The sequence below is a fragment of the Archangium sp. genome, assembly GCF_036277355.1.
GTDB lineage: Bacteria > Myxococcota > Myxococcia > Myxococcales > Myxococcaceae > Archangium.
In genome coordinates this window covers 57672-114433 of sequence record NZ_DASUNC010000148.1, presented here as the reverse complement: position 1 = coordinate 114433, position 56762 = coordinate 57672, and the positions used below count along the sequence as shown (strand labels likewise).

Genomic DNA, 56762 nt, shown 5'->3' with positions numbered 1-56762 from the left:
AGCGGCTCATCGTCGGCCGCTACAAGCTGCTGCGGTCCATCACCCCCGTGGGGCGGGACGAGACGTACGAGGCGCTCGACGTGGAGCGCCAGCAGCACGTGACGGTGCGGCTGGTCCGCACGGACAAGGGAGACCCGGAGTCGCTGGAGCGCCTCGAGCACGAGCTGCACCGGGCCCGGGACGTGGTGAGTCCCCACGTGCAGCGCATCCTGGAGGTCGGCCGCCACCATGACGAGGCGTCCGGCGTGGAGCTGCCCTTCCTCGCCACGGAGCTGCTCGAGGGCGAGAGCCTGGAGGAGCGGCTGCGCCAGCACGGCCCGCTGAGCCCCCAGGAGGCCCTGCCCCTGGCGCGCCAGCTCTGCGAGGGGCTGGCCACACTGCACGACGCGGGCCTCGTCCATGGAGATCTCCGCAGCGCGCGGGTGATGCTCATCTCCGCGCCGGAGGGGACGCGCGCCGTGCTCGCCGCGCCCGCGTGGGGCTGGGAGACCGTCAACCCACCGGCCACCGCGCCCCACCTCTCGCCCGAGCGGCAGAAGGGCTCCGCTCCCACGAGCGCCTCGGACCTCTACTCGCTGGGACTCGTGCTGCTCGAGCTGCTCGCGGGAGCGCTGTCCTCGCCGGACTCCGAGACACGGGTCCTGCTCGAGCTGCTGCGCCGGGGCGCGTCGTCCTCGGAGCGGCTGGGCCTGCCCCACCGCTGGGAGGTGGTCATCCGCCGCTGCATGGACCCGCTGCCACGCAAGCGCTTCTCCAGCGCCCGCGAGGTGGTGCGCACGCTCGTGCAACCCAGCGGGGTGCCCCGTCCGCTCGACGAGCCGAGCGTCGCCATCCGCACCGTGCTGCTGTTGGACCTCACCGACAGCACCCGGCTCGTCGAGTCCCTGGGCGATGCCCAGGCCGCCGAGCTCTTCGCCCGGCATGATCAACTGGCCCGCGAACTGCTGCACGTGCACGGCGGGCAGGAGATCGACAAGACCGACGGCTTCCTGCTGCTCTTCGAGCGGCCCGTGGACGCCACCCGCTACGCGCTCGCCTACCATGAGCGGCTCGCCCTGCTGTCACGGGAGCAGGGCGTGAAGCTCCAGGCGCGCGCGGGCATCCACCTGGGCGAGGTGGTGCTGCGCGAGAACCCGCCCCACCTGGTGGCCCAGGGCGCCAAGCCCGTGGACGTGGAGGGGCTCACCAAGCTGATCGCCGCGCGCATCATGCCGCTGGCCCATGGCGGGCAGACGTTGATGACACGCGCCGCCTTCGACATCGCCCGCCGCGCCGTCGTGGGCACCAGCGGGACGGGACCCGGGCTGGCCTGGCGCGCCCATGGCTTCTACCTGCTGGCCGGCGTGGAGGAGCCGGTGGAGGTGTGCGAGGTGGGCGTGGTGGGAAGGGCGCCGCTGGTGGCGCCCCAGGACACGGCCAAGGCCCGGCGCATCACCCTCTCGAGCCCCTCGCTGCCCGCCATCCCCACGATTCCCGGGCGGCCCGAGCGCAGCCGCCGGGTGTCCGCGGTGCTGCTCGTGCTGGGCGCGCTCGTGCTCGCCGCGCTGGGCGGCTACGCGGCGCGGACGTGGCGCCTGCCGCCTTCCGTTGCCGACGGGGAGACCCGGCAGGCGAAGCCACGCCGCTCGGTGGCGGTGCTCGGCTTCAAGAACCTCTCCGGACGCGCCGAGGTCTCCTGGCTGTCCACGGCCTTCTCCGAGATGCTCACCGCCGAGCTCGCCGTCCGGGAGGACCTCCGCCTGGTGTCGGGCGAGACCGTCGTGCGCATGAAGCGCGAGCTGTCCCTCGCCGACAACGAGAGCCTCGCGAAGGACACGCTCGGCCGCATCCGCACGCACCTCGGCGTGGACCTGGTGGTGCTCGGCTCCTACCTGGCGATGACGGAGGACATGGGAGGCCGGCTCAGCCTCGTCCTCCGGCTGCAGGACGCCTCCACCGGCGAGGAGGTGGCCATGCTCCGGGAGAACGGGACACATGGGGAGATCATCGAGCTCGTCGCACGCATGGGTGACCAGCTCCGGGCGAGACTCGGCCCGATGGCGGACGCCGGGCGCACCACGGGCGCGCTGCCCGCCAACGCCACCGCGCTGCGCCTCTACTCCGAGGGCCTCGCCCGGCTGCGCGCCTCCGAGCCCCTGAAGGCCAAGGACTTCTTCACCCAGGCCATCGCCTCGGACCCCCGCTTCGCCCTGGCCCACTCCGCCCTCGCGGAGACCTGGGCGGTGCTCGGCTACGACACGCGCGCGCTCGAGGCCGCCAGCCGCGCGCTCGCGCTCGCCAAGGGCCTGTCCCGCGAGGAGCAGCTGCTGGTGGAGGGCCGCCTCCACGAGATGGAGAAGGACTGGGCCCGGGCGGTGGACAGCTACCGCACCCTCTCCACCCTCTTCCCCGATGACCTGGACCACGGCCTGCGGCTCGCCAGCGCCCAGGCCTCGGGCGGCCAGGGGCGTGACGCGCTCGCCACCCTCGCGGCGCTGCGCCAGATGGCCGCGCCCGCCTCCGAGGACGAGCGCATCGACCTCGCCGAGGCCCAGGTGCGCCACAGCCTCTCCGACTACAAGGGCGTGCTGCCCCTGGCCGCGCGGGCGGTGCGCAAGGGCACGGAGCGGGGCTCGCGCCTGCTCGTGGGCCGCGCCCGGCTGGCGCAGTGCAACGCGCTGCTGCGGCTGGGCAACCACACGGACGCCACCGCCGCCTGCCAGCAGGCCCTGCGCATCTTCGTCGACGCCGGAGACCCGCGCTCCGAGGGCGACACGCTCAACCGCCTGGCCAACGTCGCCTACGAGGAGGGCAACTACGAGGAGGCCAAGCGCGTCTTCTCCGAGGCGCTGCGCATCTGGAAGGACATCAACCACCGGAGCGGCGTGGCCCTGGCGCTGCAGAACATCGCCGACACCCTGCTCATGCAGGGCGAGCTGGCCCAGGCCGAGCCCCTCTTCGAGCAGGCGCTCGCCATCGAGCGGGAGATCAACGACCGGCGCAACCAGGGGCTGACGCTCAGCAACCTGGCGCAGCTGCGGTTGATGCGCGGCAACGTGGCCCGGGCGCGCGAGCCCGCGGAGGAGGGCGTGCGCCTGAGCCGCGAGACGGGCTACCGCTATGCCCTGCAGGTGGGGCTGTGGACGCTGGGCAACCTCGCGCTGGAGGAGGGCCACTTGGACGAGGCCCGGCGGCACTACGCGGAGGGGCTCTCCCTGTCGAGGCAGACGCACGACGACCGCTATACCGCCTACCTCCTCCAGGGCTCCGGGCTGGTGGCGCTGCTGGAGGGAGACCTGGTGCACGCGCGCGCCCGGTACGAGGAGGCGCTGGGCCTACGCCTCGAATTGGAGGGCCGCAGCGAGGTGGCCGAGACGCAGGTGGCGCTCGGGCTGCTGGCGGTGGAGGAAGGCAGGCCAGAGGCCGCGCTGGAGCCCCTGGAGGCGGCGGTGGAGACGCTGCGCGGCCTGGGGCTGCCGGATGGAGAGGCCCAGGCCCACACCGCGCTGGCCCTGGTGCACCTGGCGCGCAACCAGCCCGCCCTGGCGCGTGAGGCGAGCACCCGGGCGCAGACCCTCGCGGCCCGGAGCCAGCATGTGCAGACGCGGCTCTTCTCGGCGCTGGTGGCGGCGCGGGTGCTCACCGCGGAAGGCAGACCCGGCGAGGCGGTGAAGCGGCTGGAGGCGGTGCTCGCCGAGACGCGGCGCGCCGGGCTCGTCCCCCTGGAGTACGAGACCCGGCTGGCGCTCGCCGAGGCGGAGCGGGCGTGGGGCCGGCTCCCCCTGGCCTGGCAGCGGCTGAAGGTGCTGGAGGAAGAGGCCCGGACGCGCGGGCTCACCGGCTTCGCCCGCGGGGCCGAGGCCCTCGGGACAGCCCTCAGGGGCGGGGGCCCCCGCGAGGCAGCTCCACGGTGAAGGTCGCGCCCTCGCCCGGGCGGCTGTCCACGCTCACCCGTCCGCCGAGCGCCTCGATGATCTGCCGGCTGATGTAGAGCCCCAGGCCCAGGCCCCCGTAGTGCCGGACACTCACCGCGCGCTCGAAGCGCCCGAAGAGCCGCGGCAGGGCCTCGGCGGCGATGCCGATGCCCTCGTCCCTCACGGTGAGCCGGGCCTGCTCCCGGTCCGCCTCCACGGTGACGGTGATGGGCTGGCCCTGCCCGTACTTGGCCGCGTTGGTGAGCAGGTTGACGATGACCTGATCCAACCGGAGCGCGTCCCACCGGCCCACCACCGGCCCCCGGGCCTGGAGCGTCACGGTGCAGCCGGCCTGGGCGAACACCTCGCGCAACCGCTCCAGGGCCTCGCGCACGGCGAGGGTGAGGTCCACCTCGGACAGCTCCAGGCTGATGCGCCCGGTGGCGATGCGGCTCACGTCCAGCAGCGTGGTGACGAGACTGGAGAGCCGATCCACCTGGCGGTGCGCCCCATCCACCTTGCCACCGAGCCGCGCCCGCGACTCCGGGCTCATGAGCCGCGCGATGAGGGAGAGCTGCAGCCGCAGCGAGGTGAGGGGCGTCTTCAGCTCGTGGCTGGCGATGGAGAGGAACTCGTCGCGCAGGCGGATGGCCTCCTGGGCCTCGCGGTACAGGCGTGCGTTGTCCACGTTGAGCGCGGCCCGGTGCGCGAGCTCCTCGGCCAGCAGCAGGTCCGCCTCGGTGTAGTGCCGGTGGCTCCCGGCCTGCAGCAGCGAAAGACAGCCGAGCACCCGGCCCCGCGCCACCAGCGGCACGCAGATGTACGAGCGGATGCCGAGATCCCGCATCATCGCCAGCACCGGAGAAGCCTGGGCGAGGGGGGCGAGCCGCTCGTCGGAGAAATCCGGAACCCAATCCGCCTGACCCGTGCGCAGCACCCTGCCCGCCCCATGCTCGGCGGCCAGACTGATGGGATGGCTACGGACGACCTCCCGTGCCAGCTCCAGCCGTCCGGGGTCCGCATGCGCCAGCGCCAGGTGCTCCACGCGGCCCTCGGTGGTGAGCATGTCCACCGCGCACAGGTCCGCGAGCTCGGGCACCACCAGCCGCGCCAGGCTCTCCATGGTGGTGGAGTAGTCGAGCGAGCCGGCCAGCAGCGTGCTGGCCTCGGAGAGGAAGCGCTGCCGCCACGCCACCGCCTCCAGCTCCCGCCGCGCGCGCACCTGCTCCTTCACGTGGGACTCGGCCTCGGCGCGCGCGGCCTGCTCCCGGTCGAAGAGCCGGGCCCGATCGAACGCGAGCGCGCCCTGGTGCGCCAGCGCCACCATGAAGCCGCGATCCGCCTCGTCGAAGGTCCGGGACTCGGCGAAGGCGAGCGTGATGGCGCCCAGGGACATGTCCTTGGCGCGCATGGGCACATAGGCGCCGGCATGGTTGGGGGAGGCCCGCACGAACTCCACCAGGTGCGGATAGCGGGCCTCGAAGTCCGCGAGCGAGCCCAACCACTCGGCCTCGCCGGAGCGGAAGGCCTGGGTGAGGGGCAGCTGCGCGTCGAGCGGGAGGCGCGCGTACTGGCGCATCAGCTCCTCGGGGACGCCTTCGCAGGCCACCATCCGCAACGCCTTGGCCTCGGGCTCCACCAGGCCCACCCAGCCCAGCGCGGCCCCCGTCGCCTCCTTGGCACCGCGCACGAGGACGGCGCCCACCTCCTCGGTGGAGACCGCCGCGGACAGCTTCGCCGTCATCTCCTGCAACAGCGAGAGCCGTTGGGCGCTCTTCTCCCGGGCCACCTGCGCTTGATGGCGCGTCGTCACGTCCCGGAGCAGCACCACCAGGAGGGAGCCGTGCGGCACCATGCTCGCCTCGAGCCAGACGCCCTGGGGGGCATAGAAGGCCTCGACGGTGATGGGGACACGCTCGGTCAGGGAGCGCTGGGCGGCCGCGCCCAGGGGCGTCTCGCGGAAGTCGGGAAACACCTCGCCCACGGGCCGTCCGAGCAACTGCTCGCGCGAGGCCCCGAGCACCCGCTCCGCCACGGTGTTGAGGTAGGTGAAGCGCCCGTCCGCGTCGAAGACCGTCACGCCCTCGGTGATGACATCCAGGAGGGACTCGGGGAGCGAGGCGTCCATCGTGGCCCTCATGCCGCGTCCGAGCCGGACGGAGGCGCCGCGGTGACGGGCTTGCCGGCGATGAAGTCCTGGAGGTCCCCGGGCAGGGGCGAGTCGAAGGTGACGGCCGCGCCGGTGCCCGGGTGGGGGAAGGAGATGCGCGCGGCGTGCAGGGCGTGGCGAGGCAGGCGCAGGCGGGCCCAGGCCTCGGGCTCCAGACAGCGCTTGCTGAAGCGGTCGAAGTAGCCGGGGTCCGGGCCGTACATCTTGTCGCCCACGAGGGGGAAGCCGGCCTCGCGCAGGTGGATGCGAATCTGGTGCTGGCGCCCCGTCTCCGGGTAGCAGCGCAGCAGGGAGAAGGGCGCGCCGTCGCGGGTGAAGCGCTGGAGCACCTGGAAGCGGGTGCGGCTCTCCTTGCCCTCCACGGCGTCGATGCGCACGGCGATGCGGATGAGCTCGGTGCCCTCGGCGATGGGCGCGTCCACGTGGAAGGAGTCCTCGGGCGGGTGGCCCTCGCACACGGCGAGGTACTCCTTGTGCACGTCGCGGGAGACGAAGAGGCGGCCGAGGACGCGGCAGGACTCGGTGGTGCGCCCGCAAACGACGAGGCCGCTCGTCTCCCGGTCGAGCCGGTGGGCGGGCTCGGCGAAGGCCTCGCCGAAGCGCTCGCGCAGCAGGGAGACGAGGGTGCCCTTGTGGTAGCGCGCGGTGGGGTGGATGGGGAGGCCGGCGGGCTTGTCGAGCACGAGCAGCCAGTCGTCCTGGAAGACGGTGGGCAGCTCGGTGGGCGTGTCCGGCTCGGCGCTGGCGGGCCGGCGGATGCGGAAGGAGAGGCCGGGGTAGACGGGGGTGGAGGGCTTGAGGCGGCGGCCCTCGCGGAGGACGCCGCGTTGGATGATGCCGTGGAGGCGCTCGCGCGTCAGGCGGCGGAGCTTTTCGGAGAGGTAGCGGTCGAGCCGCCAGCCGGCGTAGTTCGGCTCGACGACGAACGGGATGTCGACGTAGCCCTCGGGGGCCGCGTCGGACGGGGTGGGGATGGGCTCGCTCTGCGCTCTCATGCGGCAGTGCCGGCTTAACACAGTGCGCCGCGCGCTTCCTCCCCGGGTCCGGGCCTGTTCACTGGGAGCACTTCCCTGCCCCCTCGGAGGGGCCCCCTTGCCGAGCAAGGGGTGGACGTGGAATCACGCGGCGCCCACCCGCCGTGACCGGAGCCGCGAAGCACATGAAGGACCCGACCGCCCTGCCCCACTCGCCGCCGCACGGCTCCGAGGAGGAGTTGCGCGGGCTGCTGGCCGCGCTCCCGGAGAGTGCCGCGGTGCGCGGGATGCTCTTCAACGCCGTGCTGGAGGTGGTGCGGCAGCGGGGAGGCGAAGCCGCGGTGCACCAGTGCCTGGGGAGGCTGGGGGAGAAGCAGTTCCTGGACTTCTTCAGCTATCCGTCGAGCAAGTACCTCGAGGTGCTCTACGCCGCGGCGCGGCTGGGCGGAGGGGAGCCGGAGGACTTCGAGACGGCGCTGCGGCAGTTGGGGCAGCAGGCGGCGGAGAACTTCCTGGTGTCGGCGGCGGGCAGGACGCTGCTGGTGCTGGTGCAGGGAGATCCGCACCGGCTGATCAACAGGTTGCCGTGGGCCATCCTGGTGGGGGTGAGTGGCGTGGAGGTGAACGTGAAGGTGACGGGGCCGTGGAGCGGCGTGCTGACGGTGAAGGGGGACTTCAGTCCCCGGCCGTTCGTCGAGGGCGGCTTCCTGGCGACGTTCGAGGCCGCGAAGGTGAAGGGCGCGAAGGTGCGCTCGTGGCGGGCGGGGCCCGGCATCAACGAGTACGAGCTCTCCTGGGCGTAGGCGCCACATGTCCACCGCTCAGGCGCAGGACTCGGCCACGACGGCCAGCAGCTCCTCCAGCTCGAAGGGCTTGCGCAGGAGCCCCTGCGCTCCGGGAGGCACGTCCCGTCCGCTCGCGGTGCAGAGGATGACCTTCACGGTGTCGTAGAGCGGGTTCTCGCGCAGCAGGTGGAGGAACTGGGCGCCGTCCATCACGGGCATCATCCAGTCCAGCAGGACGAGGCACGGCCGGCCCATGGTCGCCAGCATCTCCAGCGCCATCTGGCCGTGGAAGGCGAGGACGACGCTGTAGCCCGCGTCGTCGAGGATGTCGCGGAGGGCCTCACGGATGTCCGGGTCGTCGTCGACCACCAGGATGGGAGTGGAGGTGGAAGGGAGGGGCTCGGTCATGGGAGCAACCAGGAGAGCGGGTCAGGAGCCGGAAGACGACGGCCGCGGGAGCAGGTGCACGGTGAAGGGGATTCCCTCCGCGAAGGGGGGAGCGTACGCCGACACCGCCCTCCTGTCCGAGGAGGATCGACCGGAGGAGGAAGAGACCTGGCGTCGGGCAGGGCTCGGGCGCTCACCTGGCCGCCAACGCATCGTGAGGCACACGGGGTGCACCGCGGCCGGGCACGAGCGCGCGGTGGGTCACATCCCTGGGGAGCGGCCTCCCTCTCATGATCCGCTCCTCCAGGAGCGGACGTGCGAAAGGAGAACGCGATGGACACGAAAACCCTCATCCGGGCGTGGAAGGACCCGGGATTCAGGGCGAGTCTCCCCCCGGAGCAACGGGACGCGCTGCCCGAGAGCCCCTGCGGGAAGTCGATGGCGGAGCTCTCGGAAGAGGACCTCCAGGGGATCACGGGAGGAGCGTTGCTCCTCGCTCCCCCGGTGCTGCGGCTCGACGGCGCCATTCTCGCGAAGACGCAGTGCGCCTGCACGCATCACTGCGGGCTGCTGAATCTCACGGAGGTGGTGAACCCGAGCCCCGGCGGACTGCCGCCCGGCGTCTGAGGGGCATCGGGTCCTCTCCGTGAGGGACCCGGCTCAAACGGGGTGGTGTTCCGCGGCTGGAGGGGTGGGGACGACGAGGCGGTTGCCGCTCCCACGCCGCGGCGCCTTCCCCACCCCGAGGAACTCCTCGTACAGGCGGGCGATGCGCTCGCCGGTGCGTCCGTCCCAGAGGTCCGGGACGCGGCCCCGCTTCTCGTGACCATCGAGGATGCGGTCCGCGGCCTGGCGGATGCGGACGGGGTCGGTGCCCACCACGAGGTTGGTGCCGATGTCCACGGTGATGGGGCGCTCGGTGTTCTCGCGCACGGTGAGGCAGGGAATGCCGAGCACGGTGGTCTCCTCCTGGAGGCCGCCGGAGTCGGTGAAGACGAGCCGGGCCTGGGAGGTGAGCGCGAGGAACTCCAGGTAGCCCATGGGCTCCACCAGACGCAGGCCCGGGGTGCGCGCCAGCGAGGTGTCCAGGCCCATCTCCGTGATGCGCTTGCGGGTGCGCGGGTGGACGGGGAACACCACGGGCATGCGGGCGGCCACGTGGCCCAGCGCGGAGAGCAGCCCGGTGAGCACCTGGGGATCATCCACGTTGGAGGCGCGGTGCAAAGTGCACACGGCGTAGCCGCGCGGGACGAGCCCCATGTCCTTGAGCGTGGACAGCCGCAGGGCCTTCTCGCGGGCCGCCAGCAGCGAGTCGATCATCACGTTGCCCACGAGCCGGATGCGCTCGGGTTCCAGGCCCTCGCGGATGAGGTTGGCGTCCGCGTCGGCCGAGGGCGTCAGCAGCAGGTCGGAGATGCGGTCGGTGAGGACGCGGTTGATCTCCTCGGGCATGGCGGGGTCGAAGCTGCGCAGACCCGCCTCCACGTGGGCGACGGGGATGTGCATCTTCACCGCCACGAGCGCGGCGGCCAGGGTGCTGTTGACGTCACCCACCACGGAGACGAGGCCGGGCTTCTCGCTGGCGAACACCTTCTCCAGCTCGATCATGACCTTGGCCGTCTGCTCCGCGTGGCTGCCGGAGCCGACGCCGAGGTGGATGTCCGGGGCGGGCATGCCCAGGTCGGTGAAGAAGACGTCACTCATCTTCACGTCGTAGTGCTGCCCGGTGTGCACCAGCTTCTGTTCGAGTGCGCCGTGCTCGGAGATGGCCCGATGGATGGGAGCCACCTTCATGAAGTTGGGACGAGCACCGACGATATGGAGGACCTTCTTCATGGTGGCGGGAAGGTAGGCACGAGGCCCTGGGTGCCTAGTGCCCCCCCCCCTCCGGTGCCGCGCAGCGTCGTGGATCTGATAGAGAGCGCCGCACCATGTCCTCGCCCCGTACCTTCGCCGTCATCCCCGCCCGCTATGCCAGCACGCGCTTTCCCGGCAAGCCGCTGGCCCTCATCGCCGGCCGGCCGATGATCGAACACGTCTGGCGGCGCTGCCAGGAGGCCCGGGCCTTCGACGAGGTGGTGGTGGCCACCGACGATGTGCGCATCCAGGAGACGGTGAGGGGCTTCGGGGGCACGGTGGTGATGACGTCGCCGGACTGCGCCACGGGGACGGACCGGGTGGCCGAGGTGGCGCGGGCGCACCTGGACGTGGACGTCTGGGTGAACGTGCAGGGCGACGAGCCGCTGGTGGACCCGGTTTCACTTCGGGTGTTGGCCGGCCTCTTCGTGCACCCGGAGGTGGAGATGGGCACGCTGGTGCGCCCGCTGGAGGCGGCCGAGGCGGACAGCCCGCACGTGGTGAAGGCGGTGCTGGCGCTGAATGGGGACGCGCTCTACTTCAGCCGCGCCACGGTGCCCTTCATCCGCGAGCCGGGCGAGGCGGGGGCGGTGCGGCGCTGGGCGCACCTGGGGCTGTACGGCTACCGGCGCGAGACGCTGCTGCGGCTGTCGGAGCTGAGCGCCACCCCGCTGGAGCAGGCGGAGAAGTTGGAGCAACTACGAGCCCTGGAGCACGGCATCCGCATCCGTTGCGGGAAGGTGACGGGGCGCTCGGTGGCGGTGGACGTCCCCGGGGACGTGGCCCGGGTGGAGGCGGCGATGCGGGGGGCCTGAGCCCGCTCCCCCGTCCACCAAGGAGACATGCGGAGCGGGGAATCCCGCGTTAGTCTGCGCCCGTGTCCGACGCCTCCCAGAAAACCGAAGCCCCCAAGAAGCCGAAGTTCTCCCGAGTGACGGTGCGCCGCATCGTGGCCCTCGCCCGCCCCCAGGCGCGCAGGATCATGGGCGGCATCGTCTTCCTGCTCATCGCCAGCGGCCTGATGCTGGTGTACCCGAAGGCCATCGGGGACATCATCGACCAGGCCATCAAGGCGGGAGACCGCGCGCAGATCGATCAAATCGCCCTGACGATGGGCGTGGTCTTCATCCTGCAGGGCATCGCGATGGCGCTGCGCTTCTACCTCTTCACCACGGCGGGCGAGCGCGTGGTGACGCAGCTGAGGCAGGACCTGTTCGCCAGCCTCATGTCCCAGGAGGTGGGCTTCTTCGACGAGCGCAAGACGGGAGAGCTCACCAACCGGCTGGCCTCGGACACGACGGTGCTGCAGAACGCGGTGAGCGTGAACATCTCCATGGGCCTGCGCAACGCGGCGCAGGCGGTGGGTGGCATCGCGCTGCTGCTGTACACCTCGCCGGTGCTCACGGGGCTGATGCTGCTCATCGTCCCGGCGGTGGCGGTGGGTGCCGTGACGTACGGCCGCAGGGTGCGCGGGCTCTCCAAGCAGACGCAGGACGCGCTCGCCACCGCCAACGAGGTGGCCGAGGAGGGCCTGTCCGGCATCCGCACCGTGCGCTCCTTCGCCGCCGAGCGGCACGAGGTGGAGCGCTACCGCACGGCCACCGAGCGCGCCTATGACGTCGCGCGCCGCCGGGTGAGCCAGTCCGCCATCTTCATGGCCGCGGCCTCCTCCGCTTCCTACCTCGCCTCGGCGGTGGTGCTCTGGTACGGCGGCCGGCTGGTGCTGGACGGGAAGATGACGGTGGGCAACCTCACCTCCTTCCTCATCTACTCGATGATGGTGGCCTTCGCGCTGGGCGCCCTGACGGACCTGTGGGCGGACTTCATGCGCGCCACGGGCGCCGCCGAGCGCGTCTTCGAGCTCATCGACCGCAAGCCCGCCATCCCCGCCTCGGGCGGCGAGCGCCTGCCGTCGGTGCAGGGCCGCGTCGAGTTCCAGCAGGTGCGCTTCGCCTATCCCACGCGCCCGGACGTGCCGGTGCTGCAGGGCATCGACTTGAAGCTGGACCCGGGCGAGGTGGTGGCCATCGTGGGCCCCTCGGGCGCGGGCAAGTCCACCATCGCCGGGCTGCTGGCGCGCATGTATGACCCGCAGGGCGGGCGCCTGATGCTGGACGGCCGCCCCCTGAGCGCGTTGGATCCCGAGTGGCTGCGGCAGCAGATTGGCACGGTGGCCCAGGAGCCCATGCTCTTCGCCTCCTCCATCGAGGACAACATCCGCTACGGCCGCATGGACGCCACGCAGGCGGAGATCGAGGCCGCCGCGCGTGCCGCCAACGCGCACGAGTTCATCTCCCGCTTCCCCGAGGGCTACCGCACGCTGGTGGGTGAGCGCGGCGTGCAGCTGTCCGGCGGGCAGAAGCAGCGCATCGCCATCGCGCGCGCCATGCTGAAGAACCCGCGCCTGCTGGTGCTGGACGAGGCCACCAGCGCGCTCGACGCCGAGAGCGAGCACCTGGTGCAGGAGGCGTTGGACCGGCTGATGAAGGGCCGCACCACCCTCATCATCGCCCACCGCCTGTCCACGGTGATTGGCGCGGACCGCGTGCTGGTGCTCGAGGGCGGCCAGGTGGTGCAGAGCGGCAACCACGCCGCGCTCATGGGCCAGGAGGGCCTCTACCGCCGGCTGGTGGAGCGTCAGTTCGTGGCGGCCTGACGGGGGCTCGCCCTCCCGCCTGCCCTCCACCCAGGCACGAAACACCTCCCAGGCGGAGTGGCGCGGTGGAAGACGCGCCATTACATAAGCCGCCGCAGAAAGGAGGTGATGCCTTGACCGATAGCAACAGTCAGGCGTCCACCTCCGCTCGCATGGCGCGCTGATAAAGCCACCCTGCGGCGGAAGTGTCGACGCCAGCAGTTCGGGCCCGCCCGTTTCGCGCACCCCTCCACGCTTGGGGCCGCGGGACGGGCGGTCCTTTTTTCTACCGGGCCCTCGGGAATGCGCGCGCGACAACCCTGTTGCACGCGCGAGGGGGGAAAGGCCCGTTCATCCGCCGGAGGACCTGTCCTTGTCCATCACACCGTGCCCGAGTCCTCTGCCTTCCGCCCTGCGTGACGAGACGGCGGTGGAGGCCCAGCGCAACCTGTTCTGCTTCAACTACGACGCCTGTCTTCATCTCGCGGTGAAACGGGGCTGGGACGGCTGGTCCTGCCGCCACTGCCCCCTGCGCGAGCAGCGGGACTTGGAACCCAGGGCCCGCGACTACGCCGAATCCCGCCCGAGGACCCAGAGCCAGGAGTGAAATGCGCCGCTTGCCGGACTTCCTGGACCAGGCGAGCGTCCGGGGGCGTTGACAGAATCATTGACGCCCCCGGGGTCTCTTGGCAGGAAGGGTCATGCGCTCCAAGAAGACCAAGTTCATCTTCGTGACCGGCGGGGTCGTGAGTTCGCTGGGCAAGGGGCTCGCCTCTGCTTCCATTGGCGCCCTGCTCGAGAACCGCGGGCTCGACATCACGCTGCTCAAGCTCGATCCGTACATCAACATCGATCCGGGCACGATGAGCCCGTTCCAACATGGCGAGGTCTTCGTCACCGACGACGGTGGCGAGACCGACATGGATCTGGGCCACTACGAGCGCTTCACCAACGCGCGGATGTCCCGGCTCAACAACTTCACCTCCGGGCGCATCTACCACGCCGTCATCCAGAAGGAGCGGCGGGGCGAGTACCTGGGCAAGACGGTCCAGGTGATTCCGCACATCACCGATGAGATCAAGTCCTGCATCCGCCAGGCGGCGCAAGGCATGGACGCGGTCATCGTCGAGGTGGGCGGCACCGTGGGTGACATCGAGTCGCTGCCCTTCCTCGAGGCCATCCGCCAGATGCGCTACGACGTGGGCAGCGGCAACACCGTCTACATGCACCTCACGCTGCTGCCCTACATCGGCGCGGCCGGCGAGGTGAAGACCAAGCCCACCCAGCACTCGGTGATGAAGCTGCGGGAGATCGGCATCCAGCCCGACTTCCTCATCTGCCGCACCGACCGGGAAATCAGCCGCGAGATGAAGGACAAGATCGCCATGTTCTGCAACGTGGACCCGGGCAACGTGTTCACCTCGCCGGACGTGAAGAGCATCTACGAGCTGCCCCTGGAGCTGCACCGTCAGGGCATCGACGAGCGGCTGGCCGAGACGCTCAACATCTGGACGCGCGCCGCCCGGCTGGACCGCTGGGAGGACATCATCCGCAAGGTGTACTCGCCGGGCCGCGGCGAGGTGAAGGTGGGCATCGTCGGCAAGTACGTGGACCTCAAGGAGAGCTACAAGAGCCTCAACGAGGCGCTGCTCCACGGCGGCATCGCCAACGACGTGAAGGTGGACCTGCAGTTCGTGGACTCGCAGGACGTGGAGGAGAAGGGCGCCGAGGCGCTGCTCTCCGGCGTGGACGCCATCCTGGTGCCCGGTGGTTTCGGCGTGCGCGGCACCGAGGGGAAGATCGCGGCGGTGCGCTATGCCCGGGAGAAGCGGGTGCCCTTCTTCGGCATCTGCCTGGGCCTGCAGATGGCGGTGGTGGAGTTCAGCCGCAACGTCCTGGGCCTGGTGGACTCCAACTCCTTGGAGTTCAACGAGCACACCTCGCACCCGGTGGTGACGCTCATGGAGAGCCAGGTGAAGGTGCAGGACAAGGGTGGTACGATGCGTCTGGGCAGCTACGCCTGCGCGCTGAAGCCCGGCTCGCTGGCGCACAAGCTGTACGGGGAGGACGTCATCCAGGAGCGCCACCGCCACCGCTACGAGGTGAACAACGCCTACCGCGGCCGGCTGCAGGAGGCGGGCCTCGTCGTGTCCGGCCACAACCCCGAGCTCAACCTCGTGGAGATGATTGAGCTGCCGGACCACCCCTACTTCGTGGGCTGCCAGTTCCATCCGGAGTTCAAGAGCAAGCCCTTCGCGCCGCACCCGCTCTTCTCCGGATTCATCCGCGCGGCCCTCGCGCAGCGTGACGCCGGGAGGACGCAGGCATGAGCGGCCCCTCCATCACCCTGTGCGGCCACAAGGTCGGCCCGGGCCAGAAGCTCTTCGTCATCGCCGGCCCGGACAGCATCGAGTCCGAGGACATGGCGCTGCGCCACGCGAAGCTCCTCAAGGAGCTGACGGGCCGGCTGGGCGTGCCCTACGCCTTCAAGTGCTCCTACGACAAGGCCAACCGCACCAGCGGCAAGTCCTTCCGGGGGCCCGGCCTGAAGGAGGGCCTGCGCATCCTCGAGCGCGTCAAGCGCGAGGTGGGCGTGCCCATCCTCACGGACGTCCACGAGACGAGCCACGTGGGCCCCGCCGCCGAGGTGGTGGACATCATCCAGATTCCCGCCTTCCTCTGCCGCCAGACGGACCTGGTGGAGGCGGTGGCGCGCACGGGCAAGGGCGTCAACCTGAAGAAGGGCCAGTTCGTGGCCCCCAAGGACATCGTCCACTCGGCGCGCAAGGCCGTGGAGACGGGCAACCCCAACGTGCTCGTCACCGAGCGCGGCGCCACCTTCGGGTACAACAACCTGGTGGTGGACATGCGCGGCTTCGCCCAGATGCGCGAGGCCGGGCTCGTCGTCTGCTTCGACGCCACCCACTCCGTGCAGCTCCCCTCCTCCGGCGATGGCCAGACGGGCGGGGAGCGCAAGTTCGTGTCCCTGCTGGCCCGCTCCGCCGCGGCCGCCGGAATAGACGCGCTTTTCACGGAAGTACATGAAGACCCGGACCGTGCCCTGTGTGACGGTCCGTGCTCGCTCAATCCCCAGATGTTCGAGGACGTGCTACGTCAGGTACTCGCCATCCGGCGCGCGTTGGGTCACGAACCTGCGTAGGGGAAGAATTCGCGGTAAGTAGTGTGTGAACGAAGTCGTGGGGAGGGAGTCAGAGGGACGCGACATGACGGAGCTGCCGCCCAAACCGAGCAGGGACGAGCTGACGGAGCGCGCGGCACGCGTGCGTCTGCTCGCCTTCGACGTGGACGGCGTCCTGACGGATGGTGGCCTGTTCTACGGCGATGGCGGCGAGGTGATGAAGCGCTTCGACGTCAAGGACGGCCACGGTCTGGTGATGGCGAGGCTGGCGGGGTTGCGCACCGCCCTCCTCACCGCACGCTCCTCCTCCATCGTGGAAGTGCGCGGCCGGGAGCTGGGCCTGGCCGCCGTGCTCCAGGGCCGCAAGAACAAGGCGGCGGGTTTCCGGGAGCTGCTGTCCCAGCTGGAGGTCCCCCCCGAGGAGTGCGCGTACATGGGGGATGACCTCAACGACCTGGGCCCTCTGGGCATGGCGGGCTTGTCGGCCTGCCCGGCGGATGCCGCCGCCGAGGTCCGGCAGTCGGTGCATTACGTGGCGCGGTGCCGGGGAGGTCACGGGGCCGCGCGCGAGCTGGTGGAGTTGTGTCTGAGGGCATCGGGACGGTGGGAGGCCACCGTTCAACACATGAGGGACCCTGATGCCCTACAAGCTGTCAAGTTGTGAAATCGAAGAATTTTCGCTTCCCGCTTAGGTGTCTTATCCTATGAAGGCCGGAAGCCAGCAGTGCAGAGTGAGGGGAGTTCGATGACGGATCAGCTCTACACGACCCACGACATCAGCCGGTTGCTCCAGGTGGACCCGTCCACGGTGAGCAAGTGGATCGACCGCGGCATCCTCATGGCGTTCCGGACGCCGGGCGGTCACCGGCGCGTGCGCTCGGCGGACCTTCGCACCTTCCTCATCACCCACCAGATGCCGGTGCCCGAGGAGTTGGGCAGCAGCACCGTGCGCCTGCTGGTGGTGGATGACGAGCGGCAGGTGCTCGACGCCATCAAGCGTGCCTTCAAGCCCTACGCGAACCAGGTGGAGCTGCAGACGACCACCAGCGGCGTCGAGGCCCTCCTGCTCGTGAGCGAGCAGAAGCCGCACGGCATGCTCATCGACCTGAACATGCCGGACATCGACGGTATCGAGGTGTGCCGCCGCATCCGCGCCCGCAAGCAGATGGAAGGCGTGCGGCTCATCACCATGACGTCGGCGCACTCGCCCGAGGTGGTGGAGAGCTCCAAGCAGGCCGGCGCCGTGGCGTGCCTGCCCAAGCCGCTGGACGTGCAGCAGGTGCTCGACCTTTTCCGCGTGCCGCTGGCGCTCGGCGGCACCACCACCGCCGTCAAGCGCTAGTCCGCGCCCACGCCCCGAGCGGCGAAGCGTCCCCGGGGGCCCGTCACACGGTCCCCGTTGAGTGCGCATCGCCGCCCGTGTGTCCTGCGTCCGCGAAAAACGGACGGGACGAGCCTGCCCAGGAGGCCCGTCCCGCCAGTACCGCCGTCCCTTCCCCTTCAGCTCAGCCGTTGACCTTCACCTCGACCACGCGGGGGCGGGACTCCTCGCGCCGCGGCAGCGTCAGGGTGAGCACGCCGTTCTCGTAGCGGGCCTCCACGCGGGAGGCGTCCACGGTGCGCGGCAGCGTGAAGGAGCGGGCGTACACGCCGAAGCTGCGCTCCAGGCGCCGCGCGCTGTCCTTCTCCGGGCGCTCGGCCACCTTGCGCTCGGACTTGAGGGTGAGGGTGTCGTTCTCCACCTTCACCTCGATGGCCTTGGCGTCATGCCCCGGCAGGTCCACCTGCAGGGTGATGCCCTCGGCCGTCTCGTAGATGTCCGCGGGCGGGACGAGCTCGCGGGCATTGCCCTGGCGCACGCTCAGCTCCCGGAAGAGCTGGTCGAACTCCTTGGCCATGATGGGGCCCAGCGCGACGGCACCATTGCTCATCTCGAACGGGTTCCAGCGGTTCAGCATGGACGTCTCCTGTTCGCGCCACACTCCAGACGGAGCGGCAGCGCGCGTGTTGAGTTGAAACCGGGTGTTTGTTCGTTGGCGCCGGACCCGCTGTCTTCAGGGCCCGGCGCCGCTCACAGCTTCAAGAGAACCATGCTTCGGGACGTGTCAAGGCGACGCGCCGCGGGCCCCTTTGGGCCGGCTCAATCGTCCTCGCGCCCGAGGAAGACGGACACGTCCTCCTCCTCGCGGGAGACGTGCACCACCCACGGCCGGCAGCACACCGGGCAGTCCTCCACGTACGTCTCCGACGAGGGGCCACCCGGGTCCACCGTCACCTCCACCTCCTCACCGCAGTAGGGGCAGAGCAGCAGGGCATCGTCCGCGAAGGGTTGCATCAGGGTTCTCCTGCCTGGAGGTAGAGCAGCCGGGCGAGCAGGGGCCGGTCGCAGGGGCCGCCCTCACGCCAGCCGGCCACCTGGGGACGCAGGCCGCCCACGTCCACGCCTTCACACGCCGGGGGAAGGGACTCGAGCCGCTCCAGGGCGCGGGAGAAGAGCGTCCAGGCGCCCCGGGCATTGCCCGCGTCGCGCTTGAGCCAACCGGCCGCCACGAGGATGAGGCCCTGGAGCAACAGACGTCGGGGGCCGTGCTCGTGCTGCCAGGCTTCTTCCCAGACCTCGTGGGCCTCGAAGAAGCGCCCCGAGTCGAAGAGCGCCACCCCCTCCGCCAGGCAGGTATCGAATCCACGTGGCATCGAACGCGACTCCGGCCTCCTTCCTCCGTAGACTGGCGGCCATGGCCGCACCTCGCAACCGTATCGGAGAGATTCTCGTCAAGGCCCGCGTCATCGACGAGATGCAGCTTCGCAGCGCGCTCGCCCAGCACGACCAGTGGGGCGGGCGCCTGTCGCGCATCATCACCGACATGGGCATCGCCAAGGAGGACACCCTCACCGAGGCCATCGCCCAGGGCCTGGGCATGCAGCGCGTCCAGCTGGGGACCGCCAAGGACGTAGGCGCCCTCGCCAAGCTGGACGTCGGCCTCGCCGAGCAGAAGGGCATCTTCCCCGTGTCCCTGCGTGACAACGGCAAGACGCTCGTGCTCGCCATGGCGGACCCCACCGACCTGCAGACCATCGACCAGGTGGCCGCCCGCAGCCGGACGCGTGTCATCCCCGTGGTGGCCGGCGACCGTGAAATCCAGAACGCCATCCTGCGCCACTACCGCAACCAGGATCCGGCCGTCACCCACTCGTCCCACTCGGCCTCGAGCAAGAGCAGCGTCTCGTCTGGCGACGAGGACGAGTTCAAGGTCGTCGACATGAGCGGCAAGACGGTGGTGAAGGCCATCGCCGACATCGCGCCGAACATGGCCCGGGAGAACGCCCGGCCCGCCACGACTCCCGCTCCCGTGCGTTCCGCGGGTGGGGGCAGCGCTTCGGACCTGCTCGACGAGATTCTCAGCGGCTCGCCCGCTCCGGCCGAGGTGTTCTCCCCCGAGGAGATGCAGCGGCTGCAGGCGGTGCAGGCCAACCAGGAGAAGAGCTCCAAGATTCTGCGCGCCCTGCTCGAGCTGCTGCTGGAGAAGGGCATGGTGCAGCAGCGGGAGCTGGCGGCGCGCATGCGCCCCTCCTGAGGCGCCCTACCCCAGCACTGCCTAGCGCAGCACTTCCTACCCCAGCACTTCCTGGAGCTCGCGGCCGGTGAGTCCCAGGAGGTAGAGGATGGTGTCCAGGCCGCCGGCGGAGATGGAGGTATCGGCCGCCTGGCGCAGCTTGGGCTTGGCGCGGAAGGCGATGCCCAGCCCCGCGCGCTCCAGCATCAACAGGTCATTGGCGCCATCGCCCACGGCGATGACCTGGTCGAGCAGGATGCCCTCCGCCTGGGCGATGCTCTCCAGCAATTCGGCCTTGCGGCGCGCGTTGACGATGGGCCCCAGCGTGCGGCCGGTGAGCTTGCCGTCCACCTCCTCCAGCACGTTGGAGTGGGCCTGGTCGATGCCCAGCCGGGCCTTGAGCGCCTCGGCCGCCACGGAGAAGCCACCGCTGAGGATGGCGGTGCGGTAGCCCAGGCGCTTGAGCACGCGGATGAGCGTCTCCGCGCCCTCGGTGAGCGGGAGGTTGGCGGCGATATCGTACAGCACCTTCGCGTCCAGCCCCTTCAGCAGCGACACGCGCTGGCGCAGGGACTCGTCGTAGTCCATCTCCCCGTGCATGGCGCGCTCGGTGATGCGCGCCACCTGCTCGCCCACGCCGTAGGCCCGCGCCAGCTCGTCGATGACCTCGATGCGGATGAGCGTGGAGTCCATGTCCATCACCACCATCCGCTTGCCGCGCCGGTAGAGGCTCTCGCGCTGCAACGCCACGTCGAAGGCGTTGGTGGACATGGACAGCTCCAGCAGCGAGCGCTTGAGCTCCTCGGGCTCGCGCTCCGGCGGCAGGGCGATGTGGATTTCGACGGAGCCGAGCTCCGCCTCGGACAGGCGGTTGACGCGCTCGATGTTGGCCGCGTGCCGGGCGAGCCGCTCGGTCACGGCGTGCAGCTCACGCGCGCCCAGGGAGCGGCCCACCACGGTGACGACATGACGGCTGGGAACAGCGGCGGCCGGAGCCTTCGGCGCGGACACCGGCTGGAAGTCCAGCGACACGCCCAGCTCGCGAGCCACGAAGAGCAGCTCCTTGAGCACATCGCGCGTCTCGGGCAGACGCACCAGCAGACACAGGGTGAGCTGCCCCTGCACCACCACCTGCTCGATGTCGAGCAGCGCCGCGCCCACCCCGGCGAGGATGCCGGTGAGGCGGGCGGTGATGCCGGGATGGTCCTTCCCGGTGACGGTGATGAGCACGGAGTCCTGGGGGTTCGGGCTGTCGCTCATGGTGGAGCGAGTCTGACAGCCCGGCCCGTCCGCCGCGAGCACTCGTCACACGGGAGGCGTCAGCGCGGCTCCGAGGACAGGATGAGATCGCCCTTGGCGAGGAACTGCGCCTCGGGGAAGGACTTGTAGAAGTCCTCCAACATGGCGTCGAGGTCCGGGTAGCGCTGGTCCACGCGGTCCTGGGTCATCTTGTCGAAGATGGCATCCAGGCCGGCGGGGGCCTCGGGGTTGACCTCGGAGGGCAGCGGCGAGCGGCGGCCCGGAATCTGCCCGGTGAGCATCTCGTAGAGGAGGATGCCCAGCCCGTAGACGTCGGCGGCGGGACCGGCTTCCTTCGCACGCTGCGGCTGGATGAGCTCGGGGGCCAGGTACACCATGCCGCCGGCGCCCACGAAGACCTGGGGCAGGCCCTTGGAGGCATCCTGCTCCACCACGCGCACCAGGCCGAAGTCGCCCAGCTTCGCGTTGCCGTAGACGTCGAAGAGCACGTTCTCCGGCTTGAGGTTGTGGTGGGTGAGGCCCGCGGCGTGCGCGGCGCGCAGCGCATAGGCGCACTGCAGGAAGCAGCGCAGGGCGAACGCCACCGGCACGCCCTTGCCCTCCCCCTCCTCCAGCTTGCCCTTGAGGCTGCCGTGCAGCAGCTCGAGCACGAAGTAGGGCCGGGCCGTCTCCGTGTTCTGATCCAACACCTGGACGATGCCCGGGTGGCGCACCTGGGCCTGCGCGCACAGCTCCTTCTTCAGCCGCTTGAGCACGTCGCCGCGCTGCAGGAAGGAGAAGTAGCCGAAGATGTCCTTCAGCTCCTTGACGCAGATGTCCAGCCCGAGCGCGTTGAAGCGCCCCTTGTACGCGGTGCCGAGCGGCCCGGTGCCGAGCGGCTCGAGCTTCTGGTAGCGCTGATCCAACAGCTCCACGGCCTTGCTCACGGGAGCGGGAGCGGCGGCGACAGGGGCCGGCGCGGGCGCGGGAGGCGCCAGGGACGCCATGGGCGCGACGGAAGGCGGGGGCGCGGTGGGCGGCGAGGGAAGGGCCTCGTTGCGCACGCTGGCCACGGGGGGCGGCACCGGAACGGGCGCGGCCACCGGCACCTCGAAGCTGAACGTCCCGGACGTGCGGGCCCTCGGCAGCGAGGGAATCGGAGGCTCCGCGGTCTTCGTCACCTCCTGCTCCTCGAGGAGGAGGTCCGGCGGAGGCGGCGGCATCGAGGAATGCGAGGAGTGGGCGCCTTCGGCCTCGCGCGGGGCGATGGCCGGATCCGTGCCGAGCTGCTCGGAGAAGAACTCCCCTACCTCCATGCCGAACTTGTCCTGCAGCTCGCCATCCACCACGCGCTCGCCCAGGTCGGTCAGGCGCAGCTGGGCCTCGCGATGATCCAGGGCGATGTAGAGGTACTTGCGCAGGAAGAGGTAGTAGCTGTCGAACTCCAGCGAGACGGACGGCTCGAGCGCGGCCTTCACATCGGCCAGCTTGTTGGAGCGTCCCAGACGGCCGTTCTCCCTCAGGCTCTGGAGGATGAACAACGCCTCGCCGCTGACGGTATCGCGGTGGATGGAGGGCTTGGGCATGTGGGCCGGACTCTACGCGTCCCGGCGCCCTGCCTCAAACTCAGCCCCCCTGCCTGCCGTCAGGGCCCGCGTTCAAGGGATGTGCAGCAGCTGCTTCACCGTCTCCAGCACTTCCTGGAAACGCACCGGCTTGCGCAGGTAGATGTCCACGCCCAGCTGCATGGCGCGCTCGCGAGCCTCCGGACCTCCCGCGGAGATGGCCACCACGGGAATGGACTTGAGCGGCTCCTCGGCGCGGATGCGCTCGATGAGCGCGAACCCGTCCATCACCGGCATGTACAGGTCCGTCATCACCAGGCTGAACTGGGTGGAGCGCAGCGCCTGCAGCGCGTGGTGCCCGTCCGGCGAGAAGTGGACCTCCAGCGGCACCTTGCCCGCCAGCTCGCCGCTCGCCAGCTTCTTGAGCACGTAGCTGTACATCTCGACGATGTGCGGGTTGTCCTCGACGATGAGCACACGGTAGCCCTCGGCGGGGAGGGCCGTCCGGTCCGACGCGCGGGTCTGTCCTGCCGAGCTCAAGATTTCACCCAATCGCTGCCGGTCCTGATCGCGCACCACCCGGATGCCGACACCACCTGGAGCATCCTCGGATGCCGGCCGGACCCAGGCCACCGTCCCCACGACTTGTACCGGATTCATGAGCCCCGGGAAAGAAAGTGCCAGTCCCAGCTCCTGTCCGGGCGTGAAGGTCCGGTCGGTCTGCACGAAGATCCCCCCCTTGGAGAGGTTCTCCGTGACCGCCACCATCCGCTCCTGATTCGGGAACTGCACCCTCAACACCAGGGGCACCCGGGGCTCGTCGCGCTTGTCGTCTGATCCCCGGTTCATAACAAGGGCTTGAAATCGCTCGGCATTTCGCTGATGGCTCTGAGTGTAGCGCCGTGGGTTTATGTTGACAACGAAGCCTTTCGGGACTTACGAAGCGCCCGCCATGGCGGAGCCCCTGTTCACCCCCGAAGAGCAGAAGAAGTTCGATGCGGAGATCGCCGAGATTCTCTCGCACTACCCGGCCGATCGTAAGAGCGCCGCGATGCTTCCCGCGCTGCGGCTGCTGCAGGAGCTGAAAGGCTGGCTGCCCCCCGAGGGACTCAAGCTGGTCGCCAGCCGGCTGGGCGTCACGCCCGAGCGCGCCTACGAAGTCGCCAGCTTCTACGTGATGTACCACCTGAAGAAGCCCGGCAAGTACGTGGTGGACGTCTGCACCAACCTCTCCTGTGCCCTGTGGGGCGCGGAGAAGATGCTCGCCTATCTGGAGCAGAAGCTCGGGCTGAAGGCCGGTGAGGCGAACGAGCGCTTCACCCTGCGCGAGACCGAGTGCCTCGCCTCTTGCGGCACCGCGCCGTGCCTGCAAATCAACGAGGACCACCACGAGAGCCTCACGAAGGCCAAGCTGGACGCGATCTTCGACAAGCTCTCCTGACCTCCTCCATCAAGGAACCTGATTCCATGGCGACAACGGCATTCGAACCGCTCATCTCGGCGGCCTGGGGGAAGCCCAACTCCTGGAAGCTCGACGAGTACAAGAAGCGTGGCGGCTACAAGGGTCTGGAGAAGGCCCTGGAGATGGCGCCGGCGCAGATCATCGACGAGGTGAAGAAGTCCAACCTCCGCGGCCGCGGCGGCGCAGGCTTCCCCACGGGCCTCAAGTGGAGCTTCGTCCCCAAGGACAGCCCCAAGCCCAAGTACCTGGCCGTCAACGGCGACGAGTCCGAGCCGGGCACCTTCAAGGACCGCTACATCCTCGAGAATGATCCGCACATGATGCTGGAGGGCATCGCCATCGCGTCCTACGCGCTGGGCGTGCACACCTGCTACGTGTACCTGCGCGGTGAGTTCAAGTTCCAGGCGGAGCGCACCAACGCGGCCATCCGCGAGGCGTACGCCGCCGGCATCTTCGGCAAGAAGGTGCTGGGCAAGGACTACCAGCTGGACTGCTACGTGGTGCGCGGCGCGGGCGCCTACATCTGCGGCGAGGAGACGGCGCTGCTGGAGAGCCTCGAGGGCAAGAAGGGCTGGCCCCGGCTCAAGCCGCCGTTCCCCGCGGTGGTGGGCCTGTTCGGCTGCCCCACGGTGGTGAACAACGTGGAGACGCTCGCCAGCGTGCCCCACGTCTTCACGCGCGGCCCGGCCTGGTACGCCGGCCTGGGCACCGACAAGTCCGGCGGCACGCGTCTGGTGTGCCTCTCCGGCACGGTGAACCGCCCGGGCGTGTACGAGGTGCCGCTCGAGGCCACCTTCAACCAGCTCATCTTCGACGACAAGTACGGGCGGGGCCTGCCCCCGGGCCGCAAGGTGAAGGCCGTGATTCCCGGCGGCTCCTCGGCGCCCATCCTCAGCCCGGACGAGCTGGACGTGGCCATGGAGTTCGAGGCCGTCAAGGTGAAGCAGACCATGGCGGGCTCCGGCGGCGTCATCGTCATGGATGACACCACCTGCATGGTGCGCAGCCTGTGGCGCGTGGCGCGCTTCTACGCCGAGGAGTCCTGCGGCCAGTGCACGCCGTGCCGCGAGGGCACGCCCTGGCAGACCCGCCTCTTGCGGAAGATCGAAGAGGGCCGGGGCGAGCCGGGCGACGTGGAGATCCTCTCCAACGTGGCGTCCTCCATCGCGCCCTACCCGCCGATCGGCCTGGGCAACACCATCTGCGCGCTGGGCGATGCCGCGGCGCTGCCGACCCATTCCTTCCTCATGCGCTTCCGTGACGAGTTCGAGGCGCACATCCGCGAGCACCGCTGCCCGTTCGGCGACAAGCCCTGGGGCGCGTTCGGAGACTGGTCGTGAACGTCGAGCTGGTTCTCTTCGGAGCCTTCGCGCTCCTGACGCTGCTTTCCGCCGGGATGGTCATCTTCGCCAAGAGCGCCATCAGCTCGGCGATGTCGCTGGTGGCCACGTTCTTCTTCCTGGCCGGCATCTACGTGCTCCTGTGGGCCCACACCGTGGCGGTGCTGCAGGTGCTGGTCTACGCGGGCGCCATCATGGTGCTCTTCCTGTTCGTCATCATGCTGCTCAACCTGGGCGAGACCCCCTCGTCCGGGCCGCGGCTGACGGTCTCGAGGATTGCCGGTGGGGCCGCTGCGGCGGGACTGCTGGTGGTGCTGGTGATGGCCATCTGGCGGATGCCGGCGTCCACGACGACGTTCACCGGAGCCCAGGCCGTCGCGAGCGGCTTCGGCACGCTGCCGGCCATCGGCCAGGTCATCTACACCCAGTGGCTGCTGCCCTTCGAGGCCGTCAGCCTGCTGCTGCTGGTGGCCATGGTGGGCGCGGTCGTGGTGGCCAAGTCGCGGATTTGAGCCCGTCCTCTTCAACCCTCTGCTAGAAGGCGGGCGGCGCTCGCCCTTCACACGGCCATGGTCCCGATCTCCTACTACCTCATCCTCGCCGCCGCCCTGTTCTGCCTCGGCATGTTCGGCGTGCTGATCCGCCGCAACGCGCTGGTGGTGTTCATGTGCGTGGAGCTCATGCTCAACGCGGCGAACCTGACGTTCCTCGCCTTCGCCAGGCAGAACGGCCACCTGACGGGCCACGTCTCCGCGTTCTTCGTGATCGCGGTCGCGGCGGCCGAGGCCTCCATCGGTCTGGCCATCGTCATCGCCGTGTTCCGCAGCCGGGGCACCGTGAGCATCGAAGAAATCCGGACGATGAAACACTGACGTTCCGGCACCTCATTCCGCCAAGCGAGCTCTCCGCCCATGGATCTCAAGCAATTCCTCCTTCAGTTGCGGCTGGATCCCGCCGCCCTGTGGCTGATCATCGCCCTGCCCCTGTTGGGCGCGTTCATCTGCGGCGTGTTTGGCCGGATGCTCGGCCGCGCCAACGTCTATCTGGTGGCCTGCGCCACGGTGGCGGGCTCCTTCCTGCTGTCGCTCTCGGCGTTCCTGTCGGTGAGCCCGCTGGAGGCCTCGCAGGCGGTGACGATGGAGAATGCCTTCTCCTCGGGCACCATCCGCTACGCCTTCGGGCATGACTTCGGCACGTGGTTCTCGGCCGGCACCTTCCGGGTGAACTTCGGCCTGCTGGTGGACCACCTGTCGGGGACGCTGCTGCTGGTCATCACCGGCGTGGGCTTCCTCATCCACCTGTACTCCACCAGCTACATGTCCCACGACGATGGGTACTGGCGGTACTTCGCGTACCTCAACCTGTTCGTCGCGGCGATGCTGACGCTGGTGCTGGCCGACAACCTCGTCCTGCTCTTCGTGGGCTGGGAGGGCGTCGGTATGGCCAGCTACCTGCTCATCGGCTTCTGGTACTCGGACACGGCCAAGGCGTGGGCGGGCCGCAAGGCGTTCGTCACCAACCGCATCGGTGACTTCGCGTTCCTCATCGCCACCTTCCTCGTCGTCCTGCTGGTCAGTGCCTTCAACACCCAGGCGACCGGCGCCAACTTCAGCATGGTGGGCGGCAACCCGGAGACGGCGCAGGTGCGCTTCCGCGAGGGCCTGCAGCAGAAGGGCCCCGTGGTCTTCCAGGGTCTGGAGACCATGGCCAACGCGCTGCACGTGACGGCGGAGAAGGCCCAGGGTGGCGTCAGCCTGGAGACGCCCATCTCCGAGGGCCCGCTCGCGGGCCGCACCTTCGGTGGCGTGCTGACGGTGGCGCTGCTGCTGTTCCTGCTCGGCGCGGCGGGCAAGAGCGCCCAGTTCCCGCTGTACGTCTGGCTGCCGGACGCCATGGCCGGCCCGACGCCCGTCTCCGCCCTCATCCACGCGGCGACGATGGTGACCGCGGGCGTCTACCTCTTCAGCCGCATGAGCTTCCTGCTCGTGCTCAGCCCCACCGCCATGGTAACGGTGGCCATCATCGGCACCATCACCTCGCTGCTGGCCGCGCTCATCGCCTTCGCGCAGGACGACATCAAGAAGGTGCTCGCCTACTCCACCGTGTCCCAGCTGGGCATCATGTTCATGGGCGTGGGCATGGGCATCTTCTGGGCGGCCGTGCTGCACCTGGTCACCCACGCCTTCTTCAAGGCCTGCCTCTTCCTCGGCGCCGGCAGCGTCATGCACGGCAACGCGGACGAGACGGACATCAAGAAGCTGGGCGGCGTGCGCCACGAGATGAAGCAGACGTGGTTCACCTTCCTGGTGGCCACGCTCGCCATCACCGGCATCGTCCCGCTCTCCGGCTTCTTCTCCAAGGACGCCATCTTCCACGGCATCCACCACAACCACCTGCATGGGTACGAGTGGGCCTCGGGCGCCATCTACTACGTGGGCCTGCTCATCGCGGCCTGCACCGCCTTCTACATGTCGCGCGTGTACCTGCTCACCTTCGAGGGCAAGCGCTCGCCGGAGGCGAAGATTCCCCACGCGCACGAGAGCGACTGGCGGATGACGGCGCCCCTGTGGATTCTCGCGTTCCTCAGCGTCGTCGCGCTCTTCCAGGCGCTGCCGCTGATGCCGGGCCGGGGTGGCGTCATGCAGCCGGTGATGGAGAACTTCCTCGGCCCCGTGTTCTCCAGCGCCGAGCGCATCGCCGCTCGCGGCGGTGAGGTGGCGCTGGACCACAGCGTGCCGAGCTTCATCGACTACCTGAAGGCGTGGCTGGTGGCCCTGGCGGGCGGCGCGACGGCCGGCTTCATGTACCTGAAGTACTTCCCGTCGCGGGTGGGCCAGCCGGCTCCGGCCTTCGCCCGCTCGGTGCGGCGCTTCACGCAGAACAAGTTCTATGTGGATGAGGCCTACGAGTTCCTGGTCATCCGGCCGGTGAAGAACGTGAGCGCCATCCTCTACAAGCTGGTGGACACCCTCCTCATCGACACGGTGGCGGTGCGCGGTACCGCGTGGGTCACGGCCCGCCTGGGCAGCGCCCTCCGTTACGTGCAGACGGGAGACGCACAGGCCTATGCCGCGGTGATGGCCCTGGCCCTGCTCGGCGGCGCGGTGTACGCGCTCATCCTGGTGATGAAATGAGCTTCTTCGATACCCATCTGCTCAACCTCGTCGTCTACCTGCCGCTGCTGTTCGCGGCGCTCGTGTGGATGCTGCCGGGCGCCGAGCGCGGGCAGATCCGCACCATCACGTTCATCGGCATGCTGGTGGACCTGGTGTTCGGCGTCTGGGCCTACCTGCGCTTCGACCCGGCCGGCGCCGAGTTCCAGCTCGAGTACCGCACCCAGTGGCTCGGGCAGCTCGGCGTCAGCTACCACATCGGCGTGGACGGCCTGGCCGTCAGCCTGCTGCTGCTCACCGTCTTCCTGGGGCCCCTGGTCGTCATGGCCTCGCAGACGTACATCACCGAGCGCGTGAAGGAGTTCCACCTCGCGCTGCTCGTGCTGCAGACGGTGATGCTCGGCGCGCTGGTGTCGCTGGACGTGCTGCTCTTCTACATCTTCTGGGAAGCGATGCTCATCCCCATGTACCTGCTGGTGGGCGTGTGGGGCGCCGAGGATCGCCAGATGGCGGCGGTGAAGTTCTTCCTCTACACGCTGGCCGGCTCGCTGCTCATGCTGGTGGCCATCGTCGCCCTCTACTTCATCAGCAGCACCCCGGGCAGCCGCTCCTTCGACTACGCCACCATCTACAACAGCCTGACGGCGGCCCACTCGCAGATCGCCGCGTGCACGGGCACCGGGGGTGACTGCGCGTCGCTGCCGGGCATGGCCGGCATCCTGTACCGCTGGGGCCCCTGGCTGTTCGCCGCCTTCGCCATCGCCTTCGCCATCAAGGTGCCGATGTGGCCGGTGCACACGTGGTTGCCCGACGCCCACGTGCAGGCGCCCGTGGCCGGCTCGATGATCCTGGCCGGCGTCATGCTGAAGATGGGCACGTTCGGCTTCTGGCGCTTCGCCATCCCGTTCTTCCCGTCCGCCGCGCACCAGGCCCGGCCCATGCTGGCCACGCTGGCGGTGATTGGCATCGTCTACGGCGCGCTCATGTGCCTGGCGCAGCGGGACATCAAGAAGCTCATCGCCTACTCGTCCGTGAGCCACCTGGGCTACTGCATGCTGGGCATCCTCGCGCTCACCGCCGAGGGCGCCACCGGTAGCGCGTACCAGATGCTCAACCACGGCGTGTCCACGGGCGCGCTGTTCCTCCTGTTCGGCTTCCTGTACGAGCGGCGCCACACCCGCCTGATGTCCGACTACGGCGGCATCGCCAAGGTGGTGCCGGTGTACACGGCGTCCTTCCTCATCATCACCTTCTCGTCCGTGGCGGTGCCGGGCACCAACGGCTTCGTGGGCGAGTTCCTGGTGCTGCTGGGCACCTTCAAGAGCAGCCTCGGCATGGCCTTTGGTGCCTTCGCCACCCTGGGCGTCATCCTCGGCGCGGCGTACATGCTGTGGATGGTGCAGAAGGTGTTCTTCGGCCCCCTCACCCACCGCGAGAACCAGGGCCTCACGGACCTGAACCTGCGCGAGTTCGCCACCGTGGCCCCGTTCCTGGTGCTGGTGCTGGTGATGGGCCTGATGCCGCAGCCCTTCCTGGATCGCATCAACCCCTCCACCGAGCGCTTCCTCCAGCGCGCCGGTCTGGGCATCCCCGGCAGCCAGGTGCGCCCGAGCGATGTGCAGATCTCGGTGATGGGCCTGCCCCCGGCCGGCCTGGCCGCTGCTCCCAACGCCCCGACGCCGGGCCCGCTCGCCGATCGGCGCTAGTCGAGAGTCTCCACCATGAACCTGCCCAACCTGACGTCGGCAGACTTCCTTCCGATGCTCCCCGCCATCATCCTGGTGGTGGGAGCCTGCATCCTGCTCCTGTCGGAGGTGTTCCTCTCCGCCCACTCGTCGCGCGGCTACCAGGCGGTGCTGTCCACCGCCACGTCCGTCATCGCCGGCATCGTGTCGCTGTCGCTGCTGAGCGAGCCGGCCCGCGCGGTGTTTCTCGGCTTCGGGGCGATGGATCCCTTCTCCAGCTTCCTGACGTTCACCGTCTGCGTGTCGCTGGCGCTGGCCTCGCTCACCGCGGCCGGCTTCCTGCGCAAGCGCGGCGCCGAGCGCGGTGAGTTCTACGCCCTCATGCTCTTCGCGGGCGCGGGCATGAGCCTGCTGGGCCTGTCCAACGAGCTCATCACCATCTTCGTCAACGTCGAGGTGCTCTCCATCGCCACCTACGCGCTGACGTCGTACCTGCGGCGCGGCACGCGGCCCAGCGAGGCGGGCTTCAAGTACTTCATCCTCGGCGCCTTCTCCTCGGCGGTGCTGCTGTACGGCTCGGCGCTGCTCTACGGCGCCACCGGCACCACCCTGCTGTCGGACATGGCGGGCCCGCTGCGCGCGGCCATGGCCAACAACAACGCGGCGCTCGTGTACACGGGCGCGGTGCTGGTGGCCGCCGGCTTCTCCTTCAAGGTCGCCGCGGTGCCCTTCCACATGTGGACGCCGGATGTGTACGAGGGCGCTCCCACTCCCGTCACCGCGCTCATGAGCGCCGGTGTGAAGGCCGCCGCCTTCGTCGCCCTGGTCCGCGTGTTCATCAGCGTGGGCAGTGGCATCGACGCACAGCTGCCCTTCGCCATCTTCTCCACCCTGGCGCTGCTCACCATGGTGGCGGGCAACCTGCTGGCCATCCCGCAGCGCAACGTGAAGCGCATGCTGGCCTACTCCTCCATCGCCCACGCCGGCTACCTGCTGCTGGGCGTGGCGGCCCTCTTCGTCTCCGCCCCGGGCCAGGAGTTCAAGCTGCTCGGCCCCACCGCCCTCGTCGGCGCCAGCCCCGAGGACGTGGCCCGCGTCGACGCCCTGCGCGGCATCCTCTACTACCTGCTCGCCTACACCTTCACCGCGGTGGGCGCCTTCGGCGTCGTCTCCCTGCTGGAGCGCCGCGAGGACGAGGAGAAGGGCACCGCCTGGGATCTGGAGCGCTTCAGCGGCCTGGCTCAGCGCCGTCCGGGTTGGGCCTTCGCCATGGCGGCCTTCATGCTGTCGCTCGCCGGCATCCCGCCCACCATCGGCTTCATCGGAAAGCTCATCCTCTTCCGCGCCGCCGTGGACGCGGGCCTCGTCGGCCTCACCATCATCGCGGTGCTCTCCAGCGCGGCCGGCGCCTACTACTACCTGCGCGTGGTGGTCTACATGTACATGCGGCCCGTGCCCGAGGGCGCTCACACCCTCGAGCGCAGCTGGATGACCGAGCTGGCCCTGGTGGTCTCCACCGCCGCCGTGGTGCTGCTCGGCATCCTGCCCGGCCCCCTCACCGAGTGGATCGCCCAGGCCGGCACGCTGTTCACCCGCTGAGCCTCCGCTTCTCCTGATTCACCCACGCCCGGGCGGCTTCCGCCCGGGCGTTTTCATTGCGGGTCCGGCAGAGGCCCTCTCATCATCAGCGTCCGCAGCACGGCCCGCGCTCCCGCCTCCTGCAGGAGGGCCCCGAGCTCCGCGTCCCCAGTCACCACGCGCAGTTCCTCCCCGCTCCCGAGCTCGAGGAAGGCCGCTTCCAGGAGCGCTCGCGCGTGCGCGGGGGTCGCCGCGAAGAAGGGCATCAGCACGCGCGCCTGGGCCCGCACGTCCATCAGCCCCAGCCCGGCCACCTCCGGGTGCTGCGGATCCGTCAGGCGCCGCAACCGGTGCGAGCTCAACGTGGCGAAGCGGGCCAGCTTGCCCGGCACCAGCCCAAAGGCCTGGGTGAGGGAGGCGAAGTCCGGCTCGGCCACCGGCACCACCTCCAGCTCCGCGGGCGCCAACGGCAGGGCCTCCAGGTGGTCCCTCGACAGGCGACAGGTGGTCTCCAGCCGCCCCGCCTTCATCCCCACCGAGCCGTACAACGCCACCGCCGGCTCGTTGTCCGGCTTCACGTACAGCATCCACTCGCGGCAGCCCCTCGTCCGGAACCAGGCGGCGAGCTCCCGCATCATCTTCCGCCCCAACCCCCTCCCCCGCTGCTCCGGCGCCACCACCACGTTCACCACGTAGCCGGTCTCCCCCAGGACATCCACGAGGGCGTACGCGGCCACCCCCTCCGGTCCGTCCAGGAAGAAGGCTCGCTTCACGAGGTCCGACACCCATACGTCCAACGGGGGCGGTGGCTCCTCCACGCCCAGCTCCCCGAAGAGCCGGACGAAGGCGGCATGGTCCTCCACCCGCCCCGGCCGCAGCCCCGGCACATCACCGTGTGCATCGCGCATGTCGGAAGGCCCCTCCTCCGCGCCATGGCCCGGGCGCGAATCCTGGAGCGTATAAAAGAAGGCGGCCCGGCACCCTCAGGAAGGGGACCGGGCCGCAGGTCTTCTCAAGAAGCTCACCGGAAGGTGCTGAAGGGGTGGGGGGGAACCACTTCAGCCTCGCTTCGACGTGCTCCGTCTCCACGCTTTAGCACCCGCCGTGCCAGCCCCTCCGCGCCTCGAATGTCCAATGATTCCGAGCATCTGGCGCATGGACCGCTCCGGCGCCGACCGCGCCATTGCAGCCCTGCATTGCAGCCCTGAAATGCCCTTGCAGAAGTGAAAAGGCTCGGCGTCGCGTGGTGGAAGGGAGCGCTCTGGGCCCCAGGGCCCGAAAAGAAGGCGGCCCGGCACCCTCAGGAAGGGGACCGGGCCGCAGGTCTTCTCAAGAAGCTCACCGGAAGGTGCTGAAGGGGTGGGGGGGAACCACTTCAGCCTCGCTTCGACGTGCTCCGTCTCTACGCTTTAGCACCCACCGTGCCAACCCCTCCGCGCCTCGAATGTCCAATGATTCCGAGCATCTGGCGTAGGGGCCGCTCCGGCGCCGACCGCGCCATTGCAGCCCTGAAATGCAGCCCTGAAATGCCCTTGCAGAAGTGAAAAGACCCCAACCGTGGATTTCGAGGCCCGAAAAGAAGGCGGCCCGGCACCCTCATGAAGGGGACCGGGCCGCGGGTTCTTCTCGGAAGCTCACCGGAAGTGCTGAAGCGGTGGGGGGGAACCTCTTCAGCCTCACTTCGACGTGCTCTGTATCCACCTATAGCAGCCGCCGTGCCAGCCTTTCCGGGCCTCGAATGTCCAGTGATTCCGGGCATCTGGCGTCTCGGGCCCGCCCTCCCCTCCCCGGCGGTTTGCAGCCCTGCATTGCAACCCTGAAATGCCCTTGCAGAAGTGAAAAGCGGGATTCGCCCAGAGCCCAAAAGAAGGCGGCCCGGCACCCTCATGAAGGGGACCGGGCCGCGGGTTCTTCTAAATTAAGCTCATCGGAGACACTGAAGTGGTGGGGGGGAACCTCTTCAGCGCTACATCGACGTGCTCCGGTTGCATGCTTTAGCACTCGCCGTGCCAGCACTCCTGGAATCTCAGACTCCAGTAACTTCAAGCACTTAGCACTCGGACAGGCCCCCAGCGCCGCCCTCCTCGCATTGCAATCCTGCAATCCCTTTGCAGAAGTGAAAATCCGCAATCATCTCAAGCACTTCCGCTTTTCAGGATTGAAGGGGCATTTCATTCCTGGCGGGGTGTGCCCTACCCGACATCCGCCGTGCGGAATCAGTCCCGATGATCCGCTCCGGACGGACGCAGGTTGAGGCGCTTCATCTTCCGCCACAGCGTCGTGGAGGAGACGGCCAGCTCCTCGGCCACGCGGCCCAGGTCCACCCCGTGCTTCTCCAGGGCCTGGGCAATGGCCCGCCGCTCGGCCTCCTCCACCGCCTCGGCCAGGGTGGGCATCCGCGTGCTGAGGTCCAGGGCGGGCACTGGCGGGCTCCCCACCGGGCCGCTGACCTCCACGCGGGTGTTGGGGCGCAGCGGGAAGTCCTCGGGCAGCAGCTCCACGCCCTCGGCCAGCGCCGCCGCCTGCTCCACCAGGTTCTCCAGCTCGCGCACGTTGCCCGGGAAGCTGTAGCCCGTCAGGTGCCCCACCGCCGCCTCCGACAGCCGCTTCGGGTTGGGACTGCGCGCGTTGGCCCGCTTGAGGAAGTGCTCGGCCAGCTCGGGCACATCCTCCAGGCGCTCGCGCAGGGGCGGCACCCGCAGCGTCACCACGTTCAGCCGGTAGTAGAGGTCCTGCCGGAAGCGCTTCTCGCGCACCTCCAGCTCGATGTCCCGGTTGGTGGCGGCGACAATCCGCACGTCCACCTTCGTGGAGGTGGACTCGCCCACGCGCCGCACTTCGCCCTCCTGCAGCGTGCGCAGCAGCTTGGACTGGAAGGCCGGCGTCGTCTCCGTCACCTCGTCGATGAAGAGCGTGCCACCGTCCGCCTCCTCCACGAGCCCCCGCCGGGCCCGGACCGCACCGGTGAAGGCGCCCTTGGCGTGGCCGAACAGCTCGCTCTCCAGCAGCGTCTCGGAGATGGCGGCGCAGTTGACGGGGACGAAGGGCTTGTCCTTGCGCCGGCTGTGCGCGTGCACCGCGCGGGCGACCAGCTCCTTGCCCGTGCCGCTCTCGCCCTGCACCAGCACCGTGGCGTCACTCTGCGCCACGCGCATCAGGCGCGACGTCAGCTCTCGCATCGCCGCGCTGCGGCCCACCAGCGCGCTCAGGCCGTGGCGCTCGTTGAACTCGTCGGCGAGCAGGTCCACCGTCCTCTGCAGCTGGGCCCGCTCCAGCGCGCGCTCCACCCGGTAGCGCAGCTCGCCCTCCTTGAAGGGCTTGGTGACGTAGTCGAACGCCCCCTGGCGCATGGCCTCCACCGCGCTCTCGATGGAGCCGAAGGCCGTCATCATGATGACCTGCAGGCGCGGCGCCACCTCCAGCGCCTTCTTCAGCAGGGTGAGCCCGTCCATGGGCTCCATCTTCAAGTCCGTCAGCATCAAGTCCACCCTGTTGCTCGACAGGGTGGTGAGCGCATCCTCCCCCGTGGCGGCCTCGAGGACCGTGTAACCCTCGGAGCGCAGGAGGAGCGCGGTGGTGGCTCGCATGTTGCGCTGGTCGTCCACGACCAGGATGCAACTACGGGTCAGGGGCGTCGATGCGTCGTTCACGGCAGACTCGTCGGCTGGGTGAGGGGAAGACGGAAGGTGAAGGTGGTGCCACGGCCCGGCGTGCTCTCCAGGGCCAGCTCGCCGTGGTGCACCTCGACGTTGCGCTTGACCACGGCGAGCCCCAGTCCCGTGCCCTGGGCCTTCGTGGTGAAGAAGGGCTCGAAGACGCGGTGCACCAGCTCGGTGGGGATGCCACAGCCCTGGTCCGCCACGTCGATGCGCAGCACGTCCTTGTTGCCATGCGCCTCGCGGCGGGCGCGCACCTGCACCACCCCCCCCTGCGGCATGGCCTGGATGGCGTTGACCAGCACGTTGACGAGCGCCTGGCGGATGAGCCGCCGGTCCATCGGCACGCGAGGCACGTCCTCCGCCACGTCCACGGCGAGCGTGACACGGTTGGAGATGCTCTGCTGCTGGGAGCGCGCGAAGTCCAGCGCGTCCTGCAACACCCGGGGCACGTCCTCGGCCTGGAGGATCGTCTCCCGCGGGCGGGTGTAGTCCAACAGGTCCCCCACCATGCGGTTGAGCCGGTCGCTCTCCTCCGCGAGGATGTCCAGCAGCATGGCCGCGTCACCCTCGGCCTTGTTGAGCAGGCGGCGCAGCGAGGCCACGGCGTTGAAGATGACGCCCAGCGGGTTGCGCACCTCGTGGGCCACGATGGCCGACAGCTCGCCGAGCGCGGCGAAGCGCTCGCGCTGCACCATCTCCGCGCGCGCGGCGGCCAGCTCCGCGTAGGAAGCCCAGAGCGACTCGTAGAGCCGGGCGTTGGCGATGGCCAGGGCGATCTGCCCGCACGTGGCCTCGGCCAGCTCGACGAAGGCGGTGTCGAAGTCGCGCGGCTGGCGGGTGTCGTCCAGCAGCACCACGCCGATGAGCTCCTCGCGCGAGGTGAGCGGCAGGGCCAGCAGGGCCTTCTCCTCGAAGCGGCGGACGAGCTCGCGCTGCTCCATGCCCTCGACCTTGGACAGGTCCGGCACGGCGATCGGCCGGCGCTCGCGGGCCACGCGCGCGACGACGCTGCCGGTCTCATCCACCGGAATCACCACGCCCCGGAAGAAGTCGCGGTGGGTGGCGGAGGCGGCGGCGCCTCGCAGCACCCCTTGCTGCTCGTCGTGCAGGAGGATGAAGCAGTTGGAGACGTCCAGCAGCTTCACGAGGAAGTCCGAGGCCACGTCCAGGATGCTGGCCACCTCCAGCGTGGCGGTGGTGGTCCGGGCCAGGTCCAGCAGCAGGCGCGTGTCCGCGAGCTGCCGGGCGGACTCGGTGCGCAGACGGCGTTGATCCAACAGCGTCATCAACAGCTCGGACAGCGTGCCCAGCAGCCGCAGGTCCGCCCCGACGAAGGGGCGCCCGGGAGCCCGCAACACCTGGAGGAGCCCCCGCGGGTGGCCCCCATGCGCCAGGCGCACCGCCGCGCCACAGCCCAGACGGCCGCCCGTGGCCTCCAGCAGCGCGCGCTCCTCGGCCTCGTTGGAGAGCACCGCGCCCCGGGCCACCACCACGGACGGCGACAGGCCTCCCAACGGCGCGGCGAGCACCTGCTTCAGCTCCCCATCCAGCCCCACCTGCCCGGTGAGGACGAGCTCGCCCTCGGGCGTCCGGGGCGCGTACAGCAGCACGGCCTCCGCGCCGAGCAGCGAGGCCAGGCGCGACAGGAAGTCCTCGGCGGAAGGCGGCTCCGGCTGGGCGACGAAGCGCGCCGCCTCGGCCACCGCCACCATCTCCCACCGGCCCCGCTCCACGTCCGTCAGCAGCCGCGCGTCGGTGAGGGCCGCGCCCACCACCTTGGCGAAGAGCGCCAGCACCGAGCCGTAGGACGGGGACAGCCCCACCCCGCACACCCACAGCACCTCCGACAGCGTGGTGCCCAGCGGAAGGTAGACGGGCGTGGCTCCATCCCGGAGAGGGCCGAACACGGGCCGCCCCTCGGACAGCGCCCGCAGTCCCAGCGCCCCATCCTCCGGAGGCAGGGCTCCATCCCGCGCGAGGAAGCGCTCCCCGTCCCGCACCAGGAAGCTCGCGGAGAAGCCCGCGTGGGTGAGGCCCGTCAGCGCCACCCGCCGCACCGCCTCCTCCGAGCGCGCCGCGACGAGCTCCGCGCTCGTCTCCACCAGGCGCTCGGCCACCGCCAGCTCCGCCGGCCGCTGCCCCAGCACCAGGCAGTTGACGAGCATCGCCGCGCCCACGCCCTCCACCTCCACGTACCGCACGTGGGAGGCCACCTCCAGCGTCCCCCCATCCGCCCTCGGCATCAGGTAGCGCTGGGGATCCGGCTCCTTCAGCGTCCCCTCCTCCCGCTGCCGCTGGCGCACCTCCAGCCGCGTCCGATCCTCCGGACGCACGAACTCCAGGAAGAGGCGGCCCTCCACCTGCTCCCGGCTCCGCCCCAGCATCTCCAGGTAGGCCTCGTTGGCCGCCAACACCCGGCCCCCATGCGCCACGTACATGGGGTTGCCGAAGGAGTCGATGAGGTCCCGCAGGGCCGCCTCGCTGTAACGCCTCGTCCTCATGCGCGCCGCAGCACCCGTTTCTCTCCGACCCGCAGCGTCACCTTCTCGCGGTCGAAGTACTCCGAGAGGGGAATCACGAACTTCCGGCTCTGGCCCACCAGCTCCTTGAAGGCCTGGGTGGAAATCTCCTTCTTCTCGCGCAGGTGGGCAACCAGCCGCTCCTTCAATCCCGCCAGCGCCCCCGTGTCGAAGAACAGTTCTTCACTGACGCGCACCACCCGGCCCTCCGCCACCGCCACCTTGAGCAGCTCCTGCACCCGGGCCGCCGGCAACCGCAGCCGCTCGGCCAGCTCGTTGAGCGTGGGCGGCGCCAGTCCCGCCGCGGAGAGGTCCGCCACCAGCCGCGTGCGCGCCGCGTCCTCGTCCAGCGACAGCGTCCGCCCACGCCCCTTGAGGCGCACCACCTCCTTGTCCACCTCCACCTTCCCCGCGTCCGTCAGCGCCTGCACCACCCGGGTGAAGAGGCGCGCGTCCAGCTCGCCCGACAGCCGCTGGCGCAGCTCCTCGCGCGACAGGCCCTCGCGCAGCGGCTCGCGCTCGTGGAAGGCCGCGAGCAGCGCCAGGGCGCGCGCCTGCAGCCCCTCGAACACCTCGCCCGAGACGTACAGCCGCTTCTCCCGGTCCACCAGCAGCGCCGTGCCCCGCGCACCCAGCAACTCCAGCGCCCGGGAGAGCACCTTGGGCGCGAGCGCCGAGCGGGCGAAGAGCTCCTGCTGCGTGAGGCCCCGGTAGCCCGACTGGCGCAGCAACCACGTCACCTGGCCTCCCGCGTCCGCCTCCAGCAGCGGCGCCACCACCTCGGCGCCTCCCTTGCGGCGGCGCGGCGGGGTGATGGACAGCACGCGCCCACCGGCCAGCGTGGCGCCCCGGCCCGGCAGCACGCGCGAGCCCCGGAGGATGAAGCGCTGGCCCGGCAACGCCGCCATCGGCTCGGACAGCCGCAGCTGCGCGAGCGTCGTCTCTCCCGGCTCCAGCTTCTCCAGGTCCAACAGCGCCACCGTGGCCTCCACCTGCGCGGTGCCCAGGTGCAGCAACAGCTTGCGGCGCTTGGGAAGCCCCTCCTCCGCCGCGGGCAGCAGGCTCAGCTCCACGTCCAGCATGCGCGTCTCGGGCACCTCGCCGGCCTTCACCAGCACCATGCCGCGCGCAATCGCCTCGGGCTCCACGCCCGTCAGGTTCACCGCGGTGCGCTGGCCCGCCGCCACCTTCCGCACCGCCTCGCCGTGCATCTGCAGCCCGCGCACACGCAGCGGTCCCGGCAGCCCCGGCAACAGCGACACGGCGTCCTCCACCGCGAAGGTGCCCGACAGCAGCGTGCCCGTCACCACCGTGCCGAAACCCTTGATGGTGAAGGCCCGGTCCACCGGCAGGAAGGCGGGGCCCTCCGCGGGGCGCGAGCTCAATCCCCGGGCGGCCCGGGTGAGCGCGGCGCGCAGCGCGTCCAACCCCTCGCCCGTCTTCGAGGACACGGGCACCACCGGCGCGCCCTCCAGGAAGGTGCCCGCCACCAACGTGGCCAGGTCCGCCTCCACCAGCGCGCGCCACTCGGCGCCCAGCTCCGCCAGCAGGTCCGACTTGGTGAGCGCGATGACCCCGGCCTTCACGCCGAGCAGCCGGCAGATGTCCAGGTGCTCGCGCGTCTGGGGCATCACGCCCTCGTCCGCCGCCACCACCAGCACCGCCAGGTCCACCCCGCCGGCGCCCGCCGCCATCGCCTTCACGAAGCGCTCGTGCCCGGGCACGTCCACCACGCCCGCCACCGTGCCGTCGTCGAGCGTCAGGTGCGCGAAGCCCAGCTCGAGCGTGATGCCCCGGCGCTTCTCCTCCTTGAGCCTGTCGGTGTCGATACCGGTGAGCGCCTTGACCAGTGACGTCTTGCCGTGATCGATGTGCCCCGCGGTGCCGATGATCATCTCGCCCCTGGCCCTCCCTCCCGGCTAGGCGCCCGCCTTGTCCGGGTCCACGTCGAAGCGCCCGTCCTCGGTGACGGCCTCGTAGTCCCACGGGAACACGACGAGCGCGTCGGTGGGCAGCGCGCAGAAGCTCGGGGCGAAGCCCCCGGGCCGCGCCACCAGCGAGGCGGTGTTCACTTCCTTCGCCCCCACCTTCTGGGCCAGCGCGGTGGCCAGCTCCAGCGTGTCGCCACTGGAGACGACGTCGTCCACGATGAGCACGCGCTTGCCCTTGAGCTCGCGCGGCATCTCCCCGCTCAGCTTCGGCTTGGCCACGCCCTTGTCGCGGCTGCGGCGGCTGATGCGCACCGGGTAGAAGTCACAGCCGAGCGCGCTCGACAGCGCTCCGCCGACGAACACTCCGCCGTGCGCCACGCCCACCACCGCCTGGGGCTTGAAGGACTGGCTGATGTGGCGCGCGAGCGTCTGCACCGCGCGGTCGAACTCCGCCCAGGACAGCTCCTGCACGCTCCGGTTCGAACGGGATTGGTCTCTCCCGGTGAGCTGGCGCGGCGCCTCGACCTGAGGTGCGAGGACCATGTCCGACGGGATGGAGACGAGCTTCTCCACCTGCTGCTTCTGGGAAGGCTTGCCCTTCGTGCCCTTGGGCGTTGCCTGGGTGGGCGGTGCCTTCGTGGGCGTTGCCCGCTTGGTGGCCACGGGGAGGACTCCGGTCTGGGGTGCGGGCCGCGTCATACCCCGGGCCGCGCGGTGCCGCCACTCCCGCCGGAGCCCGCCTGCCCGCCCTCCAGCCCGGCTCAGCTCATGGCCTGGGCCATCTCCGCCAAAATCTCGCGAATCTCCTCCCCGGTGACGACGTAGTGCGTCGTACAGAAGTGGCAGTCCGCCTTGGCCTCCCCCTCGTTGGCGAGGATGTCCTCCAGCTCCGCCCGGCCCATGGTCACCAGGGCCCGCTTCACCCGCTCCTTGCTGCAACTGCAGGTGAAGGACAGGGGGTAGCGCGACATCACCTCCAGGTCCGGCTGGGGCACCAGCGCCTTGAGGAGCGCCGTCGCCCCTTGGGCCCCATGCGCCTTCACGGCGGACTCGAAGTCCCTGGCGAGCCGCTCGCCCAGCTCCCGGAAGGCCGCCTGGTCCCCGTCCGGCAACGGCTGGAGGAACAGGCCGGCCACGGTGCCCAGGGGCTCGGGGACGCCGTTGGCCTCGCCCGGCAGCACGGTGAGGTAGACGCGCGTGGGCAGCTGATCCGAGATGGAGAAGTAGCGCTCCAGGTCCTTGGTCAGATCGAAGGCCTCGAGCTCCACCGCCGAGCGGTAGTACTCGCCCCCGCCCAGGTCGCGCAGCACCGACAGGTAGCCCTTGTTCCCCAGCGCCGGACGCCAGTGGTACGCGCCCTCGGCGCCCAGGTGGGACACGAGGGGATTCTTGGCGTAGCCCCGCAGCACGCCCGCGGTGTCCGCGTCCACGAAGAGGCCTCGCAACGGCCCGTCGCACTCCAGCTGCAGGTTGATGCGCGAGTCGCTCTTCTGCAGCGAGGCCATCAGGGCCCCGGCGGTGAGCGCCTCCGCCATCAACGAGGCCGAGGCCGTCGCGGAGCGGTGCAGCTCGCGCGCCCGCCTGGAGAGCTCACTGGTGGTGACGAGCACCACGCGCAGGTCGGTTTCCTTCAACAATCCACTGACGAGTTCATCGGCCATAGGGTCTGGAAGTAGCGTGCCCACCCGCGGGTCGCTCGCCAATGACATTCAACCCCCGGGCTCCCCCGGCCGGGCGCCAGCCAGCGGGGCCTCCTGGCACGCATCACCCCGGCTGATACCTCCGTGCGCCCCGGCTGGCCCATCTGATGGCGGAAAGTCTCACCCGCTCCCGGGACCGGCTATAACCCCCTGTCCGTCCGACTGTCACTCATGCGGCCCCCAACCGCGCGATGTCCGGAGTACCGATGAGCACGCACGCCGCCACCGCTTCCGATCTCTCCCAGTCCCAGAAGACACCGCTCCTCCAGTCCCGCCTGGGCTCGTTCCTCGCCGTGGTGCCGCTGAGCATCTGGGTGGTGAACCACCTGTGGGACAACCTCGCCGCCTTCTACGGGGGCGCGGCCTGGCAGACGGCGGTGACGCAGTACAAGAACCCGTTCGCTCAGGCCTTCACCTTCCTCATCGTCATCCTGCCGCTGCTCTTCCACACCGGCTGGGGCCTGGTGCGCATGTTCAGCTTCAAGCCGAACAACCTCGCCTACCCCTACTACGGCAACCTCAAGTACATCGTTCAGCGCGTGGCCGGCCTGGGCGTGCTCGCCTTCCTGGGCGCCCACATCTGGCTGGCCTTCCTCCAGCCGCACCTCATCTACGGCGGCCCCGAGCCCTTCGCCGCCATCGCCTACGAGATGCACTGGCACCCGCCCACCATCGCCGTCTACACGCTGGGCGTGCTGGGCACGGCCTACCACCTGGCCAACGGCCTCCAGGGCTTCGCCATGGGCTGGGGCCTGCTGGCCTCCGAGCGCTCCATGCGCCGCTTCGAGCCCTGGTCCATCGTCATCTTCCTCGTGCTGCTCGGCATCGGCTGGGGCGCCCTCTTCGCGCTCTACAAGGCCGGTGGCACCGAGGAGGTCATGCAGGAGCGCGCCCGCATCATGCAGGCGCGGGGCGTGGAGTCGGACCACTAGTCTCCCCCCCCTCTCCAGGAGCCCGCGCGCCGGGCTCCGGACAGGCGAACGGCCGCCCCGGTCTCCCGGGAGCGGCCGTTTCACTTCCATGCGCCGGGGCGCTCGGCCCTAGAACGGGATGTCGTCGTCCCCGCCGCCGTTGCCGCCACCACCACCGCCACCCTCGTCCATGCCCATGGGGGGCGGACCGTAGTCGTCGTAACCACCGCCCTGCTGCTGGCCCCCGCCGCGCTGCTGCGAGTAGCCACCGCCGCGGCCACCACCACCGCCACCGCCCGCGCCCGCTCCGGCGCCATCACGGCCGCCGAGGAAGGTCACCGCGTTGGCCACCACCTCGGTGGTGTAGTTCTTCCGGTTCTCCTTGTCGGTCCACTCCCGCGTCTGCAGGCGGCCCTCGACGTAGCACTGCCGGCCCTTCTTCAGGTACTCGCCGCACAGCTCCGCGAGCTTCCCCCACACGACGATGCGGTGCCACTCCGTGCGCTCCTGCTTCTGGCCGTTCTTGTCCGTCCAGGTGTCGCTGGTGGCGATGCGGAAGTTGGCGACCGCCTGGCCGCCCGGGGTGAAACGCACCTCCGGGTCCGCGCCGAGGTTGCCGATGAGGATGACCTTGTTGACTCCTCCAGCCATGATGCCTTGCCTTTCCACGAGGACCGGTCCACCGCGGACCGGTCACATTGCGTCGGGTGGGGGCCCAACACCCACCACCGGACTCGCCCTATAGCATACCGGGCGAGTCCCCCCCTGAACAGGGATTCACCCGGTCATCTCTCCGGTGCTGGGACGGAGGGCGGCCGAGCGTCCAGGGGCTGGATTCACCCGCCCGGACGGGTCTCGGCGGTGCGCTCGGCACCCGTGGGACCCACCTGGACGGCGGAGGCCGGAGCCACCACCTGCGCGGGCACCACCGCCGGCTTGGGCGCCTTCTCCTCGGCCACCTTGCGCGACAGCGCCCCATCCAGCGAGCGGGCGAACTCCGCCAGCTTCGTGTCCGTGGAGCCCAGGCTCTTCTTCAGCGCCTTCCAGAAGGGGTGCTCCGCCTCGCCGGCCAGCACCAGCCCGCGCGCCAGCAGCGTGGTGGCCACCTCGCGGTCCTTCGCGGACGCGCCCTTGAGCGCCAGCACCAGCTCCTCGGGCGCCGTGCGCGCCACCGCGCCCAGGCCCTCGGCCATCTCCGTCTCCGAGGTGGCGTCACCCGAGGCGGCCGACGACAGCTCGATGACGCGCGAGAGCGCCTCGGCGTTGCCGCTGGCCGCCAGCTCCACCATGCTGCCCAGGCCCGGCACGTCCACCGACAGCTCCCGCGCCACCGCGCGCAGCCGGCCATACACGTCCGTGCCCGCCGAGTAGCTGTCCAGCAGCGTGCGCACCCCGAGGTAGTCCTGCGGGTTGGACTGGTAGAGGCTCTCGGCCACCACCGCCCGCACCGCGGGGTCCCTCTCGCTGCGCCACGCCGTGCGCAGGAAGCCGATGTTGCGCGAATCCCGCTGGCTGCCCAGCGCCAGGTACGTCTTCACCCGGCTGACCACTTCCGCCTGGGGGCTGCTGGACTGCTCGCCACCGAGCTCCGCCACCGCGCGCCCGGGGCCCATCGTGGAGCCCACCGAGGCCAGGCCCGCGCCCAGCGCGTCCAGCCCGCGCACCACGGGGCCCGAGCGGCCCGGGTAGTCATTCACCATCATGGAGAAGATGAACTTCTCCCCACCGGCCGCCTGCACGTAGCCGCTCAGCGCCGACACGTTCTCCAGCGTGCCCGTCTTCGCGCGCAGCCGCCCCACCGCCTCCGTCCCGTCGAAGCGGTACTTGAGCGTGCCGTCCTTGCCGGCGATGCCCAGCGAGGACAGGTACTCGGGCGCCAGCGGGAAGCGCTCGTACATGTAGCGGAGGATCCGGTCGAACTGCGCGGCGGAGAAGCGGTTGGCGTCGTTCAGGCCGCTGCCGTTCTTCATCACGTAGGTGCCGCGGGGGATGCCCACCTCGCGCGCGAGGAAGTCCTCCACCACGTCGATGCCCTTGGCGAAGCTGCCCGGCGCGCCCCGCGCCTCGGCGCCCATCGTCTTGAGGAGCGTCTCGGCCACGAAGTTGCTGGAGAGCTTGTTGAGCCGCTTGAGGATGAGATCGAACGTCTCCGACTGGGACACGTACACCAGCTTCGCCTTGGACGGCGTGAGGCCCGCCTTCACCTTGCCCTTCACCTTCACGCCCCGCGCGTTCAGCATCTGCTTGAGCGTCTGGCCGAAGTACATGGGCGGGTTGTCGATCTTCTTGTAGACGCTCATGTAGGCGCCGCCGAGCGGCACCTGGCCCCGCACGATGATCTTCTGCTGCGTCCCCGCGGCGTCCGAGGCCACCGAGAAGCGGCGCGCCCGGGCATTGCCGGTGGTCAGCGTGTTCTCCACCACGAAGAAGTCGCTCTGCGGCTCCACCTCCACCACGCCCTTGGCGCCGAGGGTGTCACCGGGGCGCAGGTACACGCCCACCGCGTTCCAGTTGAGGCTCAACGCCCCCGTGGGCGCCATGTACGCGCGGTCCGAGTCCTCCTGATCGAAACCGGGCGGCGTGCGCTCGGCGTCGAACCACGAGTCGTCCACGATGATGTCCTGCACCTCGCGCAGGCCGGTGTGGAAGAGCTCGCCCACGATGCCGTAGAGGCGCTCGGTGGTGATGGAGGGGTCGCCCTTGCCCCGGACGTAGAGCGTCTTGGCCTTGAGGCCATCGGACTCGGACTCCACGAGGAACTCGGTCTCGTAGCGGTACTCGGGCCCCAGCGTGCTGAGGGCCGCCGCCGAGGTGACGAGCTTCACGTTGGAGGCGGGGTTGAGCAGCTCGTCGGCGTTGTGGCTGAACACCACGCTGCCGTCATCGAGGCTCATCATGTGGACGGCCACGCGGCTGGCGTTGAGGGGCTCGCGCTGCAGCACCTGCATCAGCGAAGCCCTGAGGGCCTCGCGCTCCGCGCGCTTCTTGTCGTCCGGCGCGCCGAAACCCGCGCGCGGAAGCGTGACGAAAATGGCGACCGTCACGGCCAAGAGTGTTCTGGCTCGGTGGACCTGCACGTGCTCTCCGGGAAAAGTGAGGGCCATTATGGGAGGCGGACTGGGGGGCGGCAAGGGAGACACTTCACCGGAGCTGCCCTCATGGGCGCCCGGCCTTCCACCAGGCGGCAAAGCGTTACCGCATCTGTGGACCAGTGCTCTCTTCATGGGAAAACGGGCAGGCGGCCAGGCGGGTTTCCCGAGAAATGAGCCTGCCCACCCGTGACGACATGGTGACGGCACTCCGGGGGAGTGAGAGCGGCTCCGACAGGCTCGTCCAGGGACGGAGACGCCCGCGCGCCTCTGACTACCAGGGGATGGATCGGCGGTCGCGGAAGAAGCCCCCCGAGGGGCCCTCCGGGGGAAGCGTTGCGGCCCATACGATCGTGTCCGCGCCCTCCTCCACCCCTCGGGGTGCGTGCGCGCCTCCCATGCGCGTCTTCACCCAGCCCGGGCACACGGCGTTCACGAGGTTTGCCTGGGGGGGTCCGCCCTGGGTACGTTGGCCGCGGTCCGATCGTTCCCCGCCGGACGGGCAATCAACCCCGCCCTCCCCCTCCCGTGAGCACGACATGAAGGCAGTGGTCCAGCGCGTCCTCGAGGCCTCCGTCACCGTCAACGGCGAGCGCGTCAGCCAGGTGGGCCCGGGGCTGCTCGTGCTGCTCGGAGTGGGCAAGGGGGACACCGAGGCCGACGTGGCGTGGATGGCGGAGAAGCTCGCCACGCTGCGCATCTTCGAGGACGCCGCGGGCAAGATGAACCTCTCCCTGGAGGACACCTCCCGGCAGCTCATCGTCGTCAGCCAGTTCACCCTCTACGGGGATGCGCGCAAGGGCCGGCGGCCCAGCTTCATCGACGCCATGGAGCCGGCGGGCGCCAAGGCCCTCTACGAGCGCGTCTGCGAGGTGCTGCGCGCCCGCGGCCTCACGGTGGGCACGGGCATCTTCGCGGCGGACATGAAGGTGGCGCTCGTCAACGACGGCCCCGTCACCATTCTCTTGGAGAGCCCGGGAGCGAGCCCCGGAAGCGGAGCCCCTCCCGCCACACGCTGAGCCGGACGCGGCCCCGAGTCAGGGCCGGGCATCCTCCTGGACGATCAGCGCGTGGATGTCCGCGGCCGAGGTGGCCTCGAGGATGGAGGCGCGGAAGCGGGGATTCTTGAAGAGGCGCGAGATGCGCGCCAGTGCCTTGAGGTGGACACCGGCACTGTTCTCCGGAGCCACCAGGGCGAAGAAGAGGTGGGTGGGCTTGCCGTCGATGGCCTCGAAGTCCACGCCCTGACGCGACACGCCGAAGGCGGCCACCAGGTTGGTGAGCCCGGGCAGCTTGCCGTGGGGGATGGCCACGCCCTCGCCGATGCCGGTGGAGCCCAGCTTCTCGCGCTCGCGCAACACCTCCACGAGACGCTCCTCCTTCAAGGAGGGATGGGCCCGGGCGAGCACGGCGCTCATTTCGCGCAGCACCGCCTGCTTGTCGCGGGCCTGCAGGTCCGCGATCAGGGCTTCTGGGCTGAGGAACTCGGAGATTCGCAAGCTGGCGCTCCCGCGGTGGCGCTGCCTGTGCGGGCAATTACTCCTGAGCCTGGATTCGCGCAAGGGTCGCCTGCCTGCCCTGTCCGCATCCGGGTGGATTCCTCCGTCATCTGCTCGTCAGGCGAAGCGGGGCAGGAGCCATGACGGTGGGTGTGCCCCATTTCTCCGGCCAGAAAATGGAGGGCGCGAAGGGCTCGTCTAGGCTCCACCCCCACCGTGTTCCCCCGGCCCCTCCGCGCACTCCTGCTCCCGCTCGTCCTCTGCCTGGGGGCCTGTGCCACCACCGCCGGCCCGCCCGAGGCCTCCGGGCCCCAGGCCCCCGCCCAGGCCGAGCAGCCCCCTCCCCCCGCCCCGCCCTCGGCGGACGAGGTGCTCCGGGCCCGTGCCGAGCACCTCCTCGGGGGCCTGTCCCTCGAGGACAAGGTGGGCCAGCTGATGATGGTGGGCTTTGGCGGCACCACGGTGGACGAGTCCGTGGAGGCGCTGGTGCGAGGCCGCCGGGTGGGCGGGGTGTGCCTCTTCCGGCGCAACATCGCCAGCGGCGAGCAGGTGGCCCGCCTCAACGACGGCCTGCGCCAGCTGCTGGCCGATGGCATCCCCCCCTTCCTCGCGCTGGACCAGGAGGGGGGCAACGTGGTGCGGGTGAAGGAGGACGTGGTGGTGCTGCCGGGCAACATGGCGCTGGGGGCCACCCGCTCGGCGGAGCTGGCCTACGCCGCGGGGCTCGCCCAGGGGGAGGACCTCAAGCGCCTGGGCTTCAACATGAACCTGGCGCCCGTGCTGGACGTCAACCTCAACCCGCGCAACCCCGTCATCGGCATCCGCTCCTATGGCGACTCGGTGCCCCTCGTCTCCGAGCTGGGGCGGGCCTTCGTGCGCGGCCAGCAGGACGCGGGGCTCGTCACCGTGGCCAAGCATTTCCCCGGCCATGGTTCCACCGACGCGGACAGCCACACCGCCCTGCCCGTCATGCGCGAGTCCCGCGAGGAGGTGCTCGCCCAGATGGAGCCCTTCCACGCCGTCATCCAGGACGGGCTGGACGGGTTGATGACGGCCCACGTGGCCGTGCCCGGCCTCACCGGCGACGACATGCCGGCCACCGTCCACCCCCAGGTGTTGGACGGGCTGCTGCGCCAGCGGCTCGGCTTCGACGGGCTGGTGCTCACCGACGAGCTGGAGATGGACGCCATCGCCCGGCGCTACGGCGTGGGCCGGGCCGCGGTGATGGCGGTGAAGGCCGGCGCGGACATGGTGCTCGTCCCCTGGCGCGCGGAGAAGAAGACGGAGGTGTACGAGGCCCTCATGACGGCGGCCTGGAGCGGCGAGCTTCCCCGGGCCCGGCTGGACGAGGCCGTGCGCCGCATCCTCACCTCCAAGCTGCGCCGCGGCCTCTTCGAGCCACCGCCCCTCCTGGAGGAGCGCCTGGCCACGCCCCCCGCGCCGGAGAACGCCGAGGTGGCCCACCGCATCGCGCGCGCCGCCGTCACCCTGCTGCGCACCGACGGCAAGCACTTCCCGCTCTCCCCCGGCACGCGCCTGGGCCTCATCACCCCGGAGCGCTCGCTGGGCGAGGCCATCCTCGAGCGCGTGCCCGGCGCCCAGGTGCTCAACGTGCCCACGTGGCCCTCACCGGCCCGCCGCGCCGTGCTGAGGCAGCAGGCCCGCCGCCTGGCCCTGGGCTCGGACGTGGTGGTGGTGGGAATCATCAACTCCCGCCAGCTCGAGCTCGTCACCCTGGCCGCCGCCACCGGACGCCCGGTGCTGGTGGTGTCCATGGGGCTGCCCTACCTCGCCGAACAAGCCGACGAGGCCCGGGCCGTGCTGGCCATCTACTCGTACCAGCCCGCCGCCACCGAGGCCGCCGCCGCCGCCCTCTTCGGGGAGATTGGCACGCCGGGCCGGCTCCCCGTGGGACTGAGCCGGCTCGCCTTCGGTCACGGACTGGAGGCGCCGGGCCCCAAGCGGACCGCCCGCTCGGAGCACGGCAAGCGCTAGGGGCGTGTCTTACGGGGGGACCTCCCGAGCGCGTGGAGGGGACCGGAGAGGTGGGGCTGGACGAGACGACGGCGGATGTGGTGTACCGGGGACCCTCGCTGCCGCCTGACGCGCTGACCGGTGACGGATGCCGCACGAAAACCACAAGACCCACCTGGGGGGAACGGATCTGCCCCCATTCCTCTACTCCCCTCTGGAGATGCGCGAGGCGTTCATCGCCGCCCATGAGTGGCTGAGCATGTTGGCCCGCCAGGCCCGCCGCCCGATGGTGCTCGTGGCGGCGGTGGACGTGCACGCGCGCGTGGTGGACGCGGTGGGGCTCGGCTCCGGCCACTCCCTGGTCATCGGCCGGCATACCGGTTGTGGTCTGCGGCTGGGGTGCGACTCCCTCTCGTTGCGGCACCTGGTGGCACACGCGGGCCCGGCCGCCCCCGGCACCCCGCCGCTCCTCTGGCTCTGGGAGCTGCACACCGGGCGGCCCTTCATGACCGAGGACGGCCGGTTCAACGCGGCGGTGAGGACCCAGGGGCCGCTCTACGCCGCCGTGGGCCCGTACGCCCTCCTCTTCCTCCCGCTCCAAGGGCATGGCGAGGCCCCCTGGCCGGCGCGAGCCGAGGAAGCCTGGAGGGCACTGCCCGCGCGCCGGTTCCTGGACCAGCGCTCCGCCGGGGCCGCTGCTCCTCCACGCACCGGGCGTCGGCGGCTGGACGGCCGGCCCTACCAGACGGAGATCTCCCCGCTGGGCGCGCTGCTGACGCTGAGCGAGCCCGGGGAGCCCGAGTCACCCTGGGCCGAGCTGCGGCTGGAGTGGGAGGGGCGGGTGGAGCGGCACTTCCTCTCGCGTGAGCATCTGGGGCAGGGCGTGCTGCTGGGGCGCTACGAGCGCTGCGGCATCCGTCTCTCGCAGGGGCTCGGCGCGCTCTCGCGCGTGCACCTGCTGCTGGTCCGGCTGGGGGAGGAGGTGCTGGCCATCGATACCGCCAGCACCAACGGCACCTGGCGCGGCCCCACGCGAATCGAGACGACCCGGCTGCACGAGCAGGACTCGCTCGTGCTGGGGCGCACGCTACGGCTGGACTGGCGGCGCCTGCACCCGACTGGCACGGAGCGCGGCTGACCGCACGCGGTGAGCACCTGGACGGCGCCCGCGAGGCGGCTCACCAGAGCTCTGGAGTGAAGAGGCAGTGGGCGAGCACGGCCTCGCCCAACGGGTGGTGGCCGACGCGTGGCTTGAGGTCTGGCACGGGAGTGAGGAGGGCCTCGGGGGACAGGCGGGTGAAGCCCAGGGTGGACTCGATGAGGGCGGCGAGCTTCGCCTCGTGGGCCTGGTACTCGGGGGGAAAGGGGGCGAAGCGCCACCAGGAGTTTCCCCCAGCGCTCCTGTCCTCGTGGTGGGACGCGTAGAGGGCATACACCGGCGCGAGCTGGCTCCGCAGGACCACGACGCTGTCGTATAGGGGGGCGCCTTCCACGAATCCCGGCAGGGAAACCCGGACGATGTTGCAGGGCTCATGCATGGGCACGGTCGCGTCCCAGATGTAACAATCAGGGAAGGCCTCGACGACCTTCCGCGTGAAGCCCTTCCAGGTGGGCGACGGCTGCTGGTTGGCGAGCAGCAACCGGGTGAGCCGCTGGTATTCTTCCGACTCGTTGTACCGGGGATCATAGGTCTCGAGACCCGGAGGGATGTAGCAGTGGACGAGACGAACGAGCGCGTCGGTGAAGGGGTCCAGCTTCATGTGTCAGGTGCCTCGTCGCTCCTAGGCAAGTCTTCACAATCTTCCTACCGCCTCCGTGAAAGCAGAAGGTCGTCGAACTCAGGGGAATGTCTTCCGGGAGACGAGCACCCGTTGGAATCCCACCTCGATGTCGCAGGTGGCGGATTGAGGGAAGGCGGGGGAAATCCTGCTCAGCAGGACGAGCACCTGGGCGGCCTTCCATCCGCCCCCCTCTGGAGGTGTGTAATCAATGACTTTCTCGAACTGAAACGTGGAGGGCGGAATGTGGCCGCCGACGCACGCGAGCCAGGCCGAAGAGAACAATGCCAGGAACACCACGAGCCTCCGTGCGAGGAACGAGCGCCGCATGAGCATGAGACCTCCCTTTCCCTCTCAGGTTACGAGGGGGTCTGACCCGGCCGTCCGCAATGTGAGACACCTCACGAGGCTCCGGCAGCGTGCGCCCCGTCCACGCTACGGAAACGACACCCCGTCGAAGAGCTCGCTCCGGCCGCCCCCCTCCTCGCCCCACAGCTTGAGAGTGAAGGTGCCGCGCGCGGCCTCCAGCGTCGCCTCCACCTCCACCACGACGTGGACCTTCATTCCGGGCGCAATGGGCTCCAGCGGCCACACGCCGAGCACCTTCGTCTCCGCGCGCCGGGGCCCCAGCAGCAGCGCACCGGCGGGCGTCCAGGGCGCATGGCCGTTGTTGGTCAACTCCTGCTCCACGGCCAGCCGCACCACCTCGCGCCCGCCCTCCAGGTACCCGGTGGCGGAGCGGTAGCTGCGGGCCTTGGTACTGATGAGCGTGTTGCCCGGACGCGAAACGACGCTCATCTCGAGGTTCTTGTCGACGATGCCGCCCTCGCCCAGCAGCCCCTGGGCGATGAGGCCGCGCAGCCCCACCTTCCCGCTGCATTCCGTTTCCAGGAGGGCCTTGTCCTCGCGGCACTGCCGCGCTTCCGCCCGCGCCCGCTGCTCGCCCTCGCGCAAGGAGGCGAGCGTGCGCGGCCGGCGCGTCACCTGCACCTCCGGCTCGGCTGCCGAGGGGTGCACCACCAGCGAGAAGGTGGCGCTCTCGGGGGCCGCGCCGTCCTGGAAATACACCGTCACCGCCACCCGCTCCCCGTCCGCCAGGGGCCCGGTGGGCACGAGCGCGAAGCCCGCCGTGTCCGTGAGCATTCGGAAGCGCTCCCGTCCGGGCAACTCCAGGCGCGCGAGCCTCGTGTCGAAGAAGAAGGTGGTGGGCAACCCCAGGTGGATGCACACCTCGGGCGGGCGCTGGGGCGCGTCCGCCGTCAGCTCGAGGTGGCGCGGGCCCGGCTCGCAGGCGGGCAGCGACGGGCGCGCGCTGGTGGCTTCCGGCGGTGTGGCCAGCAGCACGAGCCGCAGCAGCGCGGCGGTGGACGGCAGGGGCATGGGCGGAGACCTCCTCGCGGGGCGGACGAAACCGGGGAAGTGGGGCCCTACCACACTTCCCATCCGGTCGTGTCCGGTGCGTGCCCGGCCCGCCAGCGGGACACCCCCTACTCGAAATGGTCCACCACCCGCACCACCGCGACGGGGGCCACCATCATCTTCCCGGGACCGCTGCCGGACCTCAGCTCCATGCCCACATCGTCGTCCGTGTCGAGCAACTCCAGGCACATGGGGTACGTCTCCCCGCCGGGCGTGCGCGCCTCGGTGAAGCGGCCGTACACCCGCCCCTCGTGCACGTAGAGCCGCCCGGAGAGCCGGGTGTGGCCCGGCAGCGCGAACGTGCCTCCCCGGCCCAGCCGGTCGGCCCCCGCCATCCAGTGGCCGACCACATAGACGGGGGTGTCCTCGTCCACGCGCACGGGCATGCCCCGCACGTCGCCCCACTCCACGCTCGTCGTTTCACCCAGGCGGAAGCCCAGCGTGCCCATCATGGTCTCCACCGCCCCGGCGGGGCAGGCCTGGGGAGGCGGGGCGGAGTACGCGGGCGGCACCTGCTGCGGCGCGCCCAGGCACGCCTGGAGGGCGGCGCCGGTGAGGCCGAGGCACGCGCTGCGCACGGGGTGGGCCCAGCCCTTGGGGCGCGCGGGGGCCCGGGTGCCAGACGTCTGCGGCTGTTGCTTCACGGGGGCACTGTCCTTTCGGGGCGCCGCGGGCGGGGCGGCGGCCGCGGAGATGGGGGGCTCGGGAAGAGGCGGGGCCACGGCGCGCGTAGACTCCGGCGGGGACTCCGGGGGCGCCACTTCCTGGCGGGAGGTGAGCCACCAGGCGCCCAGCACCAGGGCCAACGTGCCTCCCACCGCCGCCAGCCCCCGGGCCCGGCGCGCCCGGGGCCTCGGTGCGGCCGGTGGCGGGGCGTCCTCGTGCAGCAGCGCCTCCGGCTCCACGTCCTCGCGGGAGAGCAGCGCCTCCAGCGCCTCGCACAGCGCCACGGCGTCCGGGTGGCGCGCCCCGGGTGTCTTCTCCAGCAGCCGCAGGCACTCGACCTCCACCGCCCGGGGCACGCGCGGGTTGACGAGGCGCGGGGGCAGGGGCGCGCGGTGCACCACCGCCTCCACGTCCACCCCGCCCTCGTCGGTGAGGCCGAAGGGGTAGCGGCGCGTGAGCAGCCGGTAGAAGACGACGCCCAGCGCGTACAAGTCATCCCCCGGCCCGGGCCGGTAGTGCGCCCCGGCCTCGCCCCGGTGCGCCCGGGCATACACCCACGCCTCGGGAGCACGGTAGAGCGGCGCGCCCGGGGGAAACATGCGCCGCGTCAGGGTGGCCTCCCCCTCGCGGTAGCCAGCCCCGAAGTCCACCAGCACCGCCTGCCCGTCGGCCGCGCGCACCAATATGTTGTCCTCCTTCACGTCCCGGTGCACCACCCGGGCCTCGTGCGCCACCGCCAGCCCGCGCGCCACCTCCAGCACCCGCCGCACCACCTCGCCCACGGTGCGTCCGGGCCCCTCCCCCCACTGCTCCAGCGTGGGGCCCTCCACCCGCTTGAACTTCAGCCACAAGAAGCGCGGCTTGTCCTCGGGCCAGTAGCCCGCGCCCAGCAGGCACGCGAGGTTGGGATGGTGCAGGCGCGCGCTCAGCGCCAGCTCACGCCCGGCGCGCCGGGCCCGCTCCTCGCCCTCCAGCGGCAGCAGCTTGAGGGCGGCCACATATCCGTCGGGGCCGCGCACCCGGTACACCGCGCCGAAGCACCCCGCCCCCAGCACCCCCTCCACCACGTCCCCGCCAATGCGCGTGCCGGGCGGCAGAGGGGGGAGGTCCCTCGGGTGCGGCCAGTCCTCGGCGGGAGGCGGAGCGAGGAGTGGGCGCGGTGGCGACGGGGTGGAGCGCATGCGCGCACCCTACCTCCAAGGACCACCATGTCGCGGGTGGAGTGCTCCGGACAACCGCTCACTCGTAGTCGACTACGACCGGGGTGAGACAAATACACACACCACTCGTAGTCGACTACGAGTGGTGTCTCTTCCGGGGGCCTTGGGGGTGAAGGCGCGAAACCCCTCAGGCCGCGGACGGCCCACCAGGGGCTCAGCCCGCGGTGGGCGCGGGCGCCGAGCCGTGCGTCGCGATGAGACCGTACTGCCCGTCCTCCTTGCGCCGGTACACCACGCAGACCTCGTGCGTGGTGGCGTGCTGGAAGACGTAGAAGTCCTGGTTCATCAGGTTCATCTGCATCACCGCCTCGTCCACCGGCATGGGCTTCACGGTGATTTCCGAGGTGCGCACGATGCGCGTGGTGGACTGCGCGAGCTGCTCGGTGGCCGGCGTGCTCGTGGCGGGCTGCGCGGCGGGAGCGGCCTCGGCGGCCTCGTCCATCATCTCCTCGGGCAGCTCGAACACCTTGTGGCGCACCTTGAGCTGGTTCACCAACCCCTGGCGGTGGTGCACGCGCTCGCGCCCGTGGTGGTTCTTGATCTTCTCCTTGTACTTGCGCAGCTGCGCTTCGATCTTGTCCATCGCGAGATCGATGGACGCGTACATATCCTCGCTCTTCTCCCTGCCGCGCAGCACCCAGGAGCCGGAGTGGATGGTGATCTCCGCGTGGTGCAGGTGCCGCTCGAGCGACAGCACCACGTGGGCCTCACCGGCCCTGTCCAGGTACTTGTTCACCCGCTCGACCTTCTCCTTCGCGTACTCCTTGAGGGCATCGGACGAGCCGAACTGGCGGAAGGTGATGTTGAGCTGCATGCGTTGATTGCCTCCGTTGGGGGCTTGGAGTGAGACGACCGGAGCTCCGGTACAGATCAGAAACGCTCTGAAGGGCCGAATGCAACCCGCCCACTCGAAAGGACGGCTGATCGCACTGCACTCAACAGGCAATGTCGTCTTGACTTTCCAGCGCGACTGGACTCCTGACACACCCAGTACGAGCGGCGGAGCGACGGGGAATCCCTGGACGCGAAGCCTTGTTGCAGTTGTTACAGCGGGAGTTCCACCACGAAGGCCGCGCCCCGCCCGCCGGGCCCTGGCTCCACGTGCACACGGCCGCGGTGGCCCTCGACGATCTGCCGCACGATGAAGAGGCCGAGTCCCAGGCCGCCCGCGCGTGCCACGCCGTTCACCTGCTCGAAGCGCGCGAAGATGCGCTCGCGATCGGCCTCGGGGATGCCGGGCCCCTCGTCGCGCACCACCAGCCGCGCGCCCCCGGCCGTCCGCTCCAGCCGCACCTCCATGGGCTGGCCCCCCCCGTGGCGCAGGGCATTGGCCAGCAGGTTGAGCACCACCTGCTCCAGCCGCAGCCGATCGAAGCGCCCCACCAGCGACGGGGTGATGTCCGAGGTGAGGGACACGCCCGCGAGCCGCGCCTCGTCGCGGGTGCGCTCCACCAGCTCGGACACCAGCGCGGACAGGTCCCCCGTGGCGAAGAGGAAGTCCAGCTTGCCCTGGCGCATGCGGCCCACGTCCAGCAGGTTGTCCACCAGCAGGCTCGAGCGCCGCAGCAACCGCTCGATGGCCTCCAGCCGCGCCCGCACCCGGGGAGAGTCCAGCGGCGTGGTGCCCACGTCCGCCTCCAGCCGCCGCAACATCTGCATCTGCAGCAGCAGGCCGGTGAGCGGCGTCTTGAGCTCGTGACTGGCGAGCGACAGGAAGTCCTCGCGCACGCGCACCGCCTCCTGCAGGGCCAGCTCCGTCTCCTTCAGGGTGGTGATGTCGAGCATGGCGCCGCGCACCACCATGGGCCGGCCCTGGGCGTCGCGCATCACCGTGGCGCGGCTGGTCAGCCAGTGCCAGGTGCCATCCGGCCACCGGGTGCGGAAGGTGGACGTGTAGGACTTCACGTCATTGTGGAAGATGCCCGTGACCTGGGCCTCCACCTCCGGACGGTCCTCCGGGTGGAGCGAGGCGAGGAACTTCTCATGGGTCCACTCCGCGAGCGGCTCGGGGTAGCCGTAGAGCCGGTCATGCCCCTCCGAGCGGAACACCTGGCCGGTGGCGAGGTTCGTCTCCCAGACGGCCATCTGCGCGGAGTCGAGCGCCACCTGGAAGCGCTCGCCCAACAGCCGGAAGCGCTTCTCCGTCTCCTCCACCAGGGCCTGGGCCTCCTCGCGCTGGGTGATGTCGGAGGCGAGCACCCACAGCTCGTCGCGCAGGGGGACGACGGACACCTCCACCCAGGAGCGCGGCGGCAGGGAGGCGAGGAAGCGAGCGGGCTGGCGCGTCTCGAGCGCCGTCAACAACCGCCCGTGCAACGTCCTGCCCGCCAGCGAGGGCACCACCACCCAGGGCTCCTGGCCGAGCAACCGCTCGGCGGCCACGCCGAACAGCGCCACCGCCCGCGCGTTGCACTCGAGCACCCGCCCCCGTCCATCCAGCGAGAGGAAGGCCTCGGACATGTGCTCGAGCAACAGCCGGAGACGCTCGGCGGCCGGATGCGCGGAGCTGGCGGGGTGGGAAGGAGGCGCCTGGCCGGAACCGGGCGCGCTCGGAACGGAGGGCGCGCTCACTTCACAACGGTCGCTGGCACGGGCCGCCCCGTCAAGAACACAGCACCCGGAGTGAAGCGGAATCGACGGCAGGAGAGAGGGGACGCAGGCGCAACGCTGTTGTATGAGGGCACCCGCCCCCCCGGGATTGGCCCGCCGAATGGAAAAGACCCCATCCCCCCCGCCACCCTCACCCGTCGTGCTGATCGTCGAGGATGACGAGGCCAAGCGGTACATGCTCGCGCGCATGCTGGAGCTGGCGGGCTTCCGGACCCGGGAGGCCGCCAACGCGGCGGAAGCGCTCGCGCTCGCCCGGGAGGCGCCGGATGTGCTCCTGCTGGACGTGCGCCTGCCGGACCTGACGGGTTTCGAGGTGAGCCGCCGGCTGAAGGAGGACCCGGCCACGTCCTCCATCCCCATCATCCAGATGTCCGCCAGCTTCACCACCACGCAGGACAAGACGCAGGGGCT

The 56762-nt window shown here is 70.3% G+C and carries 48 protein-coding genes (2 of these 48 cut by a window edge); 23 read left to right on the top strand and 25 right to left on the bottom strand.

Annotation, left to right across the window (positions count from 1 at the left end):
• Positions 1-3893: the 3' portion of a tetratricopeptide repeat protein gene (locus tag VFZ09_RS36975; RefSeq protein ID WP_329732474.1), read on the top strand. Its footprint begins 19 nt before the window's first position; 3893 of the gene's 3912 nt are visible here — the last part of the coding sequence; the start codon falls outside the window, past its left edge; it ends in the stop codon at positions 3891-3893.
• Here VFZ09_RS36975 and VFZ09_RS36970 read toward each other — a convergent pair.
• Positions 3856-6021, bottom strand: a complete 2166-nt coding sequence (locus VFZ09_RS36970; protein WP_329732473.1) for an ATP-binding protein — start codon at positions 6019-6021, stop codon at positions 3856-3858. The two genes, VFZ09_RS36975 and VFZ09_RS36970, sit on opposite strands and share 38 nt — an antisense overlap.
• An 8-nt stretch (positions 6022-6029) precedes the next feature.
• Positions 6030-7058 (bottom strand): RluA family pseudouridine synthase, encoded by a 1029-nt coding sequence (locus VFZ09_RS36965; protein WP_329732472.1) that lies wholly within the window; start codon positions 7056-7058, stop codon positions 6030-6032.
• Positions 7059-7222: 164 nt separating this feature from the next.
• On the opposite strand from VFZ09_RS36965, the gene VFZ09_RS36960 reads away from it, so the two are divergent.
• A complete protein-coding gene (locus VFZ09_RS36960) occupies positions 7223-7840 on the top strand; it encodes a TIGR02265 family protein (protein WP_329732471.1) in 618 nt (205 codons plus the stop codon).
• A gap of 18 nt (positions 7841-7858) precedes the next feature.
• On the opposite strand, the gene VFZ09_RS36955 is transcribed toward VFZ09_RS36960, so the two are convergent.
• Positions 7859-8230, bottom strand: a complete 372-nt coding sequence (locus VFZ09_RS36955) for a response regulator (protein ID WP_329732470.1) — start codon at positions 8228-8230, stop codon at positions 7859-7861.
• Between the two features lie 312 nt (positions 8231-8542).
• On the opposite strand from VFZ09_RS36955, the gene VFZ09_RS36950 reads away from it, so the two are divergent.
• Complete coding sequence (locus VFZ09_RS36950) at positions 8543-8836, top strand: mersacidin/lichenicidin family type 2 lantibiotic (RefSeq protein ID WP_329732469.1); 294 nt, start codon at positions 8543-8545, stop codon at positions 8834-8836.
• 33 nt (positions 8837-8869) lie between these two features.
• Here VFZ09_RS36950 and wecB read toward each other — a convergent pair whose 3' ends face one another.
• Complete coding sequence (gene wecB / locus VFZ09_RS36945; protein ID WP_329732468.1) at positions 8870-10045, bottom strand: non-hydrolyzing UDP-N-acetylglucosamine 2-epimerase; 1176 nt, start codon at positions 10043-10045, stop codon at positions 8870-8872.
• 95 nt (positions 10046-10140) lie between these two features.
• Between wecB and kdsB the strand changes: the two genes are divergently transcribed.
• From kdsB to VFZ09_RS36910, 7 genes are all read left to right on the top strand, one after another.
• Entirely contained in the window at positions 10141-10881 is a 741-nt protein-coding gene (gene kdsB / locus VFZ09_RS36940) for a 3-deoxy-manno-octulosonate cytidylyltransferase (RefSeq protein ID WP_329732467.1), read from the top strand.
• Positions 10882-10943: 62 nt separating this feature from the next.
• The gene (locus VFZ09_RS36935; protein ID WP_414640784.1) at positions 10944-12722 is read left to right on the top strand and encodes an ABC transporter ATP-binding protein; all 1779 of its coding nucleotides are present in this window, start codon (positions 10944-10946) and stop codon (positions 12720-12722) included.
• Positions 12723-13074: 352 nt separating this feature from the next.
• Entirely contained in the window at positions 13075-13308 is a 234-nt protein-coding gene (locus VFZ09_RS36930; protein WP_329732466.1) for a hypothetical protein, read from the top strand.
• 94 nt (positions 13309-13402) lie between these two features.
• Positions 13403-15031 carry a CTP synthase gene (locus VFZ09_RS36925; protein WP_329732465.1) on the top strand — a complete coding sequence of 543 codons (1629 nt, stop codon included), beginning with the start codon at positions 13403-13405 and terminating at the stop codon, positions 15029-15031.
• Positions 15028-15861, top strand: a complete 834-nt coding sequence (gene kdsA, locus VFZ09_RS36920; RefSeq protein ID WP_329732464.1) for a 3-deoxy-8-phosphooctulonate synthase — start codon at positions 15028-15030, stop codon at positions 15859-15861. Before VFZ09_RS36925 ends, kdsA begins: the two co-directional genes overlap by 4 nt.
• A gap of 64 nt (positions 15862-15925) precedes the next feature.
• Positions 15926-16504 carry a KdsC family phosphatase gene (locus VFZ09_RS36915; RefSeq protein ID WP_329732463.1) on the top strand — a complete coding sequence of 193 codons (579 nt, stop codon included), beginning with the start codon at positions 15926-15928 and terminating at the stop codon, positions 16502-16504.
• An 81-nt stretch (positions 16505-16585) separates the two neighbouring features.
• Positions 16586-17182 (top strand): response regulator, encoded by a 597-nt coding sequence (locus VFZ09_RS36910; RefSeq protein WP_047855425.1) that lies wholly within the window; start codon positions 16586-16588, stop codon positions 17180-17182.
• A gap of 163 nt (positions 17183-17345) precedes the next feature.
• On the opposite strand, the gene VFZ09_RS36905 is transcribed toward VFZ09_RS36910, so the two are convergent.
• From VFZ09_RS36905 to VFZ09_RS36895, 3 genes are all read right to left on the bottom strand, one after another.
• Positions 17346-17798 carry an Hsp20/alpha crystallin family protein gene (locus VFZ09_RS36905; RefSeq protein WP_329732462.1) on the bottom strand — a complete coding sequence of 151 codons (453 nt, stop codon included), beginning with the start codon at positions 17796-17798 and terminating at the stop codon, positions 17346-17348.
• Positions 17799-17980: 182 nt separating this feature from the next.
• Positions 17981-18175, bottom strand: a complete 195-nt coding sequence (locus VFZ09_RS36900) for a CPXCG motif-containing cysteine-rich protein (protein ID WP_329732461.1) — start codon at positions 18173-18175, stop codon at positions 17981-17983.
• On the bottom strand, positions 18175-18534 hold the full coding sequence (locus tag VFZ09_RS36895) for a DUF309 domain-containing protein (protein ID WP_329732460.1): 360 nt from the start codon (positions 18532-18534) through the stop codon (positions 18175-18177). The genes VFZ09_RS36900 and VFZ09_RS36895 overlap by 1 nt, the downstream gene beginning before the upstream one ends.
• A gap of 41 nt (positions 18535-18575) precedes the next feature.
• Between VFZ09_RS36895 and VFZ09_RS36890 the strand changes: the two genes are divergently transcribed.
• Positions 18576-19415 carry a hypothetical protein gene (locus VFZ09_RS36890; RefSeq protein WP_329732459.1) on the top strand — a complete coding sequence of 280 codons (840 nt, stop codon included), beginning with the start codon at positions 18576-18578 and terminating at the stop codon, positions 19413-19415.
• A 36-nt stretch (positions 19416-19451) separates the two neighbouring features.
• Here VFZ09_RS36890 and serB read toward each other — a convergent pair whose 3' ends face one another.
• From serB to VFZ09_RS36875, 3 genes are all read right to left on the bottom strand, one after another.
• The gene (gene serB / locus VFZ09_RS36885; protein WP_329732458.1) at positions 19452-20654 is read right to left on the bottom strand and encodes a phosphoserine phosphatase SerB; all 1203 of its coding nucleotides are present in this window, start codon (positions 20652-20654) and stop codon (positions 19452-19454) included.
• 59 nt (positions 20655-20713) lie between these two features.
• Entirely contained in the window at positions 20714-22219 is a 1506-nt protein-coding gene (locus tag VFZ09_RS36880) for a serine/threonine-protein kinase (protein WP_329732457.1), read from the bottom strand.
• A gap of 72 nt (positions 22220-22291) precedes the next feature.
• A complete protein-coding gene (locus tag VFZ09_RS36875; protein ID WP_329732456.1) occupies positions 22292-23047 on the bottom strand; it encodes a TIGR02266 family protein in 756 nt (251 codons plus the stop codon).
• 103 nt (positions 23048-23150) lie between these two features.
• Between VFZ09_RS36875 and nuoE the strand changes: the two genes are divergently transcribed.
• The 7 genes from nuoE to VFZ09_RS36840 are packed head-to-tail and all read left to right on the top strand — an operon-like array spanning position 23151 to position 31397.
• The gene (gene nuoE, locus VFZ09_RS36870; RefSeq protein WP_047855419.1) at positions 23151-23639 is read left to right on the top strand and encodes a complex I 24 kDa subunit family protein; all 489 of its coding nucleotides are present in this window, start codon (positions 23151-23153) and stop codon (positions 23637-23639) included.
• Positions 23640-23665: 26 nt separating this feature from the next.
• Positions 23666-25000 carry an NADH-quinone oxidoreductase subunit NuoF gene (gene nuoF, locus VFZ09_RS36865; protein WP_329732455.1) on the top strand — a complete coding sequence of 445 codons (1335 nt, stop codon included), beginning with the start codon at positions 23666-23668 and terminating at the stop codon, positions 24998-25000.
• Entirely contained in the window at positions 24997-25512 is a 516-nt protein-coding gene (locus VFZ09_RS36860; RefSeq protein ID WP_329732454.1) for an NADH-quinone oxidoreductase subunit J, read from the top strand. The genes nuoF and VFZ09_RS36860 overlap by 4 nt, the downstream gene beginning before the upstream one ends.
• A gap of 57 nt (positions 25513-25569) precedes the next feature.
• Positions 25570-25872, top strand: a complete 303-nt coding sequence (nuoK, locus tag VFZ09_RS36855; RefSeq protein ID WP_329732453.1) for an NADH-quinone oxidoreductase subunit NuoK — start codon at positions 25570-25572, stop codon at positions 25870-25872.
• A 39-nt stretch (positions 25873-25911) separates the two neighbouring features.
• Positions 25912-28134 carry an NADH-quinone oxidoreductase subunit L gene (gene nuoL, locus VFZ09_RS36850; protein WP_329732452.1) on the top strand — a complete coding sequence of 741 codons (2223 nt, stop codon included), beginning with the start codon at positions 25912-25914 and terminating at the stop codon, positions 28132-28134.
• Positions 28131-29819, top strand: coding sequence for an NADH-quinone oxidoreductase subunit M (locus VFZ09_RS36845; protein WP_329732451.1), 1689 nt, complete (start codon positions 28131-28133; stop codon positions 29817-29819). The genes nuoL and VFZ09_RS36845 overlap by 4 nt, the downstream gene beginning before the upstream one ends.
• Before the next feature lie 15 nt (positions 29820-29834).
• Complete coding sequence (locus VFZ09_RS36840; RefSeq protein ID WP_329732450.1) at positions 29835-31397, top strand: NADH-quinone oxidoreductase subunit N; 1563 nt, start codon at positions 29835-29837, stop codon at positions 31395-31397.
• 53 nt (positions 31398-31450) lie between these two features.
• Here the strand turns inward: VFZ09_RS36840 and VFZ09_RS36835 are convergent, their stop codons facing one another.
• The 6 genes from VFZ09_RS36835 to VFZ09_RS36810 all read right to left on the bottom strand — a co-directional run bounded on the left by VFZ09_RS36835 (position 31451) and on the right by VFZ09_RS36810 (position 41146).
• Positions 31451-32284 (bottom strand): GNAT family N-acetyltransferase, encoded by an 834-nt coding sequence (locus VFZ09_RS36835; protein ID WP_329732449.1) that lies wholly within the window; start codon positions 32282-32284, stop codon positions 31451-31453.
• Between the two features lie 1308 nt (positions 32285-33592).
• Positions 33593-35026, bottom strand: coding sequence for a sigma-54 dependent transcriptional regulator (locus tag VFZ09_RS36830; protein WP_329732448.1), 1434 nt, complete (start codon positions 35024-35026; stop codon positions 33593-33595).
• Entirely contained in the window at positions 35023-37536 is a 2514-nt protein-coding gene (locus VFZ09_RS36825) for an ATP-binding protein (RefSeq protein WP_329732447.1), read from the bottom strand. Before VFZ09_RS36825 ends, VFZ09_RS36830 begins: the two co-directional genes overlap by 4 nt.
• On the bottom strand, positions 37533-39449 hold the full coding sequence (selB, locus tag VFZ09_RS36820) for a selenocysteine-specific translation elongation factor (protein WP_329732446.1): 1917 nt from the start codon (positions 39447-39449) through the stop codon (positions 37533-37535). Before selB ends, VFZ09_RS36825 begins: the two co-directional genes overlap by 4 nt.
• A gap of 24 nt (positions 39450-39473) precedes the next feature.
• Positions 39474-40148 (bottom strand): phosphoribosyltransferase, encoded by a 675-nt coding sequence (locus VFZ09_RS36815; protein WP_329732445.1) that lies wholly within the window; start codon positions 40146-40148, stop codon positions 39474-39476.
• Between the two features lie 98 nt (positions 40149-40246).
• Positions 40247-41146, bottom strand: coding sequence for an Hsp33 family molecular chaperone HslO (locus tag VFZ09_RS36810; RefSeq protein ID WP_329732444.1), 900 nt, complete (start codon positions 41144-41146; stop codon positions 40247-40249).
• 245 nt (positions 41147-41391) lie between these two features.
• Here VFZ09_RS36810 and VFZ09_RS36805 point away from each other — a divergent pair, with 245 nt between their 5' ends.
• Positions 41392-42117: a succinate dehydrogenase gene (locus VFZ09_RS36805; RefSeq protein ID WP_329732443.1), complete on the top strand. Its 726-nt coding sequence runs from the start codon at positions 41392-41394 to the stop codon at positions 42115-42117.
• A 108-nt stretch (positions 42118-42225) separates the two neighbouring features.
• On the opposite strand, the gene VFZ09_RS36800 is transcribed toward VFZ09_RS36805, so the two are convergent.
• A complete protein-coding gene (locus tag VFZ09_RS36800) occupies positions 42226-42747 on the bottom strand; it encodes a single-stranded DNA-binding protein (protein ID WP_329732442.1) in 522 nt (173 codons plus the stop codon).
• Between the two features lie 185 nt (positions 42748-42932).
• The gene (gene dacB / locus VFZ09_RS36795) at positions 42933-45173 is read right to left on the bottom strand and encodes a D-alanyl-D-alanine carboxypeptidase/D-alanyl-D-alanine endopeptidase (protein ID WP_329732441.1); all 2241 of its coding nucleotides are present in this window, start codon (positions 45171-45173) and stop codon (positions 42933-42935) included.
• A 551-nt stretch (positions 45174-45724) separates the two neighbouring features.
• Between dacB and dtd the strand changes: the two genes are divergently transcribed.
• Complete coding sequence (dtd, locus tag VFZ09_RS36790; protein WP_329732440.1) at positions 45725-46204, top strand: D-aminoacyl-tRNA deacylase; 480 nt, start codon at positions 45725-45727, stop codon at positions 46202-46204.
• A gap of 18 nt (positions 46205-46222) precedes the next feature.
• On the opposite strand, the gene VFZ09_RS36785 is transcribed toward dtd, so the two are convergent.
• Positions 46223-46684, bottom strand: a complete 462-nt coding sequence (locus VFZ09_RS36785) for a PTS sugar transporter subunit IIA (RefSeq protein ID WP_047855399.1) — start codon at positions 46682-46684, stop codon at positions 46223-46225.
• Positions 46685-46900: 216 nt separating this feature from the next.
• On the opposite strand from VFZ09_RS36785, the gene VFZ09_RS36780 reads away from it, so the two are divergent.
• Together VFZ09_RS36780 and VFZ09_RS36775 are read left to right on the top strand one after the other, a co-directional pair.
• Complete coding sequence (locus VFZ09_RS36780; RefSeq protein ID WP_329732439.1) at positions 46901-48679, top strand: glycoside hydrolase family 3 protein; 1779 nt, start codon at positions 46901-46903, stop codon at positions 48677-48679.
• Positions 48680-48806: 127 nt separating this feature from the next.
• Positions 48807-49796, top strand: a complete 990-nt coding sequence (locus tag VFZ09_RS36775; protein ID WP_329732438.1) for an FHA domain-containing protein — start codon at positions 48807-48809, stop codon at positions 49794-49796.
• Positions 49797-49836: 40 nt separating this feature from the next.
• On the opposite strand, the gene VFZ09_RS36770 is transcribed toward VFZ09_RS36775, so the two are convergent.
• From VFZ09_RS36770 to VFZ09_RS36745, 6 genes are all read right to left on the bottom strand, one after another.
• Complete coding sequence (locus tag VFZ09_RS36770) at positions 49837-50418, bottom strand: hypothetical protein (protein WP_329732437.1); 582 nt, start codon at positions 50416-50418, stop codon at positions 49837-49839.
• Between the two features lie 78 nt (positions 50419-50496).
• Positions 50497-50772 carry a hypothetical protein gene (locus VFZ09_RS36765; protein ID WP_329732436.1) on the bottom strand — a complete coding sequence of 92 codons (276 nt, stop codon included), beginning with the start codon at positions 50770-50772 and terminating at the stop codon, positions 50497-50499.
• Between the two features lie 99 nt (positions 50773-50871).
• Positions 50872-51816: a DUF2381 family protein gene (locus VFZ09_RS36760; RefSeq protein WP_329732435.1), complete on the bottom strand. Its 945-nt coding sequence runs from the start codon at positions 51814-51816 to the stop codon at positions 50872-50874.
• A gap of 107 nt (positions 51817-51923) precedes the next feature.
• Positions 51924-53702: a serine/threonine-protein kinase gene (locus VFZ09_RS36755; protein ID WP_329732434.1), complete on the bottom strand. Its 1779-nt coding sequence runs from the start codon at positions 53700-53702 to the stop codon at positions 51924-51926.
• A gap of 193 nt (positions 53703-53895) precedes the next feature.
• Complete coding sequence (gene hpf, locus VFZ09_RS36750) at positions 53896-54555, bottom strand: ribosome hibernation-promoting factor, HPF/YfiA family (RefSeq protein WP_329732433.1); 660 nt, start codon at positions 54553-54555, stop codon at positions 53896-53898.
• Positions 54556-54785: 230 nt separating this feature from the next.
• Positions 54786-56312, bottom strand: a complete 1527-nt coding sequence (locus VFZ09_RS36745) for a sensor histidine kinase (RefSeq protein WP_329732432.1) — start codon at positions 56310-56312, stop codon at positions 54786-54788.
• Positions 56313-56451: 139 nt separating this feature from the next.
• On the opposite strand from VFZ09_RS36745, the gene VFZ09_RS36740 reads away from it, so the two are divergent.
• Positions 56452-56762, top strand: the beginning of a protein-coding gene (locus tag VFZ09_RS36740; protein WP_329732431.1) for a sensor histidine kinase. 1243 nt of this gene lie beyond the right edge of the window; only the first 311 of its 1554 coding nucleotides appear in the window; its start codon is at positions 56452-56454; its stop codon lies beyond the right edge, outside the window.

Bases quoted from the DNA above. Each gene is read 5' to 3' on its own strand.
- VFZ09_RS36970 (WP_329732473.1), bottom strand. From the start codon at position 6,021: ATGGACGCCTCGCTCCCCGAGTCCCTCCTGGATGTCATCACCGAGGGC.
- VFZ09_RS36965 (WP_329732472.1), bottom strand. From the start codon at position 7,058: ATGAGAGCGCAGAGCGAGCCCATCCCCACCCCGTCCGACGCGGCCCCC.
- VFZ09_RS36960 (WP_329732471.1), top strand. From the start codon at position 7,223: ATGAAGGACCCGACCGCCCTGCCCCACTCGCCGCCGCACGGCTCCGAG.
- VFZ09_RS36955 (WP_329732470.1), bottom strand. From the start codon at position 8,230: ATGACCGAGCCCCTCCCTTCCACCTCCACTCCCATCCTGGTGGTCGAC.
- VFZ09_RS36950 (WP_329732469.1), top strand. From the start codon at position 8,543: ATGGACACGAAAACCCTCATCCGGGCGTGGAAGGACCCGGGATTCAGG.
- wecB (WP_329732468.1), bottom strand. From the start codon at position 10,045: ATGAAGAAGGTCCTCCATATCGTCGGTGCTCGTCCCAACTTCATGAAG.
- kdsB (WP_329732467.1), top strand. From the start codon at position 10,141: ATGTCCTCGCCCCGTACCTTCGCCGTCATCCCCGCCCGCTATGCCAGC.
- VFZ09_RS36925 (WP_329732465.1), top strand. From the start codon at position 13,403: ATGCGCTCCAAGAAGACCAAGTTCATCTTCGTGACCGGCGGGGTCGTG.
- kdsA (WP_329732464.1), top strand. From the start codon at position 15,028: ATGAGCGGCCCCTCCATCACCCTGTGCGGCCACAAGGTCGGCCCGGGC.
- VFZ09_RS36915 (WP_329732463.1), top strand. From the start codon at position 15,926: ATGACGGAGCTGCCGCCCAAACCGAGCAGGGACGAGCTGACGGAGCGC.
- VFZ09_RS36910 (WP_047855425.1), top strand. From the start codon at position 16,586: ATGACGGATCAGCTCTACACGACCCACGACATCAGCCGGTTGCTCCAG.
- VFZ09_RS36905 (WP_329732462.1), bottom strand. From the start codon at position 17,798: ATGCTGAACCGCTGGAACCCGTTCGAGATGAGCAATGGTGCCGTCGCG.
- VFZ09_RS36900 (WP_329732461.1), bottom strand. From the start codon at position 18,175: ATGCAACCCTTCGCGGACGATGCCCTGCTGCTCTGCCCCTACTGCGGT.
- VFZ09_RS36895 (WP_329732460.1), bottom strand. From the start codon at position 18,534: ATGCCACGTGGATTCGATACCTGCCTGGCGGAGGGGGTGGCGCTCTTC.
- VFZ09_RS36890 (WP_329732459.1), top strand. From the start codon at position 18,576: ATGGCCGCACCTCGCAACCGTATCGGAGAGATTCTCGTCAAGGCCCGC.
- serB (WP_329732458.1), bottom strand. From the start codon at position 20,654: ATGAGCGACAGCCCGAACCCCCAGGACTCCGTGCTCATCACCGTCACC.
- VFZ09_RS36880 (WP_329732457.1), bottom strand. From the start codon at position 22,219: ATGCCCAAGCCCTCCATCCACCGCGATACCGTCAGCGGCGAGGCGTTG.
- VFZ09_RS36875 (WP_329732456.1), bottom strand. From the start codon at position 23,047: ATGAACCGGGGATCAGACGACAAGCGCGACGAGCCCCGGGTGCCCCTG.
- nuoE (WP_047855419.1), top strand. From the start codon at position 23,151: ATGGCGGAGCCCCTGTTCACCCCCGAAGAGCAGAAGAAGTTCGATGCG.
- nuoF (WP_329732455.1), top strand. From the start codon at position 23,666: ATGGCGACAACGGCATTCGAACCGCTCATCTCGGCGGCCTGGGGGAAG.
- nuoK (WP_329732453.1), top strand. From the start codon at position 25,570: ATGGTCCCGATCTCCTACTACCTCATCCTCGCCGCCGCCCTGTTCTGC.
- nuoL (WP_329732452.1), top strand. From the start codon at position 25,912: ATGGATCTCAAGCAATTCCTCCTTCAGTTGCGGCTGGATCCCGCCGCC.
- VFZ09_RS36845 (WP_329732451.1), top strand. From the start codon at position 28,131: ATGAGCTTCTTCGATACCCATCTGCTCAACCTCGTCGTCTACCTGCCG.
- VFZ09_RS36840 (WP_329732450.1), top strand. From the start codon at position 29,835: ATGAACCTGCCCAACCTGACGTCGGCAGACTTCCTTCCGATGCTCCCC.
- VFZ09_RS36835 (WP_329732449.1), bottom strand. From the start codon at position 32,284: ATGCGCGATGCACACGGTGATGTGCCGGGGCTGCGGCCGGGGCGGGTG.
- VFZ09_RS36825 (WP_329732447.1), bottom strand. From the start codon at position 37,536: ATGAGGACGAGGCGTTACAGCGAGGCGGCCCTGCGGGACCTCATCGAC.
- selB (WP_329732446.1), bottom strand. From the start codon at position 39,449: ATGATCATCGGCACCGCGGGGCACATCGATCACGGCAAGACGTCACTG.
- VFZ09_RS36810 (WP_329732444.1), bottom strand. From the start codon at position 41,146: ATGGCCGATGAACTCGTCAGTGGATTGTTGAAGGAAACCGACCTGCGC.
- VFZ09_RS36805 (WP_329732443.1), top strand. From the start codon at position 41,392: ATGAGCACGCACGCCGCCACCGCTTCCGATCTCTCCCAGTCCCAGAAG.
- VFZ09_RS36800 (WP_329732442.1), bottom strand. From the start codon at position 42,747: ATGGCTGGAGGAGTCAACAAGGTCATCCTCATCGGCAACCTCGGCGCG.
- dtd (WP_329732440.1), top strand. From the start codon at position 45,725: ATGAAGGCAGTGGTCCAGCGCGTCCTCGAGGCCTCCGTCACCGTCAAC.
- VFZ09_RS36775 (WP_329732438.1), top strand. From the start codon at position 48,807: ATGCCGCACGAAAACCACAAGACCCACCTGGGGGGAACGGATCTGCCC.
- VFZ09_RS36770 (WP_329732437.1), bottom strand. From the start codon at position 50,418: ATGAAGCTGGACCCCTTCACCGACGCGCTCGTTCGTCTCGTCCACTGC.
- VFZ09_RS36765 (WP_329732436.1), bottom strand. From the start codon at position 50,772: ATGCTCATGCGGCGCTCGTTCCTCGCACGGAGGCTCGTGGTGTTCCTG.
- VFZ09_RS36760 (WP_329732435.1), bottom strand. From the start codon at position 51,816: ATGCCCCTGCCGTCCACCGCCGCGCTGCTGCGGCTCGTGCTGCTGGCC.
- VFZ09_RS36755 (WP_329732434.1), bottom strand. From the start codon at position 53,702: ATGCGCTCCACCCCGTCGCCACCGCGCCCACTCCTCGCTCCGCCTCCC.
- hpf (WP_329732433.1), bottom strand. From the start codon at position 54,555: ATGCAGCTCAACATCACCTTCCGCCAGTTCGGCTCGTCCGATGCCCTC.